The sequence below is a fragment of the Streptomyces boetiae genome (assembly GCF_031845405.1).
Classification (GTDB): domain Bacteria; phylum Actinomycetota; class Actinomycetes; order Streptomycetales; family Streptomycetaceae; genus Streptomyces; species Streptomyces boetiae.
The window spans coordinates 1-48,115 of record NZ_JAVREN010000039.1 but is presented as its reverse complement, the minus strand read 5'-3'; the positions used below and the strand labels follow the sequence as shown (position 1 = coordinate 48,115).

Genomic DNA, 48,115 nt, shown 5'->3' with positions numbered 1-48,115 from the left:
ATCCTGGAGGCAGCAAGGCCGGGCCGGGGCACCCGCCCCGGCCCGGCTCCGCCCCTGTCCCGGAAGGCCGCGCATGCCCCCACCGCCGCCCCCACCGCCGCCCGCACCGCCCTCCCCCGGCGCCCCCGCGCTCCCCTCCCCCGCCCCGTCCACGCTGATCACGGGCCTCGGCTCGCTGGTCACCAACGACCCCGGGCTGGGCGAGGGCCCGCTGGGGCCGATCCGCGGCGCGGCCGTGGTCTTCGAGGCGGGCCGGGTGGCCTGGGCGGGGCCCGCGCGCCGGGCCCCCGCGGCGGACGTCGCCGTGAACGCCGGGGGCAGGGCGGCCGTTCCCGGGTTCGTGGACTCCCACGCCCATCTGGTGTTCGCCGGGGACCGGGCCGGGGAGTTCGCCGCCCGGATGGCCGGGCGCCCCTACGAGGCCGGCGGCATCCGCACCACCGTGGCCGCCACCCGGGCGGCCACGGACGAGGAGCTGCGGGAGGCCGTGCGGCGCCGGGCCGCCGAGGCGCTGGCCCAGGGCACCACCACGCTGGAGATCAAGTCCGGCTACGGCCTGACCGTGCACGACGAGGCCCGCTCGCTGGCCGCCGCCGCGGCGCACTCCGAGGAGACGACCTTCCTCGGGGCGCACGTGGTGCCGCCGGAGTACGCGGACGACCCGGCCGGGTACGTCGGCCTGGTCACCGGGCCGATGCTGGAGGCCTGCGCCCCTTACGCCCGCTGGATCGACGTCTTCGTGGAACGCGGGGCGTTCGGCGAGGAGGAGGCCCGCGCCGTGCTGCGGGCCGGGGCCGAGCGCGGCCTGGTGCCGCGGGTCCACGCGGGGCAGCTTGGCCCGGGCCCGGGGGTGCGGCTCGCGGTGGAGCTGGGCGCCGCCTCGGCCGACCACTGCACCCACCTGACGGACGAGGACGTGGAGGCACTGGCCGGGAGCGAGACCGTGGCCACGCTGCTGCCCGGGGCCGACTTCTCCACCAGGTCGCCCTACCCGGACGCGCGGCGGCTGCTCGGCGCCGGGGTGCGGGTGGCGCTGGCCACCGACTGCAACCCCGGGACGAGCTACACGAGTTCGATGGCGTTCTGCGTGGCGCTCGCGGTCCGCGAGATGGGACTGACCCCGGACGAGGCGCTGTTCGCCGCCACGGCCGGGGGCGCGCGGGCGCTGCGTCGCGCCGACGTGGGCCACCTGGCGCCGGGCGCCCGCGCCGACCTGCTGCTGCTGGAGGCGCCCGGGCACGTCCACCTCGCCTACCGGCCGGGCGTGCCGCTGACCGCCGCGGTCTGGCGTGCGGGCGAACGCGTCGCCGGTCCGTGGCACCATGGACAACCCAGCTGATGTTTCCGGAAGTTGGCCGCGGGCGCCCGGCTCGTCGTGCGGGCGGCCCGCGCCCGGCTGCCCGGCCGATCGGGAGGACGGTCCGTGACGGGTCCCAGCAGCGCGCTCAACAAGGGCGTGGACAAGGTCCAGGTGATGGTGAAGTGGGACCCGAGCCCCCTGGGCGCCCCGGCCCACGACCTGGACCTGATCGCCGCCACCTACCGGGCCGAGGCCCCGCACGGGGAGCCGGCCTACCTGGTGCACTTCGACTCCCGCTCCCCCGACGGGACGATCACGCTCAACCGCGACAGCTCCACCGGCCAGGGCCTGGGCTTCGACGAGGTGCTGACGCTGGAGCTGGAGCGCCTGGCCCCCGCCTACGGCCGCGTCGTGGTCGGCGTGGCCATCCAGCAGGGCGGCGGGCGCAAGACCTTCGGGGACGTGTCGCGCACCCAGGTGCGGATCGTGGAGGGCTACGACGAGCTGGCCACCGACGACTTCGGGGCGGTGGCCGGGGCCACGGCGGCGACGGTGGCCGAGTTCGCGCGCCGCGAGGACGGATCCTGGTCCTTCCGCCCCTTCGTCCGCGGCTTCGACGCCGACCCGGCGGGCTTCGCCGCGACGATGGGTTCCGAGCACAGCGTCTGACCGGCGGCCCGGCCGCGCAACGACTCGCCCGAGCACGCCATGCCCGCCCGGGGCGTTGCTCCGCCGCCGCCCCGCCCCGGGCGTTCCCCCCTTCCGGGCAACGCCGAGGGCGGGCGCCCTCACGCCGAGCGCCCGGCCCGTCACCCGCCGTCCCGCCAGTGATTGGCCCGGCCGATGCGGGATACCCGGGACATCCCGCCGCGGGGGCGGACCGCCCTGAGGGGGCGCATGGGAGGTGAGGGATGGGCGCGGACATCGAGGACTACGCCATGCTCGGCGACCTTCAGACCGCGGCCCTCGTGGGCCTGGACGGGTCCATCGACTGGCTGTGCCTGCCGCGGTTCGACTCCCCCGCCTGCTTCGCCGCCCTGCTGGACGACGAGTCCGCCGGCCGGTGGCAGATCGCCCCGGCGCGCGGCGGCCCGGCCACCGCGCGCCGATACCGCGACGACTCGCTGGTGCTGGAGACCGAGTGGCACACGCCCGAGGGCACGGTGCGGGTCACCGACTGCATGCCCCCGCGCGGCGAGGCCGCGGACGTGGTGCGGCTGGTGGAGGGCGTCTCCGGCCGGGTGCCGATGCGGATGGACCTGCGGCTGCGCTTCGACTACGGCAGCGTCATCCCCTGGGTGACGCGCCCCGAGGAGTACACCTGCGCGGTGGCCGGGCCCGACTCCGTGTGGCTGAGCACCCCGGTGCCCACGGAGGGCAGGAACCTCACCACCCAGTCCGAGTTCACGGTCTCGGCGGGCGAGCGCGTGCCGTTCGTCCTCGTGTACCAGCCCTCGCACCGGCCGCCGCCCAAGGCCGTGGACGCGGCCTGGGCCATCGGGGACACCGAGCGCTTCTGGAAGGCGTGGATGTCGGTGTGCCGCTACGACGGGGACTGGCCGGAGGCGGTGCGCCGTTCCCTGGTGATCCTCAAAGCCCTCACCTACGCGCCGACCGGCGGCATCCTGGCCGCCGCGACGACCTCGCTGCCGGAGCAGCTGGGCGGGCCGCGGAACTGGGACTACCGCTACTGCTGGCTGCGGGACGCGACCTTCACGCTCCAGGCGCTGCTGGGCACCGGCTTCATCGAGGAGGCGTACGCCTGGCGTGAGTGGCTGCTGCGCGCGGCGGCGGGAAGCCCCGGGGACCTCCAGATCATGTACGGCCTCGACGGCACGCGCCGCATTCCGGAGTGGACCGCGGACTGGCTGGGCGGGTACCAGGGCGCCTCCCCGGTGCGGATCGGGAACGCGGCGGTCGGCCAGTTCCAGCTCGACGTCTGGGGACAGGTGCTGGACTGCCTTCACCTGGCGCGCGAGAGCGGCCTGGCGATGAACGAGACGGCCTGGAACCTCCAGCGCGCCCTCATGGACTACCTGGAGGGCCACTGGAACGACCCGGACAACAGCCTGTGGGAAGTCCGGGGCGAGCGGCGGCACTTCGTGCACTCCAAGGTGATGGCCTGGGCGGGCCTGGACCGGGCGGTGCACGCGGTGCGGCACCAGGGCATGCCGGGGCCGGCCGACCGCTGGGCCGCGCTGAGGGACCACATCCACGACGAGGTGTGCGCCCAGGGCTACGACCCGGAGCGGAACACCTTCACGCAGTTCTACGGCTCGCGCGGCCTGGACGCGGCGCTGCTTCTGCTTCCCCGCGTGGGTTTCCTGCCCTGGGAGGACCTGCGGATGCGGGGCACGGTGGAGGCCGTGCGGCGCGAACTGGCGGTGGACGGGCTGCTGGTGCGCTACCGCCCCGACGCGGACGGCGGCGTGGACGGGCTGCCGGGGGACGAGGGGGCGTTCCTGGCCTGCACGTTCTGGCTTGCGGACGCGCTGCACGGGACGGGCCGCACGGCGGAGGCGCGGGCCCTGTTCGAGCGGCTGCTGGGGCTGCGCAACGACGTGGGCCTGCTGAGCGAGGAGTACGACACCGCGCTGGGGCGGCAGATCGGGAACACGCCGCAGGCGTTCAGCATGGTGGGCCTGGTCAACACGGCCCGGAACCTCTCCGGCGCCCCGATCGGCACCGCGGGAAGGCGGGCGGACGTGCCCGAGGCGTGGTCCCTGGAGGACCTGGCGCCCTGAGCCGCGGGGGCCTCGCGGCGGCCCGTCAGAGCCCCGGGCCGCGGGAATCGCCGTGGGGCGTGAGGTGTTGCCGTGGCATGGCCGTCATTCACAGGACCACCCTGACCCCGACCAAGCTGGAACTCCTCGCCCCGTGGCTGCCGGAGCGCCCGTGGTACCGCGGCGCCGGGCGTTCCCCCGAGCCGTCCGAGCTGGCCAGGGGCGGCGGGTTCCGGCTCGACGACCCGGAGGGCGAGGTGGGCATCGAGTTCCTGGTGGTCACGGACGCCTCGGGCGGGCGGACCGCGTCCTATCACGTGCCGCTGACCTACCGGGGGGCGCCGCTGGAGGAGGCCGGGGCGGGGCTGATCGGCACGGCGGAGCACGGGGTGCTGGGGCGGCGGTGGGTCTACGACGGGGTGCACGACCCGGTGCTGGCCGATCGGTTGCTCGCGCTGCTCCGGGGCCGGGCGGAGCCGCAGGCGCAGAGCCTCTCGGACACCCCCGACCCCTCCGTCCTGGTCCGGGCCGCCGCCGTGCCAGGGGGGGCGGCCGGGCCCGCGACGGTGACGGACGGGCCGGAGAGCACGGCCCTCGTTCTGCCGACGGCGGCGGAGGCCGGGCCCGGCCCGCGCGTGGCGGTGGAGGTGGCCCGCGTTCTCGATCCGGGGCCCGACCCGGCCGGGACCCTGGGCCACGTCACCGGCAACTGGCGCCTGCCGGACGGCGGGGAGCGCTCCGGCGTCCTCGCCCTCCTGCGCGACGCGCCCCGCTGACCGCGCCGCCCGCCTCAACCGGGCGGCGCAGCGCCGCAGCCGGGGGCCTCGGCGCGGGTGGCCAGGCGTTCGCGCTGGGGCCGCAGGGTGTACTTCGGGTCGCGGGCCGAGGCCAGGCCCGCGTGAAAGACGCCGAGCCGGGTGCAGGCCGAGCCGGCCAGCAGCGCCAGGCCGCCCAGGGTGGCGGCGGGCCTCGCCAGCCGCCCGGCGGCGCGCGTCCCGGAGAGCGCGGCGCAGGCCGCCCCGGCCACGGACAGCCGCCGCGCGGCGCGCAGCAGACGCCCTGCCGTTCCCTCGCGGTAGGTCTCGGCGACACCCCCGGCCTCGCGGTGGAGGCCGGAGAGCACGGCGAGTTCGGCCGCGGTGCCCAGGACGGCGGCGCGGCGGGCGGGCGCGTGCTCGGCGCGCGGCCCGGCCACCAGCGCCAGGCCGGAGGCGGCGGAGGCGGCCGAGGCGGCGAACAGCCGCGGCAGGTGCCGGTGCGCGGCGTGCCAGGCCGGCAGGGCGGTGTCGGCGAGCAGGACGCCGGTGTAGGCGGCCACGGCCGGGCCCAGGACCGCGGCACCGCAGGTGGCGGCGCGCCCGGCGCGAGGCGCGCGGCCGGTGAGGTCGGAGAGGGCGGCGGCGCCGGAGAGCGGGCCGTAGACGGCCAGCAGCCAGGACCCGACGCTCATCGGGGAGGTGGGCTTGGCGACGCGCAGCATGTGGTGGAAGCGCTCGGGCCGGCCCAGGTCGTGGATGAGGGCGGCGGCGGAGAGCGAGATGGCGCCCACCGAGCCGAGCTTCATGGCGCGGGCCGTGTGGGGGCGGCCGGTGAGGCCGGCGCCCGCGGCCAGCACGGAGCCTGCGCCGGCCAGGCCGCCGAGGAAGAGGTAGCCGGCGATGTCGGCCGGCGACCAGGCGGGGGCCTTGACCACGGGGCGGCCGTAGTAGGAGGTGAAGCCGGGGCTCTCCTCGCGGGCGCGGTGGCGGCGCGCGGCGCGGCCCTCGGACCGCCCGCCGTCGGGCCCCCCGTCCGGAGCGCCGGAGCCGTCGCCCTGGCCGTTGCCGAACAGCGCGTCGCGCCCCGGGCGTCCGCCGGTGAGCCCGGCCCGGGTGACCTCGGACTCGCTCATCGCCGCCGCCCCTTTCCGGCCGAACGCCCGCCTGAACGCCCGCCCGCGCGCCCCGCCCCCGCAAAGACCGCCGCCAGCCCGCCGAGCAGGGCCAGCGCCGCGGCCCCGGCGCCCCGCCACATCGCGGGCAGGTCGCGGGTGGTGACGACCGGGTCGGGCGGCAGCCCGTACACCTCGGGCCGGTCCAGCAGCAGGAAGAACGCGCCTGCGCCGCCGACCCCGTCCTCCGGGTCCGCGCCGTAGAGGCGGGCGTCGGGGACGCCGGTCTCGTGCAGCCGCTCGACGCGGGCGGCGGCCCGCTCGCGCAGCTCCTCCAGCGGCCCGAACTGGATGGAGTCGGTGGGGCACGCCTTGGCGCAGGCGGGCTCCTTCCCGGCGCCGAGCCGGTCGTAGCACAGGGTGCACTTCCAGGCGCGGCCGTCGCCCTCGCGCTGCTCGATGACGCCGAAGGGACAGGCCGGGACGCAGTAGCCGCAGCCGTTGCAGATGTCCTGCTGGACCACCACGCTGCCGAACTCGGTGCGGAAGAGCGCGCCGGTGGGGCAGACGTCGAGGCAGGCGGCGTGCGTGCAGTGCTTGCACACGTCCGAGGCCATCAGCCAGCGGAAGCCCTCCCCGCCGCCGTCCTCGCCGGCGCCCGCGCCGGCCCGCTGGCCGCCCAGCGGCTCGCTCTGCTCGATGAACGCCACGTGCCGCCAGGTGGAGGCGCCCAGGGCCCCGGTGTTGTCGTAGCTCATCCCGGTCAGCGCCAGGCCGTCCTCGGGCAGGGCGTTCCACTCCTTGCAGGCCACCTCGCACGCCTTGCAGCCGATGCACACGGAGGTGTCGGTGAAGAAGCCGACGCGCCCGTCCCCGGGGGCGGCGCCGTCCGGCGCCACGGCGCTCACACCTCCATCCCGGTGCGCTCGGTGGCGCCGGCGCGGCGCCGGTAGCTCTCGACGAGGGCGCGCAGGGCCGGTCCGCGGGGGCGGCGGCCGGGGCGGATGTCGGCGGACATCGCCTTCACCTCCTGGATGTGGACGTTGGGGTCGAGGACGATCGCGGACAGCTCGTTGGCGGCGTCCCCGCGGGTGAGGCCGTTGGGTCCCCAGTGGTAGGGCAGGCCGATCTGGTGGACGGTGCGCTCCCCGGCGCGCAGCGGCGTCATCCTGCGGGTGACCAGCACCCGGGCCTCGATGGCGCCGCGGGCGGTGACCACGGTGGCCCAGCCGGCGTGCTCCAGGCCGCGCTCGGCGGCCAGCTCCGGGGAGACCTCGCAGAACATCTCGGGCTGGAGCTCGGCCAGGTAGGGCGACCAGCGGGTCATGCCGCCGGCGGTGAAGTGCTCGGTGAGGCGGTAGGTGGTCACCAGGTAGGGGAAGACGCCGGCGCCGGGCTCGCCCCCGGAGGGGTGGTAGAGGTTGTCGGGGCCGGGGCAGGCCCGGCGGACGGGCGAACGCGGGTGGCCGGGGTAGAGGTCGTTGCCGAACGGCGAGTCCTGCGGCTCGTAGTGGGCGGGCAGCGGGCCGTCCACCAGGCCGGCGGGCGCGTACAGCCAGCCCTTTCCGTCGCCCTGCATGATGAACGGGTCGTCCCCGCGCAGGGCCTCCACGCCCTTGGCGCCGGCGGGCGGGACGTACCCGGGGGCCAGGCCGGGCGGGAAGTCCGGCACGTCGTGGCCCGTCCAGCGCCCGGCGCCCCCGCCGGCCGCGGAATCCCACCACAGGTAGCTCTTGCGTTCGCTCCACGGGGTGCCGTCCGGGGCGGCGGAGGCGCGGTTGTACAGGATGCGGCGGTTGGCTGGCCAGGCCCAGCCCCAGCGGGCGGCGACCCAGTCCTGCTCGGTGTGCGGGGTGCGGCGCGCGGCCTGGTTGACGCCGTCCGCGAAGACGCCGCAGTAGATCCAGCAGCCGCAGGAGGTGGAGCCGTCGTCCTTGAGCTCGGTGTACGCGCTCAGCGGCGCGCCGTCGGGGCCGCGGCCGTTGATCTCGGCCAGGACCGCGGCGGCGATCGGCTCGCAGTGCGGGCCCTCCACGGGGTAGTCCCAGGCGAGGTCGAGGAAGAGGCGGTCGGCTGGGTCGGCGGAGCCGGCCAGCTTCTCGCGGATGCGGCGGCCGAGGTGGTAGGCGAACCACAGCTCGCTGCGGGCGTCCCCTTCGGGGAGGACGGCGGCGTGGTGCCACTGGAGGAGGCGGTTGGTGTTGGTGAAGGACCCGGACTTCTCGGTGTGGGCGGCGGCGGGGAAGAAGAAGACCTCGGTGGCGATGTCCTCGGTGCGCAGCTCGCCGGACTCGGTCTCGGGGCCGTCGCGCCACCAGGTGGCGGACTCGATCAGGGAGAAGTCGCGCACGACCAGCCAGTCGAGGCGGGACATGCCCAGGCGCTGGAGGCGGGCGTTGGCCGAGCCGACGGCCGGGTTCTCGCCGAGCAGGAAGTAGCCCTTGCAGGTGCCGTCGAGCTGGGCGAGCACGGTGTCGTAGGTGCTGTGTGAGCCGGTGATGCGCGGCAGGTGACCGAAGCAGAAGTCGTTCTCGGGGGTGGCGGCCTCGCCGTAGTACGCCTTGAGGAGGCTGACCGTGTAGGCGCCCATCCCGGCCCAGAAGCCCTTGCGGGCGCGGACGTCGCGCACGAAGGAGTCGAGGTCCTGGTGGGCCTGGGCGTGCGGCATCGGCAGGTAGCCGGGCAGCAGGTTGAACAGGGTGGGGATGTCGCTGGAGCCCTGGATGCTGGCATGGCCGCGCAGGGCCTGGATGCCGCCGCCGGGGCGGCCGATGTTGCCCAGGAGGAGCTGGAGGATGCCGGCGGCGCGGATGTACTGGGAGCCGACCGAGTGCTGGGTCCAGCCGACGGCGTAGCAGAAGGCGCTGGTGCGCTCGGGCCCGGAGTTGCGGGTGAGGGCCTCGCAGACGCGGGCGAACAGCTCGCGCGGGACGCCGCAGACGCGCTCGACCATCTCGGGGGTGTAGCGGGCGTAGTGCCGCTTGAGGATCTGGAAGACGCAGCGGGGGTGGGTGAGGGTGGGGTCGCGCTCCGCCTGCGGAGGAACGTCCTGCCCGCCCGAGCCGTGGGCCTCGGACCCCGCGGCCCCGTGCTCGACCGCGAGGTGGTCGAAGCGGACGTTGGCGGCCGGGTCGGGCGGCCCGGCCAGGGAACGTACGGCCGCGCCCTCGTACTGCCAGGTGGCGGGGTCGTAGTGGCGGGCCTCGGGGTCCAGCCCGGAGAAGATCCCGGCCAAATCCTCGGTGTCCTCGAAGTCCTCGCCGACGAGGGTGGCCGCGTTGGTGTACGCCTCGACGTAGGGGCGGAACTCCTTGCCCTCGCTGAGCACGTGGTGGATCAGCCCGCCGAGGAAGGCGATGTCGCTGCCGGCGCGGAGGGGGACGTGCAGGTCGGCCAGGGCGCTGGTGCGGGTGAAGCGGGGGTCGACGTGGATGACGGTCGCGCCGCGGGCCTTGGCCTCCATGACCCACTGGAAGCCGACGGGGTGGGCCTCGGCGTAGTTGGAGCCCTGGATGACGATGCAGTCGGCGTTCTGGAGATCCTGCATGAAGGTGGTGGCGCCGCCGCGGCCGAAGGTGGTGCCCAGGCCCGCGACGGTGGAGCTGTGGCAGACGCGGGCCTGGTTCTCGATCTGGACGACGCCCAGGCCGGTGAGGAGCTTCTTGAGGAGGTAGTTCTCCTCGTTGTCCAGGACGGCGCCGCCGAGGGCGGCGATGCCGAGGGTGCGGGCGACGCGGGCGCCCCGGTGCTCCCACTCCCAGGTGGCGCGGCGGGTGGCGATGACCCGGTCGGCGACCATGTCCATGGCGGTGTCCAGGTCCAGCGTCTCCCAGTCGGCGGCGTGCGGGCGGCGGTACAGGACGCGGTGCTCGCGGGCGTCACCGGTGACGAGCTGAAGGGTGGCCGAGCCCTTGGGGCACAGGCGACCGCGGCTGATGGGCGAGCCCGGGTCGCCCTCGATCTGGACGACCTTCTCGTCCTTGACGTAGACCTGCTGGCCGCAGCCCACGGCGCAGTAGGGACAGATCGAGCCGACGACGCGGTCGGCGGTCTCGGTGCGGGCGCGCAGGGCGGCGGTGCGGGGGGACCGGGCGGCGGCGCCGCGCGGGTCCTGGCCGGCGAGCTGCCGGTAGACGGGCCAGTCCTGGATCCAGGTGCGCACGCTCATGGCCGGTCCTTCCGCTCGGGCATCTCGGGGCAGAGTTCCCCTTTTGCCCGGGAAATCGAGCCGATCGCCGGTCAATCACCTGATCGGCCCGGCACCTGACCGGCACGGCGCCGACCGGCACGCAGGCCGGTCCGGCGCGCGACCGGCACGGCGACGGGGGCGCGGGCGGGCCGGCGCGGGGCGCCGGCCCGGACCCGCGCGAGCCGAGCCCCGGTCAGCGGCGGTCGTCCCTGCCGCCCATCGACTGGCGCACCGCGTCCCGCGTGCGGTCCACGACGGCGGCGATGGGGCCGAAGGCCATGTTCTTGGCACGGCTCTCCACCCCGGGGTGCGGGTGGGTCGGCGCGGTGGCCTCGGCGGCCTTGACCGCCCGCGCCATCCGGGCCAGCTTCTCGGGGTCGGTGCGGGTGCGCAGCGCCTCGAACTCGAACTGCTCCTCCGCCTCGGCGTGCGCCACCACGGCGTCCCGCAGCGAGATCAGCTGCGGCAGGAACTGCGGGTCGTCCGGGTTCATGCCGTCGAGCCGGCTCAGGACCTCCTTGGCCTCCCGCTCCTCCTCGAGCCGCTCGGCGACGACCTGGTCGCCGTTGGGCACGGTCTTCTTCGCGGCCGGGTGAACGACCTCCTCCTCGGCGGTCTCGTGGACGGCCAGGAGCCGCACCAGGCCGTCGAACGCGGCGCGGCGCTCGTCGCCGGAGGCGGCCTCGACCTGCGCGAACAGGTGCTTGATCTCCTCGTGCTGCCGCTTCAGCAGCGCCACCACGTCCTCTTCGGCGCGGTCGGCGTCGTTGTGGGTCGGGGTCATCGTGACTCCTTCGCTCGGGACGTCCGGTAGGAACGTGCGGGCCACACCCAGTACCCGCTTCCGTCCGGACCAGTGCCGCACATTCCGGTGCGGGGGCGTCGGCGCGGCGGCGCGGGGCGCGCCGCTGGCACTCCTTCGGCTTCGCCCGGTTGCTCCGGACGCGCCGCGCGGGGCGGCGTACCGGGGGGCCGGGCGGGCGAGGGGGTCAGGCGCGGGCGGCGGGCCGGGAGTTGTCGGCGGCCAGGGTGAGGGCGAGGGCGCCCAGCACCGTGCCCATGGCGTACCGCTGGACGCGCAGCCAGGCGGGGCGCCGGGCGAGGAAGACGGCGACGGACCCGGCGGCCAGCACGAGGGCCAGGTTGACGGCCACGCTGACGGCGATCTGCACGCCGCCCAGGACCAGGCCCTGGAGCAGCACGGGCCCGGCGGAGGGGTCGGTGAACTGCGGGATGAGCGAGAGGTACATGACGGCGATCTTGGGGTTGAGGAGATTCGTCATCAGCCCCATCGCGAAGAGGCGGCGGGGCGTGTCCTGCCGCGGGTCGCCGGGGGCGAACAGCGCGGCGCCGCCGGGCCGCAGGGCCTGCCACGCGAGCCAGGCCAGGTAGGCGGCGCCGGCGAGCTTGACGGCCGTGTACAGCCGCGGGACGGCGAGGAAGACGGCGGACAGGCCGAGGGTGGCCGCCACCAGGTAGACCAGGAAGCCGAGAACGACCCCGGACAGGGAGATCAGCCCGGCGCGACGGCCCTGGGTGACGCTCCGGGAGACCAGGTACATCATGTTCGGCCCCGGCGTGAGCACCATGCCCAGGGCCACCGCGGCGACGCCCAGCACGGCGCCGGTCTGGATGGTCAACGCCCCACACCCTCTCCGTCTGGCCACGGCGGGCCGCCGCGGCCGTTCCCCCGGCCCAGCCCCGGACGTTCCGGGCCAGGGCTCCGCCTCACCCTAGGAAGGCCCTTCAGCTCGGTGCAATACTTCTCTTTGCTCTCGGTGCAATGTTCTGCTTGACTCGGCGCATGCCAGGCCCTGGGGACTACCGCGCCGTCGCCGACGGCATCGCCGCCGCCATCGCCGACGGGCGGCTGCGGCCGGGTGACCGGCTGCCGACCCAGCGGGAGCTGGCCAGGCGGCGGGGCATCGCCCCCTCCACCGCCGCCCGCGTCTACCGGGAGCTGGCCCGCCGCGGCCTGACCACGGGCGAGGTCGGGCGCGGCACCTTCGTGCGGGCCGCCTCTCCGGCCGCCGGGCCCGCGCTGGCCGAGCCCTCGGGGCAGCGGGTGGACCTGGAGCTGAACTACCCGGTCGTTCCCGAGCAGTCCGCGCTGCTGGCCGGCGGCCTCGCCCCACTGCTGCGGCCCGGCGTGCTCACCTCCGCGACCGGACCGGTCGGCGTCGCGGGAACGGCCGGGGCGCGACTGGCCGCCGCCGCGCTGCTGGCGCGGGCCGGGTGGCGGCCGGAGCCCGGGCAGGTGCTGTTCGCCGGGAGCGGGCGGCAGGCCGTGGCCGCGGCGGTCGCCGCCCTCGTCCCGCCGGGCGGGCGGCTGGGCGCCGAGGAGCTGACCTACCCCGTGCTGAAGGCCATCGCGGCCCGCCTGCACGTCACCCTGGTCCCGCTGCCCGTGGACGAACAGGGCCTGGTCCCCGGCGCGGTGGCCGCCGCCCACCGCGCCGCCCCGCTGCACGCCCTCTACGCCCAGCCCGTGCTGCACAACCCGCTGGGCGTCACCATGCCGGGCCCCCGCCGCGCCGAGCTGGCCGGGGTGCTGCGGGCGCTGGGCGTTCCCGTCGTGGAGGACACCATCTGGGCCTTCCTGTGCGGGGAGGAGGACCCGCCGCCGCTCGCAGCGCTCCTGCCGGAGCTGACCGTGCTGGTGGACAGCCTCTCCAAGCGCCTCGCGCCGGGCCTGACCACCGGCTTCGCCGTGGCGCCGCCCGCGCTGCTGCCGACGGTGGCCGCCGCGCTGCGCTCCGGCGGCTGGGGGCCCGGCCGGTTCGCGCTGGAGGCCGCGACCCGCTGGCTGGCGGAGGGCGCGGTGGAGGCGGTGGTCCGCGCCAAGCGGGCGGACGCCGCCGCGCGGCAGGAGATCGCCGCGCGCGAGCTCGCCGGGTTCGCCGTCCGGGGCGACGCCCGCTCCTACTCCTGCTGGTGGGAGCTTCCGCGCGCCTGGCGGGCGGAGACCTTCGTGGCTGCGGCTGCCCGCCACGGCATCGCGGTGACCCCGGCCGCCGCATTCGCCGTGGGCGCCGCGCGGGCACCCGGCGCGGTGCGCCTGGGCCTGGCCTCCCCGCCGCCCGGGACGCTCGCTGCGGCCCTCTCCCGGCTGGCGGACCTCGCCCGCTCCGGCCCCGAGGACGTGGCCCCCGAATGACGGGCACCCGGTCCGCCCGTCGCGTACCGTGGGCCGGGCCACTGACGTTCCGTCACCGAGAGGTGCGGAGAGAGGGAGCAACGCCATGCCGAGCGCCGCCGCGAACCTGCTGATCGACGGCTTCGGCCGCGTCGAGGAGCACGTCCGGAGCGTGGTCTCCGGCCTTGAGGAGGCCGACCTCACCGCCCGCCTCGACCCCGACGCCAACTCGATCGCCTGGCTGGTGTGGCACCTGACGCGGGTGCAGGACGACCACGTCGCCGAGGTCGCCGGGACCGAGCAGGTGTGGACCGGACAGGGCTGGTTCGACCGCTTCGGCCTGCCCTTCGACCCCGCCTCCACGGGCTACGCCCACTCCAGCGCGGACGTCGGCGCCCTGCGCGGCCTGGGCACCGACCTGCTGACGGGCTACCACGAGGCGGTCCACGAGCGGACCGTGGCCTACCTCGCGGACCTGGAGGACGCCGACCTGGACCGGGTGGTGGACACCTCCTGGACCCCGCACGTCACCCTCGGCGTCCGCCTGGTCAGCGTCCTGGACGACGCCACCCAGCACGCCGGCCAGGCCGCCTTCGTCCGCGGCGTCCTGCGCCGCCGCTAGGACCCGGTGCCGCGCGCCTGTCCCGCGGGCCCCGGAGCCGCGGCGACCGGGCTGCCCTGGTGGGTGAACGCGGCCCACAGGTGGACCTGGCCGAGGTCGGGGCGGGAGGCCTCCCGGGCCAGGGACGGGGGGAGGCCGGGCGGGGGCTCGCGGTCCGGGTCGAGCATCCACAGCTGGGCGGCGCGCAGGGCGTCCGGCGGCGCGTGGCCGCGCGCGGTGAGGAAGTGGTGGAAGACGACCATCATGAGGGCCGTCGCGGCGTCGCGCACGGCCCAGCGGGAGCCGACGACGTCGGCCGCGCCGCGGACGACCAGGGCGGTGGCCAGGGTCAGGGCCTCCTCGTGGTCGCGGGTACTGAGGTCGGTCTCGCACGCGCTGAGCACGACCAGCGGGCCCGCGGCCTCCGGCGGGCGGGTGGCGGCGCCGTCCAGGATGCGCGCCACGGTCAGGCGCCCGGCCTCCGCGCGGCCCCCCACGGGGCGGGCGAGCCGCAGCGCCGAGCGCGTCGGACTCGGGCCGGCGAGGGCGTGGCAGGAGATGTGCAGGACGGCGGTCGGCGTGTCCCCGCCCGGCAGGACGGCGAGAAGCTCGGCGGGGGTTCCGTACGCGTCGGGAGCCGCTTTGGAGTCGGGGAACTCGCCGTAGCGCAGGGCGTCGGGATAACAGCCGGAGCGCAGGGCCTCCGTCTCGATCCCCGGCCAGAGCAGGTCGAGTTCGGGGTCGGCGACCAGCACGCGGCGCCCGGAGTTCCGCATCCGCTCCCGGGCCGCGGCGCGCAGGAACTGGGTGCCCGAGGCGGCGTAGCTGATCAGCGCCTCCTGGCAGGCGTAGCGGTGGCCGTACGCGCCGTCCGGGCCCGGGTCGAAGCGGATCCGTGCCGCGTGCCAGGGAACGGCTCCGAGCCGGTCGCAGGGCACCAGCACCATCCTCGGCCGCCGGGTGAGGGGGCTCACGGCCGCCAGGACGGGCCCCATGGCGGCCGTCCAGGCCCAGTCGCACAGGTCGTTCAGCGCCGCCCGCCAGCGCTCCTCGCGGAGCCGGCGCTCGGAGGGGTCCCCGGCGGGGCCGGTGATCGCCCGGGACCGCTCGGCGGCGGCGGCGAGGTAACGCTCCAGCGGCCCGTCGCCCGGGGCCAGCAGCGGCAGCTTCAGGACGGCGGGCTCCGCCGCCCCGCCGGCGCCCGGACGGATGACCAGCGCGAACCCGGGCATGGCGGTGGCCCCGTCCCGCACGCCGGGGACGAGGTAGACCAGCGCGTCGGCGCCCGCCTCGGCGAGCCCGGCGGCCAGGCGCGGGGAGTCCGGTACGCCGAGCGGTTCCGCGCTCCCCGCCTCCGCGCCCAGCACGTCGAGCACCGTGCGCCGCAGGCTGCTGAGGAGCTGCGGGCCGGCGGACGGCGCGAGCAGCGCGGAGGCGGCCCCGGGCCGGAGCAGGTCGTCGGGAACCTCGGCGCGCCACCGCGCGGCGAGGTCGGGCCGGTCGCGGGCCACGAGCAGTTCGGGGACGGTGCGCGAGGCGGCGGCGGCCCGCAGCACCAGGGCGCGGCCCAGTTCGAGCGCCTCCACCGCACGGGCCGGGCGGCCGGTCACGGCGTTCCGGTGGGCCAGCCACTGCGCCCGGGCCGCGCCGGCACGCGCCACCGACAGGCCGTGGTCGGCCCCGAGCTGGAGGAGCACGTCGGCGGACAGCCGCAGCAGCGCCTCCCGGCCGGCGTCCAGGCCGGCCAGCCGGTCGCGGTCGGCGCAGGCACAGCGCCGGAACCGGGAACGCAGCCAGTAGGCCTCGGACAGCTCCGCCAGGGCGTCCGCCTGTCGCGGGCCGCCCGGGCCCTGGGCCGCCGCCTCCCGGACCCGGTCCAGTTCGGCGATGCTCAGGTTGAGGAGGTCCGCGTCGCGGAGGTGACGGGAGGCGTGAAGCAGGGCGCTGCCCAGGGCGTGGCGCAGGCCCGACTCGGCGTCCCCGCCCGCGTGTGCCTCCTCGATGACGCGGTGGACCTCCGCGACGGCGCGCTGGGCGGCCTCCCGGCCGGGTTCGATGCGGACCAGCCTCACCAGCGCGTGGGCCCGCGCGCGCCGGAAGTCCGGCTCGGCGAGCGGGGAGAGCGGCGGCGGATCGGACTCGGTCACCGCCCGCAGATACCCGGCGGCGACGCGCAGTCCCTCCGGGTCGTTGCCGCGGGCGGCCAGCTCGTGGTGGGCCTCGGCCAGGTGCTCGGCCAGGCGGAAGCGGAAGCTGTCGTCGGGCCGCAGCGAGGCGTAACGCCCGCTCAGCTCCTCGATCAATCGGCGCAGCCGGTCCGGGTCCCCGCCGCGGCGGACCCGGGAGAGCTCGGCGAAGGACGCCAGCAGCGTCGCGTGCACCGGGGGCCGGGAGCCGTCGCGGTGGTGTTCGGCGAGCAGGTCCCGGGTGATCGCGAGCAGGGCGTCGGTGTCCTGGAGGTTGCCGCCCAGCGTCCTCGCCCGGCTGAGGTGGTCGCCGAGCACGCCGATGAGGCGCCGCCGGCCGGCGGCGCCCTGCCCGCCGTCCCGGGGCAGCGCGTCGATGATCCTCCTGAGCCTGGCGACGCTCCGCTCCAGGTCCCGCCGGTCGTGCGTGTGCGACATCCGCGCCACGTCGGCCACCGCGGGCAGGAACTGGTCCAGGGTGAGGCCGATCTCGCGGCACCACGTGGTACGGCCCGCCGGGTGCCTGTCCGGCTCCGCCATGCCCTCGTCGTCGACCTCCGCGAAGTCCATCGTGCCGGGTGCCAGGTAGTGCGCGTGCAGCAGCAGGGCGGCGTGGATCCGGGCGAGACGGGGTCGTTCGGGCGCGTTCGGCGGCACCGCGCGCAGGGCCAGCCGGGCCGCGTCGGCGCAGCGGCGGGTGTCGCCGGCCAGCGGGGCTCGTTCCCCCCGGCGGGTCCTGAGGCCGAGGAACAACGCGTGAAGCGAGGTGAACTCCGGTGCGTCCAGGCCCAGTCCGGCGAGCTGTTCCGCGGCTTGGGCCGGGGGGAGGGGGGCGTGGTTGAGGGCGGAGCAGAGCCACCGCAGGACGTCCGTGAAGCGCCGGACGTCCTCGTGCGCCCACGCGAGCACGGTCCCCAGGGCGGCGGCCAGCGGGTCGGAGGACGGCTCCGCGCCGGGGCGGGCGCGGGCCGCCCCGGCCTCCGCCGGGCTCTCCCGGAGGGGGACCGAGGCGGAGGACAGCGTCGCCTCGATCTCCTCCCTGAGGTACTTCTGCCACTGGCGCCGCTCCGGGCCCTGCGGGGGGACGGCCAGCCGGTCGAGGACCCCCAGGGCCGCCGTCAGGTCCCGCGGGTCGCAGCGGTGGATCGGCGGCTGCTCGCCCTCCTCCCCGCGGGAGCGGCCGGCGGCACGCCGGCAGTGGGCGGGGACCAGGAGCAGGAGCAGAACGCCCCGGGCCCGCGTGGCGAGCGGATCGGTGGGCGGCAGCCGTTCGTCGCTCCAGCGGAGGTGGCGCAGGGCGGTCTCGCGCGACGCGGGCCCGGGCTTTGCCCGGTCGGCTCCGGGCAGGGCGAGGTGCAGGCCCAGCAGGCAGCCGAGCCGGGGAACGAGGGCGGCGCGCAGCGGCTCGTCCTCGGGCAACCGGGCCTCGACCGAGGCCAGTTGTCCGGTGACCCGCCTGGACCCCTCGCCCGGCCGGAACGGCGTCCGGCCCAGCACCTCGTCGGCCAGGCGCACGGCTGCGGCGGCCGTCTCGCGCAGCGAGTCCGCGCGGGCCACGCCGCTGCCGGCGCCGGTGTCTCGCTCGGCGGCCCGGTCGCCGCGGGATTCCTCGTCCGTCACGCTCGCTGCCCCCCGTCCGGTCCGCCCCTGCGCGGGCGGCGGCTCCGGTGTTCTGTGCGGTCGGTCCGGACCGGAGGTCCGGTGAGGCGTTCAAGGATTTCACCCGCGGCCCGCTTCCGGGGGCAGGGCCCGAGATCTTCGCCGCCCGCTGGCGTCTTCCTTTCATCCGCCTTCGTTTCGCTTCATTTGGCCTTCGTCGCGGCCCCTTCCGGCTTTCGTTGCCGTCCCTTCCGGACCGCCTCCCCGCCGCGGGGCGGGACTCCGCGGCGGGCGCCCGCGCATGGCCGGGAGGCGGGCGGCCCCGCGCTGGCTATGCTGGCCGGATGAGCCCGCCGCCGGAGCCGTCGGCTCCCTCCGAGACGCCGGCGCCGCCCGAGGCGCGCGACGTGCCCGGCAGGCCGCGGCAGACCCGGGAGCTGATCCTGGACGCGGCGGTCGCCTGCCTGATGGAGAACGGCTACGCCGGAGCCTCCACGCTCGCCATCCAGGCCCGCGCCGGGGTCTCCCGAGGCGGCCTGCTGCACCACTTCCGCTCCCGCGAAGAGCTGCTGGTCGCCGCCGCGCTGCACGTGGCCGACACGGAGTCCCCCCGGAACCAGGAGCGCGTGGTGCGGGAGCTGGCCGCGGTGCCGGAGGGCCGGGCGCGCAGCGACCGCTTCGTGGAGCTGCTGTGGGAGAGCCACCACCGCCGTTTCTTCTGGGCCGCGATGGAGCTGTGGAACGCCGCGCGCACCGACCCCTCGCTCCGCGAGGCGCTGCGCCCGGCCGAGCGCGCGGTGACCGCCTCGGTCCTGGCCTGCGTCGAGCGCACCTGGGGCCCGGCCGCCCTGGGCCGCCCCGGCGCCCGCGAGCTGCGCGACGTGCTGATGACGAGCATGCGCGGCGCTGCCCTCACCTACGCCTTCCGCGACCACCCCCCGGCCACGGACCCGCGCCTGCCGGCGTGGAAGGACCTGGCCGACCGGATGCTGCACGGCGACTGACCGGGGCACAGTAGGGGCATGCGGACACGACTGCTGAGAACGGTGGGCGCGGCCACGGCCCTCTACGGCCTGGCGGTGGCGGCCCGGCCGGGGCTGCTGGCGCGGCCCTCGGGCCTGGGCGACGGCGCGGCGGTGCGGGCGGCGGTGCGCCCCCTGGCGTGGCGGGACGCGGCGAGCGGGCTGGCCCTCGCGCTGGCCCCGCAGGGCCCGGCCCTGCGCACGGCCGCGGCCGTGCGCCTCGCGTCGGACCTCGGCGACGCGGCCCTCCTGGGCGGCACGCTCCCGGCGGGCCGGGCCCGCCGCGCGGGCGCGGTCGCCGTCTCCGCGGCCTGGGCCGCGCTGTCCGTGGCCGGCCTCCTGCTGCCGGAGACCGACCGGACGGAGGCGGGCACCCGCGTGCTCCGGCGGGACGGCCGGAGCCCCGGCCACGCCTGACCACGCCGCTCGCGGCGCGGCTCGCCGGGCGCGCCCCGCAGGACCGCGCGACGGACGGCCGCGCCGCCCGTGTTCCCGGATGGCCGTCGGCGGGCTCAGGCGGCGCGCGGGCTCCGGTAGACGACCTCCTGGGCGAGGCTCGCCAGCAGGCGGCCGTTCTCGGCGTACAGAGCGCCCGTGTACCAGCCGCGGCCGTCGGACACCGTGCCCGCGCTCAGGTCGAGGAGCGTCCAGTCGGCGGCGGCGGGCAGGCGGTGGAACCACACGCTGTGGTTCAGCGTGATGCCGGTCCCGGGGCCGCCCGGGCCCATCGCGGCCATGGAGGCGTCCGAGACGTACGCCAGCGCGCAGGCCGTGGCGACCGGGCCCTCGGGCAGCCCGCCGGGCGGACGGGCCCACAGCCGCGGCGGCCACAGGTACTCCTCCTCGGCCTCCTGCTCCGGCTGGCGCCACTCGACGAGGGACAGGCGCGGGAAGTCGCCGCGCTCCGAGGCGCCGGGCGGGGTGACGCGCGGCGGGCGGGCGAACTGCCGGTCCGGGCCCCGGCCCCCGGTGTGGAAGGAGGCGGCGAGCGTGACGACGGGCGCGCCGCCCTGGGTGACCACGACGCGGCGGCTGGAGAACGACCGGCCGTCGCGGTCGCGTTCCACCCGGAAGTCCAGCGGGCGCGCGGTGTCCCCCGGCAGCAGGTAGTGGGCGTGGAACGCGTGGGGCCGGCGGTCCTCGCGGACGGTCAGGGCCGCCGCGTACAGGGCCTGGGCGGCGACCTGCCCGCCGTAGAGCGGGAAGGGCTCGGGCCACAGCGCCTCGGCCCGGAAGCGGTCCTCGCCCGCGGGGGCGAGCACGAACAGGTCGGACAGCGAGTGGCGGGCGGTGCTCGTCACCGAAGGACTCCTTCCCCCGTCGCCCCCGGGCTCTTGGGGGCGTTTCCCCGGCATCGTACAGTGCCGACAGTCAGCGTTGACTGTGACGTTCAGCCCAGCTCCCGGTCGCGCCCGGCCACGGCGCCCGCCGCCGTCTGCGCGCCCATCAGCAGCGCCATCAGGGCCAGCGGCGTGCCCCAGCCGCCGGTTCGCTCGTAGAGGGCGCCGACGAGCAACGGCCCCGGGACGGAGAGCAGATAGCCCGCGCCCTGGGCGAAGGCGGAGAGCCGGACCACGCTCGCTCCGCCGGGGCGCGGTGAGGCCGACGAGCGCGAAGCACACGGCGGGCAGGGCGGTGAGCAGGCCGGCGGCCGTGGCGCTCATGCCGAGCCCGGCCCGCGCCTCCTCCAGCACGGGTCCCAGGCCGGTGACGGCGGGCCGCAGGTTGACGGCGGCCAGCAGCAGGGCCGCGACCGCGAGGGCGCGCGAGGGGCCGGCGGCGCGCCCTTCCGAGCCGGGCCGCGGCGGCGCCCGGCGCGGGGCTGGGGCTTCCTCCTCCGGCACTCCCGCATCGTATAATCATGGGATGAGTCTGCGTCCAGTCCCCCGCCCCGCCGGCCTGTTCGAGCAGGTGGTCGCCGCGCTGCGCGCCCAGATCACCTCCGGCGCCTGGCCCGTGGGCTCCCGCATCCCCACCGAGCCCGAGCTGGTGAGCCTCCTGGGCGTGGCGCGCAACACCGTGCGCGAGGCCGTCCGCGCGCTGGCGCACAACGGCCTGCTGGACATCCGGCACGGCTCTGGCACCTACGTCGCCGCGACGAGCGAGCTTGCCGGGGTGATGTGCCGCCGCTTCGCCGCCACGCCCCGGGAGGACGTGGTCGAGGCGCGCGGCGCGCTGGAGGTCGCGGCGGCCGGCATGGCGGCGCGGCGGCGCACCGAGGAGGACCTGGCGCGGCTGGCCGATCTGCTCCGACGCCGGGAGCTGGCCTGGGAGTCGGGCGAGCGGGACGCGTTCGTGGACGCGGACGCGGCCTTCCACCTGGCGGTGGTCGCGGCCTCGCACAGCGAGGTCCTGGCCGGGCTGTACGCCGACCTCGGGGAGGTGATCCGGCGCTCGCTGCGCGAGCACTTCGAGGCGGGGCTGAGCCAGGCCGCGCACATGGACCACGCCCGCCTCCTGGAGGCGATCCGCGCCGGGGACCCGGACGCGGCATCCGCCGAGGCCGCCTCCCACACGGCGGCGGCCTGCGCCGCGGCGGGCTGAAGCCGCCGCGGCGCGGGACGGCCCGACGCAGGACGGCCCGCGTCGGGCCGTCCCGGGTCAGGCCGGGGGCTGCTCCGTGGCGAGCAGGTCCTGGAGCTCCGCCACGGCCACCCGCAGGCGGTCGGCGAAGACGTGCATCTGCTCGGCCACCGGGCGCGGCGTGCTGAGGTAGAGGTTGAAGCGGTCGGGCAGAAGCACGTAGGCGACGCCGATGCACCGGTCGCTGGTGGAGCCGAAGCCGAAGTACTGGATGTTCTTCGACGGCGCCGAGCTGGTGCTGAGGTAGTCGTCGCGCATCTTCACCCAGCCCGGCGTCCCGTACAGCGTCAGCGGCTCCGTCGCGCCCAGTTCGGCGCCGCGGCGCTTCTGGATGAGCTGGAGCTCCCACAGGTGCTGCTCGGGCGCCTCGCCGGCCTGGCACTCCTTGGCGCGGCGCACGTGCGCGTCGGCGGCGGCGCGGAACGCGGCGAGCCGGGCGGCGGTGTCGGCCCCCGGGTCCTCCATGGCCGCGACGAACGCCAGCACCTCGGGCGTCACCACGCGCATCGCCTCCGTCCTGCCGCGCCGGTACTGCCGGGTGGCGATGGACTCGTAGGTGGCGCCGATGTGCCCCTTGGAACGCTGGTGGGCGAGCTGGTAGGCCATCTGCACGAAGGCGTCGGGCGATATGCGCAGCTGCTTGGCGCGGTTCTGCCCGAAGTCCTCGAAGGAGACGGTGGTGGTGGCGGTGGCCTCGGCGTAGGCGGCGAAGGAGGCGCCGGCCGCCGCGATGTCGGAGCGCAGCGCCTCGTCCAGGGTGAACTCGATGAGCTCCACGGGCGGCAGGCCCTGGGAGCGGGCGCCGGAGGCGGCGGACTGCTCCTCGGCCGGCGTGCCCAGGAGGGCGTCCACGAAGCTGAGGATGGTCGTTCCGTCCAGGCCGCAGTGCTCGACGTTGATCCCGGCCCGGCCGTCCTCGAAGACGATCAGGGAGACGGCCTTGTCGAACCAGCGGTTGCCGCTGTCGCCGTGCAGCAGCAGGTCGCAGGCGTTCAGCGTGTCGCCGGGGGTGACGTCCTCCAGACAGACGCAGAACAGCGCGGTCTCGATCTCCTCCAGGGCGGCGGCGTTGCCGGGCGCGGCGGCCAGCAGGGCCTGACGGCTGGCCGCCCACTCGGCGCGGGCCTTGGTGGTGAGGTGGCCCACCGAGGTGTCGGGGGCGGCGCGCACCGCCCCGGCCTTGAGGACGTCGCGCAGGCCGGCCGTCAGGTCGTCCAGGCTGTGGGGGGCGCCGTCGGGGCCGATGACGTCCATGCGGAAGGCGTTGCCGCGGTGGAAGACGACGATGTGGCGGGCCGCGGAGGGGCCGGGCCACTCGCCGGTGTAGGGCACGCGGACGGTGTCCTGCTCGGCGCCGGGGATGCGGGTGGCGGAGAAGAGGAACTTGTTCTGCTCCATGGACAGCGGGCGACCGCGCTGGGTGACGGGCGGGACGCGCTCCTCGTCCAGCAGCTTCTTGTAGTGCACGGCGGCGGCGATGAGGCCGGCGGCCCGGTCCACCTGGCCCTGGTCGGTGTCCTGGAAGAGGAAGAAGAAGTTGGCGTTCAGCGCGATCCGGTCGCGCCGGCCCAGGTAGCGCGAGGGCCAGAAGGTGTCGAGCCAGCTGTGCACGCCCTCGGTGGCGTCGTACGCCTCCAGGGCCGCGTGCAGCGTGCGCGCGGGGCTGTCCTCGCGCAGGAACTCCTCCACCGCGGCGGCGGTTTCGGCGCGCTCCTCCTCGGTCAGCAGCGGCGCGGACCACTCGGTGAAACGCCGGCAGGTGTCCTCCAGGGCGGGCAGCGGGACGCGCGGGAGCGTGTCCTCGTGCTCGAAGGTGCGGGCGGAGGTGGGCTCTTGACTACTGTTCACGTTCGTCCCTGCGCTGGGTGGTTGGGAATGCGGGAGTCGGGCCTGGCCGGCCGCGAGGGGGATGACGGCGCTGTGCGCGGCGCGGGGGCGGGAGAGGTGAAGCTGGGCGTAGAGCCAGCCGTCGGTCTCCAGACCCTGCGGGTCGACGCCGACGTCCGAGAGCGTGTCCAGGACGAGTGACTGCTCCTCGGGCGAGGCGAACCGCCGCTGCTTGAAGGTGCGGTCCAGTCGAACGGTCTCGTATCCCTCCCCGGCCAGGGTCTCCGTGACGGATTCGAAGGGGAACATCCGCAGCACGAAGTGTGCCATCCACGGCCGCCGGTCGCCATGGGCCTCCACGACGCGGGTGAGGGTGCGTTCGGTGACGTAGCCGAAGCAGCCGGTGGAGATGATCAGGTCGGCCGCGGCCAGGCGTTCGGTCTCCCGGGGGGTGGGCTCGCGGCCCTCCAGGTCGGCGTGGACGGCGGCGTCGAGGAAGCCGGCGGCCAGCGCGTAGGACAGGGCGGGGCGGGAGGTGTCCAGGCCGGTGAAGCGGGCCCGGCCGGGCCGCTGGCGCCCGCGCACCAGCTCGCGGTCGCGGGTCAGCAGCGTCTCGCGGCTGAGGGCGCCCACGGCCTCGGCGCCGTAGCGCCGGTACAGCTCGTCCATGGTCAGGTCGCAGGTCAGCAGCGCGGCGTTGATGCCGTAGGAGCAGCCGATGTCCAGGACGGTGGGCGCGGTGACGCGCCGGGCCTGGCGGTACTCGTCGAGGAGGCGGGCGAAGTAGGGCTTGGCGAGCTGGGGGATCCGGTAGTCCAGGCGGCGCAGGGTGGTGAAGTAGTGGCGCGGGTCGGGCTGGGTGTAGATGTGGTCGAGCGAGATCTTGCCGGTCGTGTCGAAATGCACGAGTCGCGTTCCTTCGGGAGACCTGGGAGCGGGGTGGGGGGTCGGCGGCGAGGCCGCGGAACGCCGGGCTCCGTGTCAGTCGAGCAGCTGGTCCACCCGCACGGCGCGGTCCGCCGCCGCGAGGTGTTCGGGCAGGACCCGGCCGAAGAGCTGCCGGGTGCGGGCCACGCTGCCGATGACGCCCGGCCGCTCGCTGTAGGCGAAGATCGCCGTGTGCCGCTCCGTCGCGCCGCGCACTTCGCTCACCCGGTGCAGCGAATACCGGCCCTTGAACAACTGCAGGTCCCCCGGCCGCAGTTCGAGGCGGCGGATCAGGTGCCCGCCGCGGCCGGTGATCACGTCACGCACGTCGCCGAAGTTCTCCGCCCGGGCGGACCTGATGCCGGGGCAGTATTCGAAGACGCCGCCGTCCTGGGCCTGTTGCGTGAGCATGCTGACGGTGAACTCGTTGGTGTCGAAGTGCCAGGGGTGCTCCATGCCCGGCCGCACGACGTTCAGCACCAGCCCGGAGAGCGGGTCGGCCAGTTCGTGGAGCCGGGGCAGTTCGAAGCAGTCGGCGACGAAGCGCTGGAACAGCTCGCCGGAGTAGAGGCGGTGGATGACCGCGTCCTGGGGGATGCGGTCCCGGGAGACGAACGCGTTGCCGCGCCGGAAGGGTATGCGCGCCGGGTGGTCGGCCGGGAGGGAGTCGTCCACGGCGATGTTGTAGGCGTTGACCGTCTCGACCTCGTCGTGGGCGAGCGGGGCGACCGAGGCGCCCTCGCGGCGCAGCGTGTCCTGAAGGGCGGGAGGGATGAAGCCGGGCAGCACGCTGCACCCGGCCTCGGCCAGCTCCCTCCGCGTCCGGGCGACGACGGACCGCCACGCCGGGCTGTCGGGCTCCGTGAGGGGATAACGGACGGTGTCGACCACCTGTCCGATCAGCCGGGCTTCCGGAGTGCTCATCAGGTCCTCGCAGACGTCAAAGGGGACTTAGCCCATTCATGTCATGCGACCCCTGGGCGTTAACGTCTTTGTGACTGATGCCACCTACAGCCACACGTGAGGACTCAACCGCCGCAGGGGTATGTGTCATCCCTCTGCGAGACGCCGCAGGGGGCGGCCGAGCAAGCCGCCCCGGTCTCCGGGGCGGCCGACCGCCTCAGCTCAAGTGGACCGGGAGAGCGCGGTAGTCGTTGACGATGAGGGAGGTGTTGCGTTCCAGGGACGCGGGGTCGGCGGCCAGGTGGATGCGGGGGAAGGCGTCGAAGAGGGCGGGGAGGGCGATGGATGCCTCCAGGCGGGCCAGGGGGGCGCCCAGGCAGAAGTGGATGCCGTGGCCGAAGGCGAGGTGCTGCTTGTCCTCGCGGTCGATGGAGAAGGACTCGGGATCGGCGTGGACGGCCGGGTCGCGGCCGTGCGCCCCGAAGGCGATGAGAATGAGGTCCCCGGCGGCGATGGTCACCCCCTCGCCCAGGTCGATGTCGGCCGTCGCGAAGCGCAACGGCACGTGCATCACCGGCGGTTCCGCGCGCAGCGCCTCCTCGATGACGTCCGCCCACCGCGCCTCGTCCCGCCGCGCCTCGGCGAGCTGGCCGGGATGGGTCAGCAGGGCGACCACGGCATGGTCGATCAGCGAGACGGTGGTCTCCGAGCCCGCGCCGATCATCAGCACCAGCGTGGAGAGGAGTTCGCGCCCGGAGAGGCGATCGCCGTCCTCCGCCTGGAGGTTGACGAGCTGGCTGGTCATGTCGTCGCCGGGATGGGCCCGCTTGTACTCCAGCAGCCGTTCCATGATGAGGAATTGGCGCTCGCTGGTGAGCCGGGCGGCCTCCAGCGAGGCGCCGGTGTTCACGATGCTGTCCACCAGGGCGAGCATGTCGGGCCGCTGCTCGCCGGGGACGCCGAAGAGGTCGCAGATCACGCGGGTGGGCACCTGGTAGGAGAACGCCGCCCGCAGGTCGACCGGTTCGCCCCCGGTCCTGCGCGCGAGGCCCTCGATCAGCTCCGCGACCAGGGCCTCGATGGCCGGGCGCAGCGCCTCGACGCGGCGGGCGGAGAACGCCGAGCCCACCAGGCGGCGCAGCCGCGCGTGGTCGGCGCCGTCGGTGGTGAGCATGCTGACCGTGTCCACGAAGCTGCTGATCCAGGCCACGGCCCCGGGCTCGTACCCGGGCCAGGAGTGGCGGGCGTCCCGGGAGACGTCCGGGTGGTTGAGCAGGGTGCGCACGACGTCGCCCCGGGTCACCGACCAGGCGGTGAGGTTCTCGGGGAGCCGGACGCGGACGGCCGGCCCGGCGGCGCGCAGCTCGGCGGCCTCGGCGAACAGGCGCCGCCCCAGGGGGTCGAGGAGGACGGGCGGACGCGCGGCGGCAGAGGGGTGGGTGGACATGCGATGTCTCCTTCGGTGTGCGGCGAGGGAGCGGCGATCGCATGCCGCGTTCGGGTGGGTCGCTTCCGCGGGGGAGGACGGACGCGGCATCGAACGTGCGCGCGGCGGTTCGCGCGCGTGTTCCCACGGCCAGGGTGGCGGCAGGCGGCCCTCCCGCCTACCGCCAAGTCCGGCCATTCCCCGTGGTCGCGGCTGGGGCGACTGATGCTGACGGAACGTCAGACGCTCTCGCCGCGCGCCACCTCGGGCCCCGGAGCGGCGCCCGGCCCCTCCCCCGGCGCGCCGGCGCGGACGGCGGCGCGGGCGGACGTTCCCAACCGGGTGTGGTGGAAGAGCAGGTTGAGGGTGAACGCGGTGCAGGCGGCCAGCGTGATGCCGCTGCCCAGCAGGATCTCCGCCGAGGAGGGGAAGTTCTCGAACATGCCGGGAGCGGACTCCGGCAGCAGGCCGACGCCCACCGACGTGGCGGCGATCGTGGTGTTCACCCGGTCCCCCAGGTCCACCTTGCGCAGGGTGTTGATGCCGATGAGGGCGACGGTGGCGAAGAGTATGAGCCCTACCGCGCCGACGACCACGCCCGGCAGCGCGGCGACGAGCGCGCCCAGCTTGGGGACCAGGCCGAGCGCCACGAGGATCGCGCCGCTGGTGGCGGTGACGTAGCGGCTGACGACGCGGGTGGTGGCGACCGCGCCGACGTTCTGACCGAAGACGGTGTCGATGAAGGAGGTGAGCACCCCGGCGAGCAGGCCGGAGAGGCTGTCGCCGACCAGCCCGCGCGCCAGGTCCGCGCGCGAGACGGGCCTGCCGGTGATCTCGCCGACGGCCAGCATGCTCGCCGTGGACTCGGCGAACACCACGGCCATCACGATGGACATGGCCACCACCGCCGCGATGGGGAACTGCGGCGCGCCGAAGTGGAACGGGTCGGGCAGCCCCAGCCAGTCCGCCTCCCCCACCCCGTCCAGGTGCACCAGGTCCATCGGGATCGCCAGCAGCGTTCCCGCCAGCAGGGCGATGAGGACGCCCAGTTGGGACCACACCCCGCGCCCGGCGAGCAGGAACGCGACGGCGATCAGCACCACCAGGGCCGCCAGCCCGATGTGCAGGGGGCGCGCGAAGTCCGGCGCGGCGGGGTCGTTGCCCACGATCAGCCCGCCCGAGACGCCGATCAGGGACAGGCCGACGACGGTCAGCACGCTGCCGGTGACCAGCGGCGGGAAGAAGCGGATGACGCGGGCGAACGGCACGGCCAGGGCCAGGCCCACCACTCCCCCGGCCAGCATCGAGCCGTACACCGCCTGGAGGCCGTGCTCCTCGGCGATGACGATCATCGGCGTCAGCCCGGCGAAGGTGGCGCCCGTGACGATGGGCAGCCGGACCCCCGCGATCCGGCCCAGGCCCAGGCTCTGCACCAGCGTGATGAGGCCGGCCACCAGCAGGTCGGCGTTGATCAGCAGCGCGACGGTGGAACGGTCCAGACCGGCCGCCGCGCCGAAGACCAGCGGCACGGTGACGCACCCGGTGTACATGATCAGCACGTGCTGGAGGGCGAACGCGCTCTGCCGCACGAAGGGCAGCCGCTGGTCCACGGGGTGCGGCGGGCTCGGCGCTTCGGCCATGGGCTCTGCCTCCTTCCGGAGTCCTTCGGTGATCCTTTCGGGTCCTTCCGGGCAGACATTCACGCAGGCGATCGTTGCCAGGCCCGCCCGATCATGTAGCGCGGGCGTTACCCCGCCCCGAGCGCTCTGAGCCCTCTGCCGGCCCCACCGGCGAGTACAGCGGGAGCCTCTGGGAGGACGCCGCCGAGGAGTTCGCGCGCCAGGGCTTCGCCGTGGACGGGCGGGCCTACGCCCCCAAGCCGCCCGCGTCCCCGACTGGCTGGACTGGTGCCACTTCCACCGGCCCCGCACCGGAATCGGCGGCCAGACACCCGCCGGCCGCGTCACCAACCTGCCCGAACGACACAGCTAGCGCGTGGTCGCGCCGAGGTCCAGCGTCAGCTCCCGGGTGAGGTCGTCGAAGTTCCAGGCGCCCTCGCGGGCGGCGGTGTTGGTGACCCAGAAGACCATGGAGCCGTCGTCGAGGTAGCGGGCGATGACGCTCAACGACCAGTCGTTGCCGCCGCTGTGCAGGGCCACGGGCGTGCCGTCCTCCAGCGTGAACGTCATCCAGCCGTAGCCGTACGCGAAGGGCGGGTCGTCCTCGCTCTCCGGCGGCATCTCGGCCCAGGGCTCGACCAGGCGCTCGCGCGCGCCGGCGTCCAGCACGGCGCCGCCCTGAAGGGCCCGGTGCCAGCGGTGCATGTCGCGGGCGGTGGAGAGCAGGCCGCCGTTGCCCCGGAGGTTCCAGTGGGGGCCGTCCTCGGCCCAGGGGTGGTCGTAGGGCCTGCCCATGGGCTCGCCGCGCGGGTCGTACTCGACGGCGACGTCCGCGGGGTCCCAGTCGGGCAGGACGTAGCCGGTGCTGGTCATCCCGGCCGGGGCGAACAGCTCCTCGGCCAGGTACGCCTCGTAGTCCCGGCCGGAGGCGATCTCGACCACGGCGGCCAGCACGCTGTAGCCGAGGTTGGAGTAGGCGAAGCGCTCGCCGGGCTCGGCGATCGGCTCGGCGGCGAGGGCGCCGTCGAGCATCTCTTCGCGGGTCAGCGGGTCGTAGTCGTCGCCCAGCGAATCGGGCAGCCCGGCGGTGTGGGTCAGCAGGTGGTGCAAGGTGATCTCCCGCTTGTCGGGCGGCAGTTCCCGGCCGTCCAGGTGCTCGGAGAGCCGGTCGGTGACGTTCAGCTCGCCCTGCCGCTCCAGCCGGAGGACGGCCGCTGCGGTGAACTGCTTGGTGTTGGAGCCGATGTCGTAGACCGTGTCGCAGCCGGCCTCGGGGTCCCCGAAGCCGGCGCAGTGCACCAGCTCGCCGCCGCGGTCCACGGCGACCGTGCCGTCGGCGCCCTGGGGCAGGAGTTCCTCCAGCACCGCGGCCACGGCCGGGTCGGTGAGCGGGGCCTGTTCGCGCTCCCGCTCCTCGCCGCCGCAGCCGGCGGCCAGCACCGCGGCCACGGCCAGCGCCACGCCCGCCCTACGGGTCCGCCGCGTCCGGGTCATCCCCCGGCCTCCCTCGCTCGCGCGGCCCGCGCGCTCCTCGCGCGGACCCTTCTGACCAGCGAGGCTAGGAAGCCGCCCCCGCCGGGGTCGTCCCGCGCGGGAGCCAAGTCCGCGGCGGCCGGTCCCCCGCTGGGGGGACGCGGGGAGTCCCCCGGGGCGGCCCGGTCAACGCCCGCCTCACCAGGAGGACTTGGTGACCCCCGGCAGGTACCCGGCGTGGGCCTGCTCGCGGACGGAGACGCGGGAGAGGCCGAATTTCCGCAGATAGCCGCGCGGGCGGCCGTCCCCGCTGTCGCGGTTGCGCACCCGCGTGGCGCTGGCGTCCCGGGGCTGCCGCCTCAACTCCCGCTGCGCGGCCTCGCGTTCCTCCGGGGAGGTGCCGGGCCGACGGATGATCTCCTTCAGCTCGGCGCGGCGGGCGGCGTAGCGCTCGACGGTGGCGCGGCGCTTCTCGTTCTTGGCGATCTTGCTCTTCTTGGCCATCAGATCCGCTCCCCCCGGGCGCGCATGCGGGCGACGGCGGCCTCGATGCCGATGACGTCGATGGTCTTGATGGCGCGGGCGCTGAGGGTGAGCCGGACCCAGCGCCCCTCGCCGGGCAGCCAGTAGCGCCTGCGCTGGATGTTGGGGTCGAACCGGCGCCGGGTGCGGCGGTGGGAGTGCGAGATGCGGTTGCCGAAGCCGGGTTCGGCTCCGGTGAGCTGGCAGCGGGCGGACAAAGCGGCGGCACCTCCGGGAGCACGACTAACGTTAATGAAAATCGTTGCCATATACTAGCAGCATGGCACGCAACGAACTCCGCCCGATCGTCAAGCTCCGCTCCACCGCCGGGACCGGCTACACCTACGTCACCCGCAAGAACCGCAGAAACGACCCCGACCGCCTGGTCCTGCGCAAGTACGACCCGGTCGCCCGCCGCCACGTCCTCTTCCGCGAGGAGCGCTGACTCCGGCCCCGCCGCCCCCGCGACCCCCGCGCCACGGAGGTCCGCGCCGCGCCGAGCGTCCCGGCCCGCGGCGTCATCTCCGCGTGACGGTGCGGGCGTTGGGAAGCGCGGGCGACGGCTTCTGCCGTCGCCCGGCGGTCTGGCAGGGTGGCGGGCATGACGAGCGAAGACGCCACGCCCCAGGACGCCCCGCCCTCCTCACCGAGGGTCGCCGTGCGCGGGGAGGCCCGCCTTGAGGTGGACCCGGAGACGGCGCGGATCACCATCACGGTCACCGCGCGCGGCACCGACCGGCGCTCGGCGCTGGCCGACCTCACCCGGCGGAACGACGCCGTGCTGGAGCTGCTGCGCTCTGCCGGGGAGGCGGTGGAGAAGATCGAGACCGGCTCCTTCAGCCTCAGCCCGGAGCTGCGGCAGGGGCGCGGCGAGCGCGTACGGGCGTACCACGGGCGCGTTCATGTGCAGGCGCTGTTCGTGGACTTCTCGGCCCTGGGCGATCTGGTCACGCGCCTGGCGGACCTGGAGCTGACCCGCGTGGACGGGCCGTGGTGGGGCCTGCGCCCCGACTCACCGGTCCACCGGGAGGCCCGGCGTCAGGCCGTGCGCGAGGCGGTCACCCGCGCCCGCGAGTACGCCCAGGCCGTCGGCGCGGACCTCGCGGGCCTGATCGACATCGCCGACATCGGCGTCGACCCGGTCCCGGCTCCGGCCTACGGCCTCGCGAGCGGCCCGGCCCGCGCGTTCGGCGGTGCGGCGGGAGCGGCCGAGGGCGCGCCCCCGGCCCTCGACCTCGAACCGCGCCGCCAGTCCGTCTTCGCCCGCATCAACGCGCGCTTCACCATCACCCCGCCGGTCCTGTAGCCCGGCGCCGCCGCCCGGCCGCGTCCCGGCCGACCGGGGCGCGGCGGGACCACCCGGCCGCGCACCCCCCTCCGCACCCCGTCCCCGCCGTCGCGCGACGGCGCACACGGTCACCAGTGCTAAATATGGGGCATGACGGTGCAAAACGGCCGAGCCGCCGAGGGTCCCGAGGACAGCGGCCCCGAGCCCCCGCGCCCCGCCGCGCTCCGGCGCCTGCGCTCCGCGCTGGGCGTGCGCACGGTCGCGGGCCAGGTCTTCCTGCTGCAACTGGCCCTCGTCCTGCTGCTCGTCGCGGCGGGCGGGGCCCTGCTGGTGCACCGGGCGCGGGACTGCGTGATGGACGACGCGCGCCACCGTTCGGCCGTGGGCGCCCACACCTTCGCCAACGCCCCGGGAACGGCCGCCGCCATGCGCGCGGAGGGCCCCACCGCCCGGCTCCAGTCGAGCGCCGAGGCCGCGCGAAGGTCCTCGGGCCTGGACTACATCGCCGCCATCAGCCCGGAGGGCATCCGCTGGACCCACCCCGACCCCGACCAGATCGGCCGGCCCGCAGGGGGGTCGTTGCGCGAGGCGCTGGAAGGGCGGGCGTTCACCCGCGTCGTGGACACCCCCCTCGGGCAGACCGTGAACACCACGGCGCCCGTCCGGGACCGCGACGGCACGGTGGTGGGCCTGGTCGGCGTCGGCATCACCGTCAGCCGCACGCAGGAGCAGGTCCGCGCGCAGGTGCCGCTCATCCTCGGCACGGCCGCCGGGGCGACGGCCCTGGTCACCGGCGGCACGGCCCTGGTCAGCCGCCGGCTGCGGCGCCAGACGCACGGCCTGGGCGCGGCCGAGCTGCGGCGGATGTACGAGCACCACGACGCGGTGCTGCACGCCGTGCGCGAGGGCGTGGTCATCGTCGGCGAGGAGGGGCGGCTGCTGCTGGCCAACGACGAGGCCCGGCGCCTGCTCGCCCTGCCGGAGAACGCTGAGGGACGCCCCGTCACCGAGCTGGACCTCGACCCCCACACGGCCGAGCTACTGGTCCGTGATGCAGCCGAACACCGTCCTGTATGCGACCAGGACCGTCAGGCCGCAGCGCCGCCTTCGGTGAGGCGCGCGCGTCGCCGGAACGGCGTACGCCGCCGGGCGGAGGCGCGAGCCGGGCGGCACGCTGGGGGTGGGGGCAGGAGAGGAGGCAGGCGTGGCACGTTCCATCCGCATGCTCTACCGGGGCCGGCAAGGCCGGTCGCGGCACAACGTCAACTGGGATGCCATCGCGCAGGAGTCGGCCGTGGTGCTCACGGCCGCCCAGTGGCGGTTCTCGGGCGGCATCTTCGGGACCGAGGGGCGGCCCGTCCTCGGGGAGCCGGGGCAGGAGCCGAACGTCTACGTGACGAACGTCGGCCCGCACGGGCGGCCGGGCGGCGAGGCCGGGGGCGTGGAGTTCCTGCTGCACGCCGAGTCGAACGCGCCCATCGACGTGGTGGTCACCATCACCGCGCTCGACCCGGTGGAGAGCGTCACGCTGGTGGAGTGAGGCCGGGACCGGCCGAGGTGGCGCGGACGCGCAGTCCCGTGGTCAGGGTGACGGTGGCCGGGGCGCGGCCGGGGTGGGTCAGGCGCTGGGCGAGGAGTTCGGCGGCGGTGCGGCCGAGGTCGTAGGTGGGCTGAACGACGGTGGTGGGGGCGGGCTCGATCAGGGTGGCCCAGGGGATCTCGTCGAAGCCGACCACGCCCATGCGGGCCGGGACGGGGACGTTCCGGTCGGCGAGGCAGGCCAGGGCGCCGACCGTCATGAGGTTGTTGGCCGCGAACACGGCGTCCGGCGCCGGGTCCTCGTCCAGCAGCGCGTCCATGGCGGCGTACCCGCCGCGTTCGCGGAAGTCGGCGCGGCGGACGAGGCGTTCGTCGGCGGGCAGGCCGGCGGCGGCGAGGGCGGCGCGGTAGCCGGCCAGGCGCTGGTCGGCGGTGGGGATGCCCTCGGGGCCGGTGACGCAGGCGACGCGGCGGTACCCCGCCGCGAGCAGGTGGGCCACGGCCGAGGCGGAGGCGCGTTCGTTGTCCACCAGGACGGTGTCCACGGCCGGGGTGTCCGGGCCCGGCAGCGGGCGGTCGATCGCGACCAGGGGGACGCCGCCCTCGGCCAGCCGGGCGGCGTGCGGGGAGCGGGCGCACGGGGAGAGGACGACGCCGGCCATCCGCTCGGCGAGGACGGCGGAGACGTAGCGGCCCTCCTTGGCGGGGTCCTCGTCGCTGTTGCACAGGACGACGGAGAGCCCGGCGGGGCGGGCCACGTCCTCGATGCCCCGGACCAGGGAGGTGAAGAAGGCGTTGTCGATGTCCGAGATGATCACGGCCCACAGGTCGCTGCGGGTGCGGCGCGCCTGCGGGCGGCGGTGTTGGGGCGGTAGTCCAGGCGGCGCATGGCCTCGCGGACGCGGGCGGCCAGGGCGGGGTCGACGGCGGCGTTGCCGTTGGTGACGCGGGAGACGGTGGCGGGCGAGACGCCGGCGGCGCGGGTCACGTCGTGGATGGTCGTCACCGGCCGTTCACCCCCTCGGTCCGGTGCGCCCTCGCTCCGGTGCGGCCCTTCGTCGTGCCAGGGCGCCTCATCGTGCCAGACGGGGCGGGGGACGTGCGAGGGGGGCGTGGAATCGTTTTCGCGGCGGCTGCCCTCGGCCTTCGCGGCCGGCGAGGGCCCGGACATCTTCCTGGTCAGCCCCGGCGACTTCCTGCGCTACTCCAACGGCGGGGTCCTCCAGGACATCACCCCGCACCTGGACCGCGCGGTGATCGAGGACTTCGGCACCGCGCTGGACTCCCGGCGGGTGGACGGGCACGTCTACGCGCTGCCGATGGAGACCGAGCCGCTGGCGATGTTCTACTCCGTGGACGCCTGGGAGCGCGCCGGGCTGTCGGAGGGCGACATCCCGGAGACCTGGGACCGGATGCTCGACGTCGGGGACCGGCTGCGCAGCCGCACCCGCGCCGGGCTGGTCTTCGAGACCCAGCCGGGCTACTTCCAGAACGTCACCTGGTACCCGTGGATGTGGCAGGGCGGCGGCGAGGTGCTGGACCGCCGGGGGAACGTCGCCTTCGACTCGCGCGGCACCCGGCAGGCGCTCCAGCTCTGGCAGGACGCGGTCCGCGAGGGCATCGCCCCCCGGACCTGCCGGCCGCCGGCGACGTGATCAGCGCCTTCCGGGGCGGGAACGTCGCGATCTGGCAGCAGGGCATCTGGCAGGTCTCCAGCTTCGCCGCCTACGCCCCCGACTTCCGCTACGGCCTCTTCCGCCTGCCCACCCCGCCGGGCGGGGAGTACACGACGACGCTGGGCGGCTGGTCGTTCTGCGCCAACGCCCAGGGCCGCAACCCCGAGGCGGCGGCGGAGTTCTGCGCCTGGGCGCTGGGCTCGGCCGAGCAGGACTCGGTCGACCGGATGGTCGCCTGGTGCACCGAGGCCAAGTCCGACATCGCGCCGCGCGCCACCGCGCTGGAGCTGGGCTCCGAGCGGGGCGGCTACGACTTCTGGGCGATGCGGCGGTTCCGTGACGAGATCGCCCCGGCAGGGCGTTCCGAGCCGCGCTATCCGCCGGTCGTCTACAAGGCGATCTCCGACGCCATCCAGGGCGTCATGCTCGCCGGCCATGGCGTGGAGAGCGCGACCGAGCGCGCCGCGCAGTCCATCGACGCCTACATCCGCAGCTACGAGGGGGCGAGTCTTCGCCTGGCCGCTGGTGGCCACCAACGACGAGGACCTGACCGTGGTCCAGCTCGGCATCTCGTCCTTCATGACGCAGTACGGCTCGAACTGGAACTACATCCTGGCCGCGGCCACCGTCGCCGCCATCCCGACGCTGGCCCTCTTCTTCGTCTTCCAGCGGCAGATCGTCGAGTCCGTCAAGACGTCCGGCCTCAAGTAGAGGTCCCGGACCCCCACGCAACGCAAGGAGCGAACCTCCCATGGCACGCATCGGCCTGCTGCCCCTCTCCGACGGCCGCGACTTCGTCCACCGGGACGTGACCGGCCACATCGCCCGCGCCGCCGGCGAGCTGGCCGGGATGCCGCGCGAGGCCGGGCACGAGGTGATCGTCGCCCCCGAGCAGGTCAGCAGCAACGCCCTGGCCACCGGCCAGGCCCGCTGGCTCGCGGACCGGCACGTGGACGTGACGATCCTGCACCACTCGGTGTGGACCTTCCCGCACTTCACCATGCTGGCCGCGGACGCCACCCCGGGGCCGCTGCTCCTGGTGGCCAGCATCGACCCGCAGTTCCCCGGCATGGTCGGCATGCTCGCCGGGCGGCGGCCTGGACCAGATAGGCCGCGTCCACGGCCGGGCCTGGGGCGACCTGGCGGACCCGGCCGTCCGCGCGCGCATCCTCGCCCAGGTCCGGGCCGGGGCCGCCGTCAGCCGCCTGCGCGGCTCCACATTCGGCCGGATCGGCGGCCGGCCCATGGGCATGTACACGGCCGTGGCCAACACCGACCAGTGGATGCGGCAGTTCGGCGTGGACGTCGAGGAGATCGACCAGTGGGAGATCGTCCGGCGCAGCGCGAACGCCGACCCGGCGCGGGTCTCGGCCGCCCGCGCCTGGCTGGAGAAGCACGCCGGGGGCGTGCACTACGACGGCGACCGGCTCACCCCCGAGCTGCTGGAGCGGCAGATCCGCGCCTACTACGCGATGCGCGAGCTGATCGAGGAGTGGAACCTCGACTTCTCCGGGATCAAGGGCCAGCCGGAGCTGACCACCCACTTCTGCACGATGGACGTGGCCGAGGCGTTCCTCAACGACCCCTACGACTGGGAGGGGCCGAAGGAGACGCACGTGACCGCCACGGAGGCGGACATGGACGGCGCGCTGACCATGCAGATCCTCAAGCTGCTCAGCGGCGACCCGGTGCTCTTCGCCGACGTGCGGCACTACCACGCCGACAAGAACGTGTGGGACCTGTGCAACTCGGGCCAGCACGCGACGTGGTACGCGGCCCGCTCGGACGACCCGGCGCACAACCTCTCCCGCGTGCACTTCCACCCGGAGGTGTTCTACTTCCCGGCCGGGGGAGCCTCCGTGCAGCACGTGGCGGCCCCGGGCGGGCACACCTTCGCCCGGCTGACGCGGGAGGACGGGCAGTACCGGATGCACGTGATGCGCGGCGCGTTCGAGAGCTGGGACGAGGAGACCAACGAGCGGATGATGCGCGCCTCCACCTACGAGTGGCCGCACGCGTTCACCCGGCTCGACGCCCCGGCGGACGAGTTCCTGGGCCGCTTCGGCTCCAATCACATCCACGCCGTGCCCGGCGACCGCGTCGAGGAGCTGCGCGCGGTGTGCCGCCTGCTCGGCATCCGCTACGACGGGTTCGGCTCCGCCGCCTGACCCCGGCCGTTCACCCCTCTCCCCTCGGGACCGCGACCATGACCCTGCTCCTCGGCATCGACATCGGCACCTCCTCCTCCAAGGGCGTCCTGGCACGCCCCGACGGAACGCTCGTGGCACGGGCGGCCCGCGAGCACGCCACCGCCACGCCGCGCCCCGGCTGGGTGGAGCACGACGCCGAGGCCGTGTGGTGGGCCGACTTCGCGGCCCTGACCGCCGAGCTGCTGGCCGCGGCCCCGGCCGGGGAGCGGGTGGCGGCCGTGGGGGTCAGCGGCATCGGGCCGTGCCTGCTGCCCGTGGACGCGGACGGCCGCCCGCTGCGCCCGGCCGTCCTCTACGGCGTGGACACCCGCGCCGGGCGGCAGATCGCCGCCCAGCGGCACCGCTTCGGGGAGGAGCGGGTGCTGGCCCGCGCCGGGTCGCCGCTGACCAGCCAGGCCGTGGGGCCGAAGCTGGCGTGGCTGCGGGAGGAGGAGCCGGCGGTGTGGGCGCGCACCCGCCGCTGGATGATGGCCGGCTCCTACCTCGTGCACCGGCTGACCGGGGCCTACGTCCTCGACCACCACTCGGCCAGCCAGTGCGACCCGCTGTACGACCTGCGCGGCGGCGGGTGGATCGAGGAGTGGTGCGAGGAGGTCGCCCCGGGCCTGGAGTGGCCGCGCCTGCTGTGGCCCTCGGAGGTCGCGGGCGAGATCACCCCGGCCGCGGCGGCCGAGACCGGCCTGCCGCCGGGAACGCCCGTGGTCGCGGGCACCATCGACGCCTGGGCGGAGGCCACGGCGGTCGGGGTGACCTCGCCGGGCGACCTGATGCTGATGTACGGCACCACGATGTTCCTGGTCAACGTCGTGGAGGCGCCCGTGCCCAGCCGCGAGCTGTGGTCCACGCGCGGCGCGTTCCCGGGGACGTTCTCGCTGGCCGCCGGGATGGCCACCTCCGGAGCCGTGACGGGCTGGCTGCGGGACGTCACGGGAACGCCCTACGGAACGCTGGTGGAGGAGGCCGCGGCCGTCGCCCCGGGCGCGGAGGGGCTGGTGATGCTCCCCTATTTCGCGGGCGAGCGCACGCCGCTGTTCGACCCCGACGCGCGGGGCCTGATCCACGGCCTCACGCTGCGGCACGGCCGCGGGCACCTCTACCGGGCCGCGCTGGAGGGGACGGCCTTCGGCGTGCGGCACAACCTGGAGGCGATGGCGCGGGCGGGCGGCGAGGCCCGGCGGCTGGTCGCGGTGGGCGGCGGGGCGCGGGAGCTGTGGACGCGGATCGTCTCGGACGTGACCGGCCGCCCGCAGCAGGTGCCGCGGCACACCATCGGCGCGGCCTACGGGGACGCCTTCCTCGCGGCGGTGGGCACGGGCCGGGCGCGGGCCGGGGACATCGCCTCCTGGAACCCGGTCCGGGAGACCGTGGAGCCCGACCCGTCGCTGGGCGGGGTCTACGAGGAGCTGTACGGGCTGTACCGGGAGCTGTACCCGGCCACGCGGGCCGCGGCGAACGTGCTGGCGGCCCGGCAGCGCGCGGACGCGGAGCGCGCCGGATCGACTACGCACGGTGCGGCGGGGGCGGCCGGGCTGTGAGGCGGGGCACGTGAGGGCTCTCACCTACGAACGGGATTAGGAGCGGGGCGCGGTCGGCGGGCCCGCCGGGGCGGCCGGGCCGGGCCCTTCGGCGGGCCTCCCGGCTACGGGGCCCGCTCGTAGGTCCCGCCCTTGGAGCGCCGGGAATCACCCGCTAACAATGGGCGTCGCCGCAGTCGCGGCACTTCTCCCGTTTGCGAGTGATTGAACGAGGTACGTCCCGCATGCCCGTGATCAGCACCCTTGGCCCTCGTCCCACCCGGACCCGCAGGGCCGCTCTCGGCGTCGCCGCCCTCGGAGCCGCGGCGCTGGCCGCCGCACTGGCCCCCGGCAGCGCCCAGGCCGCGACGGCCGGGCCGGCAGCCCCCGCGCGGGTCGCCGAGCCGACCGCCTCGCCGGTGGCGTTCACCCTCGACGCCCAGGGCGGGGTCGCCCACGCCATCCCCGACGGCCTCGGCGGCAAGCCGTTCCTCCTCACCGAGGAGACGGACGAGGAGTCCGATACGGATACCGGCGAGGCCGGGTCCGAGAAGTCCGAGACGGAGGCGGAACCCGCCGAGGACGAGGAGTCCGGGGCGGAGGCCGCCGAGGAGTCCGCGGAGGAGGGCGACGAGGCCCTGGCGCCCGAGAAGCCGGAGGAGGAGGCCGCCGAGGAGGAGCCGGAGTACCCGGACAACCTCGACGGCTGGATCCGCGAGGCCATGGCCGTCATGGACGAGCACGGGATACCCGGCTCCTACGAGGGCATCCACCGCAACATCATCCGCGAGTCCAGCGGCGACCCCCAGGCGATCAACCTGTGGGACATCAACGCCCAGAACGGCATCCCCTCCAAGGGGCTGCTCCAGGTCATCGACCCGACCTTCGCGGCCTACCACGTCGAGGGGACGAAGTACGACCCCTACGACCCGGTGGCGAACATCGTCGCCGCCTGCAACTACGCGGCCGACCGGTACGGCTCGATGGACAACGTGTGGGGTGCCTACTGATCCGGGCCTGACGGCCCGGCCGTGACGGCCCGGTGGTGAACGCCCGCGGCGCGGCTCTCGCGCCGCCCGCGGGCCGCCCCGACCCCCTCATCCGCGCCCGGGCGGCCCCGGAGTTTCGCTCCGCGGCTGCCCGGGCGTTCGGCGTTCCGGCCGGCGTTCCGGCCCGGTCCGGCCCCAGGCCGGTGTTCAGGCCGGCGTTCCCGGTGGCGCTCCGCCGGGCGTTCCCCCGGGCGTGGGGGACAGCGTGGCCGGGACGGCCAGGGTCAGGCGGTATCCGCCGGCCTGGGGGCCGGACTCCAGGGTGCCGCCGAGGAGTTGGGCGCGCTGCCGCAGCCCGACCAGGCCGACGCGGGCGCTGGGCAGCACGAGCGTGGGCCGGGTGGGGGCGGTGTTGGTGACCGTGACGCGGACGGTGCCGTCCGCCGTCCCGACCCGGACGGCGGCGCGGGCGCCCGGCGCGTGCTTGCGGACGTTCGTCAGCGCCTCCTGCACCGTGCGGTACACCGCCCGCTGCACCGGGGCCGGGAGCCCGGCGCCCGGCGGGTCGCCGGGCAGGTCCACCTCAAGGGCGGCGTCGATGCCGCAGTCGGCCACGAGCTGGGGCAGCCCGGCGAGCGTCGGCTGCGGCGTCAGCTCGGGCGGCGGGCCGTGCCCCTCCCCCGCCTCTCCCGAACGCAGCACGCCGACCATGTGCCGCAGCTCCTCCAGGGTCCGCACGCTCAGGCGGCGGATCGTGCGCGCCGCCTCGCGGGTCTCCGCGTCGTCCGTGCTGACCTGGAGCGCGCCGGAGCGCACCGCGATGAGGCTGACCTGGTGCGAGACCACGTCGTGCATCTCCCGCGCCAGGCGGGCGCGTTCCTCCGCCAGCACCCGCTGGGACAGCAGGCGCCGCTCCTGCGCCCGTGCCTCGGTGACCTCCTCCAGCCGCAGCGCGAGGTCGCGTCGTGCCTGCACCATCAGCCCGAGGGAGAGCGGCGCGGCGGCCAGCCCCAGCGAATAGCCCACGTCCGCGGCGGTCGTCCAGTCGCCGGGGTCGGGGGGCAGCGGCCAGGGCAGCGCGTAGCAGGCGGCGTAGGCGGCGGTCGCCAGGGCCAGGACGACGCGGCCCCGGGTGAGGGAGGCGAGGGTGTAAAGCGCGAAGAGCCCCGCCATCACCGCGTAGGACATCAGGGTGGAGGGGAGCGTCAGGGCGAAGACGAGGCGCGGCAGGCGGCGGCGCAGCGGGATGGCCGCGGCGGCGAGCAGGGCCCAGGCCATCGGCCGGGGCTCCTCGGTCCACGCGGTGACCCGCACGTCCGCCAGGACCAGCGCCACGACGATCGCGTCCACCACCGGCTGGGGAACGCGGCGGGTCCAGGGGCGTGCGGTCCCGGCGGCGCCGGCCGCTCGGCCGCCCTCGCCCGCGTCGCCCGTCTCGCCCGGCGGGGCGGCGCTCACGGGGTCCTCCCGGGCGGGCGCAGCAGGCCGCCGCGTTCCGCGAGGAGGGCCGCCTGCACGCGGGTGCCGACCTCCAGCTTGGCCAGGATCGCGCTGACGTGGTCCTTCACCGTGCCGGGGCTCAGGTGCAGGCGGGCGCCGATGTCGGCGTTGGACAGCCCCTCGGCGACGCGCACCAGGACCGCGCGCTCCCGCTCGGTCAGCCGGGCCAGCCGGCGCGCGGCGGGCGCGTCCTCGGCGCCGCCCAGGTAGCCGGCGACGACCGTCCTGGTCACCTGCGGGGAGAGCACCGCGTCGCCCTCCGCCAACGTCCGGAGCAGGTGCGGGAGTTGCTCGGGATCAGTGTCCTTCAGCAGGAAGCCGGAGGCGCCCGAGCGCAGCGCGGCGGCGATGTGGGCGTCGGTGTCGAAGGTGGTCAGCATCGCCACCACCGGCGGGTCGGGCAGCGCTCTGATCCCGGCGAGTACGGTCAGGCCGTCCACGTCGGGCATCCGGATGTCCAGCAGCACCACGTCGGGTCTGGCGTCCCGGACGGTGGCGACCGCCCGGCCGCCGGGCACGGCGGCCACCACCTCGATGCCCTGTGCCGCGTTGAGTATGTGCTGGAAGCCGGTGCGGACCAGTGCCTCGTCGTCCACCACCACTACCCGGATCACCCGTGCCCCACCCGGTCCCCGCTCGCCGTGCCGTCCCCGCGCCGCGGCGTTCCGGCGGCCCTTGCCGCGGGCGTTCCCACGCCCCTGCGGGCGGCCGTTCCGGGGGCCGAATCGCCGACCGGCGGGGGACATCCCCGCCGGTCGGCGGGGTGCAGGTGGAAGTCTGCCGGATGGGCGGCGGCCCGCGCAGCCCGGAATCTGGAGCCATGACCCAGCACGCCGCGGCGGGTGCCGCGCAGCACCGGGGAGAGCCTCTCCGGCAGCCCTCTTCCGGCGGTTCCGTCATGCCGCCGGAGGACGCTCCCGCGCGCGGGGCCGGGCCGGATGCCGCAGGGGCGGGCGTGTCGGGGGGCATGCCCGCCCCCGGGCCCGGAACGGCCCGGCTGGCCGGGCTCGATCTGGCGCGGGGGCTCGCGGTGTTCGGGATGTACGCGGCGCACGTGGGGCCGATGCCGGACGAGACGGGCGGGGTCACGGGCTTCGTGATGGAGCTGGCACACGGGCGTTCCTCGGCGCTGTTCGCGGTGCTGGCGGGCGTCACGCTGGTGCTGCTGGCGGGCGGGGCGCGGGTCCCGGGGCGGCGTCCCGGCCGGGCCGCGCTGATCCGGATCGCCGTCCGCGCGGTCATCCTCCTCGCCCTGGGCACCGCGCTGACCGCCTCCAGCACGCCCGTGGTGGTGATCCTCGCCTACTACGGCCTGTACTTCCTTCTGGCGTTGCCGCTGCTGCGGCTGGGGGCGGGGGCCCTGGCGCTGCTCGCCGCCGCCGGGGCGCTGGCCGGGCCGCCGCTGCTGATGGTGCTCAGCCGGGCGGCGTACGACGCCGACGGGGACTACCGGGGCTGGTGGGGGACGTTCGCCTCGTTCGACCCGCTGTACCGCTGGAGCGGGGACGGGCTGCTGGAGCTGCTGATCACCGGCGACTATCCCGCGCTGACCTGGCTGCCGTTCGTCCTTCTGGGCATGGCCCTGGCGCGGCTCGGCTTCTCCCCCGCGCTGCGCCCGCGGCTGCTGGCCCTGGGCGCGGGGCTGGCGGTGCTGGGCTACGGCGGGTCGTGGCTGGCGTTGCGCCACGCGCCCGGGGTCGCCTCGGCCACCGGCTCGGCGCAGGCGTGGTGGTCGGACTCCGGGGTGAACTGGTCCGGCTACGCCAACGAGCCCGGTTGGCTGCTGGTCGGGGCGCCGCACAGCCAGACGACGTTCTCGGTGGTGGGGAACGCGGGGGTGGCCGTGGCGGTGATCGCCGGGGCGCTGCTGGCGCTGGACCGATGGGCGGCGGCCCGGCGGGTGGCCGCGCCTCTGATCGCCGTGGGGGCGATGTCGCTGACCGCGTACGGGCTGCACGTCCTGCTGATCGCGGTGCTCGGTCTTGAGGAGCTGGACGGCTATCCGCTGCGCGTGCTGCTTGCGTTCGTGGCGGTGGCCTGCGGGTTCGCGCTGCTGTGGCGGCGGCGCTTCCGGCGGGGGCCGCTGGAGTACCTGATGCACCGGGCGACGGCGGCCGTGGGCTCCGGGGCGCGGCGGGGGGCCGCGCTCCCCGCCGGGCCGCCCGGCTGTTGAGCATTGCTCAGCAGCGTGGGTAGGGTGGGGCAGCCGCCTGGGAGGGAAGCCATGCCCGTCATCCACCTCGTCCGCCACGGCCAGGCGTCCTTCGGCGCCGCGGACTACGACGTGCTCTCCGACCCCGGGCGCGAGCAGGCGACGGCCGTGGGCGCCGAGCTGGGGCGGCGCGGCCTCCGCGACCCGCTGCTGGTCTGCGGGACGCTGCGGCGGCAGCGGGACACGGCCGAGCTGCTGGCCAAGGCCGCCGGGTTCGCGGGGCCGGCGCGCACCGATGCCCGCTGGGACGAGTACGACCACCTGCGGCTGCTCACCGCGTACGCCGCCACAGCCCTGGACGCCGAGCCTCCCGAGTCCGGTCCGGGGCTCGCGGCGGCGAACCGGTCGTTGCAGACCGCGCTGGACGCCGCCCTCGGCGCGTGGGTCGCGGAGGCCGCGCCCGGCCCGGAGGGCTGGCCCGCCTTCTCGGGGGCGGCCCTCGCGGCGCTGCGCGAGCTCTCGGAGGGTCTGGGCGCGGGGCGCGACGCGGTGGTGGTCACCTCGGCGGGCGTGGTGGCCGCGCTCTGCTCGGGCCTGCTGGGCGCCGGCCCGTCGGGCGTCGTCGCCCTCAACCGCGTGGCGGCGAACGCCGGGATCACCACGGTCACCTCCGGGCGTTCCGGCCTGTCGCTGCTGGCGTTCAACGACCACGCGCACTTCGCGGGGGAACGGCGGCCCCTTCTCACGTATCGCTGACGGCTTCCCTCTTCTGCCCGCTTTTGCGGTCTTCGCCGGGTGCTGCGACCGTGGATCGGAGCGCTTGTCCCCTGCGGGGCCGTTCCCTGCGGGGCGCCGGCGCCCGAGCCGAGGAGGACCGTCATGCCCGAACGCCAGCAGCAGCGCCCGCCGGGAACGACCGCCGCGATGCGGCCGGTGCCCGACCACGGCGAGGAGAGCTACACCGGCTCCGGCCGCCTGGCCGGCAAGGCCGCGGTCGTCACCGGCGGCGACAGCGGCATCGGCCGTGCGGTGGCCATCGCCTTCGCCCGCGAGGGCGCGGACGTGCTCATCTCCTACCTGGACGAGGAGGAGGACGCCCAGGAGACGGCCCACTGGGTCTCCGAGGCCGGCCGGAAGGCCGTCCCCGTGTCCGGCGACCTCACGGACCCCGCGCACTGCCGCGAGGTGATCGACCGGGCGGTGGGCGAGTTCGGCCACCTCGACGTGCTCGTCAACAACGCGGCCATGCAGCGCACTTACGCGAACCTGGAGGACATCCCCGACGAGGAGTGGGACCGCACGCTGGCCACGAACCTCAGCGCGATGTTCCACCTCTGCAAGGCGGCCCTGCCGCACATGGAGTCCGGCGCCTCCATCATCAACACCACGTCGGTGAACTCCGATACGCCCTCCCCCACGCTCCTGCCCTACGACGTGACCAAGGCAGGCATCGCCAACTTCACCGCCGCACTGGCCCAGTTGATCGGCAGCCGCGGCATCCGCGTCAACAGCGTGGCCCCCGGCCCGGTCTGGACCCCCCTGATCCCCTCCACGATGCCCCCCGAACACATGGAGTCCTTCGGCCGCAACACCCCCCTCGGCCGCCCCGGCCAACCCGCCGAACTGGCCCCGGTCTACGTGATGCTGGCCTCCGACGAATCCAGCTACACCTCCGGCGCGCGCCTGGCGGTGACAGGGGGACGGCCGATTCTCTGAGGTGCCGTTGCGCGGCGCCGCCGCCTAGTCCTCCCTGAGCCGCCACCCTGTCAGCAGTTCCAAGACGGAGGCCGGAACGCCAAGGGCCGTCGCTTCGGCGGCGGCACGCACGAGCAGGTCGGCCGCCCGCAGACCGCGCGGCGCGTTGGCGACCTCCACGCCCGCAGCGCGCAGGACCGCGACGATCCCCGGCCACGAGTAGGTCGCCGCGCCCTCAGTGACCCAGAGCGGTTCGGGAAGACCGCCGCCGCTCTCCGCCAAGTCCGAAAGTTCCTGCGGCGTCCGGTGGGCGCGCTCGGCCGCCTCGGCGAGCGTCACGGCCGCGCCGTTCTCGACCCGGACCGGGTAGAGACCCGGCAGGACCCCCCGCACGGACGCGCTCGCCCGCGCGACGGCCTCCAGCACGGTCGGCGCCTCGACGTTGCAGGCACAGCGACACGGCTCGTCGCCCCCGACGGTGTAGGAGACAGATCCGTCCGCGAACAGCGGATCGTCCGTGACCGCCAGCACCTCGGCGTCGTCGTCTGTGAGCTGCCGGTTGAGGACCAGCGTGAATTCCCAGTCGGTCATGTCGTCCCGTTATCGTCTCAGTGGCCCTTGTGCCGGTTGATGAACTCACGAATCCGCTTGGCCTCAGTCCCCGTGCTCCTAGGCGTCCCCGTGCACCACCTCCTTGGCCTTGCAGCCGCAGCAGATGACCCATCCCCAGCGGTGGCCGTCCTTGCAGTACTCGACGGCCAGGCCGGCGTTGCGCGCTTCGTCCAGGGCCTTCTGGATGTCCTTCTTCGGATGTCTTCCAGGGGAGATCAAGCGGGGAGCCTATCCGTGGGGCCGAGGCGCCGACGCCGGTGGGATCACGGGGCGACGGGCGGCGTCAAACTCTGGCGCTCGATGGCCTCGAAGATGCCCGCGTCGGTGGCGCGTTGCCAGGCGGGGAGGTCGTCCCAGTCGGCGGTGTAGCTGGGCTTGGGGGCCTCGAAGTGCTTGTGGATCTGGGCGATCCAGCACAGGGCGACGAAGCGGCCCCTCTGCTCGCGGCTGAGGCGGGTCGTCGCGCCGTCGGAGGCCGTGACGAACGCGGCGATCTGCTGCTCGACGGCGGCAGCGGCCCGGCGTTCCCAGTCCGGGGTGTCCTCCTACGGCGCGACGTACCCGGGCTTGGGCTCGCCGGGGAAGTGGGTGCGGACTCCGGCGATCCACGCTTCACGGAAGGTACGGCCGGGTTCGATGGGCGGCATGCGGGGCGTCTCCTCAGGCGGCGGCACGGAAGAACAGGAGGTCGTTGACCTGGCCGTTGACTGTACGTCACGAAGCGACCGCTCCGGGAGACGAGCGATCGGTCCTACCGAGCGAGGGCTACGGCAGGTACGTGCGCTGCCAGTCGGTGGAGGACATGGTCTCGGCGGCGTCCGCGAGGGCTCGGGCCGAGGGTGTGCGGAGCTTGGTGCGGGTGGTGTCGACCCACTCGCGGGCGTTGGGGTAGCCCTGTTCGAGGTATTCGAGGGCCTGGATCACGCACTCCAGCTTGTCGGCGTCGTGGGCCACGCGGACCTCCAGGGAGTCGCCGGTCTCGTACTCGGCGACGAGTGCCTGGATGCCGGCGACGACGGCGGGGTGGGCGTCGGCCAGTTGGTCGGCGGTGACGTCCTCGTTGCGGGCCGCCTTCAGGTAGCGGCGGCCGATCCAGGGGATGTCGCCGACGCGCGTCTCCTGCGTGTCGTGGAAGGTGCACAGCAGCGCGACCTTCGCCGGGTCGGCCCCCTCCATCAACGCCAGCACCGCCCCGATCGCGGCGGTCCTGAAGCTGTGCTCGGCGATCGTCTCCGGGTCCTTGACCCCGACGATCCACCAGCCGCTGCGCTTGGCCCGCTTCAGCACGCCCAGCTCCCGCAAATACCCGGCGGTGCCCCGGGCGTGCCCGTCCTCGTCATCCATACGGCACCCCTTCTAAAGGCCGAGCGAGGCACGCCGGGTAGGCGATGCCACGGCGCAACCGGCGGGCTGAGTGACAGGTTCGATGGGCGACATGCGGGGCGGGGCTCCTCAGGCGGCGGCGTGGGTCAGGAGGTCGTTGACCTGGCGGTTGTCGCGGTGGGGCTCGAAGTCGGTGAGCAGGGCGCGCAGGAGGGCGTCGGTGCGGGGCGAGGCGGTGCCGCGGGACAGCTCGAAGGCCCGCAGGGCGGCGGCGGTGGCGCGGTCAAGGTCGCCCGCCGAGAGGTGCGCGCCGGCCAGCCAGCAGGTGTAGAGGGCGAGTTCACGGGCGTGCGTGTCGTCGTAGGGCGCGGTGAGCGCTTCGAGAACAGGCACGGCCCGCTCGGGGCGGCGCAGTTCGGCCCATACCCGGCCGGCCATGATCCGCGACTCGTCGCGGTTGATCCAGTAGACCGAGTCCGGCTCCTCGGCCGCGGCCGGGTCCCGTCGGTCGTGGGCGTCCTCCGAGGTGCCCAACGCCCGCTCTGCCCCCGCCGCGTCGCCCGTGCGCGCGCAGGCCCAGGCCAGGCGGTCCGCGAGGACGACGCGCACGGCCGGGAGCACGTCGGCCGGGGCGTTCGCCAGGGAGGCGCGGGCCATGGCCACCCCCTCGGCCGGGCTGTCGGAGGAAGCGGTCACGTACGAGAGTTCGGAGAGGGCGGTGGCGGCCAGCGGGTGGTTCCCCGCCTGGTTCGCGGCGTTCGCCGCCAGCAGCGACAGACGGCGGGCGTCCTGCGTGCGTTCCGCGTCGAAGGCCGTCCACGCGGCGAACTGGTACAGCTCACCCAGCGTGGAGAGCAGCGCCCGGCCCACCACCTCGGTGTAACTGCCGTTCGTGGCCAGGGCGGAGAGGTGCCCGATCTCGCGGGTCACCATCGGGTACACGCTGGCCCCGCCCGCGTAATCGTCCAGCCGCCTCAGGTCGGCGACGCGTTGGGCGAAACGCGCGACGTCCGCCCGCCCGATCCGCCGCCCTGCCCCGGCGGCCTGCGGCGCGGACACCGCCACTCCGGCCACCGCACCCGCACCGATGAACTGACGTCGATCCACAGGCACCATCCCTTCTTCGGTAGAGGTACCCGCCGGAAGGATGGTGTGACCGCGCCCCTCGTGGAGATCGATGCCGAGCACGCTCTCCAGGTGCCGACGCCACATCCTCGGGCGGCGCTTGCCCTTCTCCCAGCGGTGGACCTGGTTGCGGCCGGGGCCGTCCGCGGGGCGGCAGCCGGCGGATGTGGCCAGCTCGCGGGAGAGCTGGTCCTGGCTGAGCCCCAGCCGCTCGCGCGCTTCCTTGATGCGCTCGCCGTCGTGCATGCGCTTCCACCACCGCTTCCGGCCGACAACGGGACGACACGTGGCCGCCTGGGCGGCCCCTGCCGCCCCTGTGTGCACGATCGTTGACTTTTACGTCACGAGGAAGGCGAGTGCGAGGCGGAACGGAAATGACGGAATCTTCGGTCGAATGGCCGACGTGGCTCGCGTCCATCCAGCGCGGTGTGGAAACGCTGCCCTGTGGGCGGTGGTTCGATGCGGTGCGGGTGCTCGCGGTGGACGGGGAGCGGGCGTTGGCGGAGTTGGGGTTGGTGTCGGCGGGGGTGGTGGAGGACCAGGGGGCGGGGACCTTGTGCTGGCTGGTTCCGGTGGGGGTCGTGGG

The 48,115-nt window shown here is 75.4% G+C and carries 42 protein-coding genes and 5 pseudogenes; 23 read left to right on the top strand and 24 right to left on the bottom strand.

Features of this window, described 5'->3' with window-relative positions; translation table 11 throughout:
• Positions 1 to 73 precede the first annotated feature (73 nt).
• The 4 genes from hutI (at position 74) to RM780_RS21590 (ending at position 4,799) form a co-directional block, all read left to right on the top strand.
• Positions 74 to 1,339, top strand: a complete 1,266-nt coding sequence (hutI, locus tag RM780_RS21605; RefSeq protein ID WP_311632493.1) for an imidazolonepropionase — start codon at positions 74 to 76, stop codon at positions 1,337 to 1,339.
• A gap of 84 nt (positions 1,340 to 1,423) precedes the next feature.
• Positions 1,424 to 1,969: a TerD family protein gene (locus RM780_RS21600; protein ID WP_311632492.1), complete on the top strand. Its 546-nt coding sequence runs from the start codon at positions 1,424 to 1,426 to the stop codon at positions 1,967 to 1,969.
• Positions 1,970 to 2,211: 242 nt separating this feature from the next.
• Positions 2,212 to 4,044, top strand: a complete 1,833-nt coding sequence (locus RM780_RS21595) for a glycoside hydrolase family 15 protein (RefSeq protein ID WP_311632491.1) — start codon at positions 2,212 to 2,214, stop codon at positions 4,042 to 4,044.
• Positions 4,045 to 4,121: 77 nt separating this feature from the next.
• Positions 4,122 to 4,799, top strand: coding sequence for a maltokinase N-terminal cap-like domain-containing protein (locus RM780_RS21590; RefSeq protein ID WP_311632490.1), 678 nt, complete (start codon positions 4,122 to 4,124; stop codon positions 4,797 to 4,799).
• A gap of 14 nt (positions 4,800 to 4,813) precedes the next feature.
• Here RM780_RS21590 and nrfD read toward each other — a convergent pair whose 3' ends face one another.
• From nrfD to RM780_RS21565, 5 genes are all read right to left on the bottom strand, one after another.
• Entirely contained in the window at positions 4,814 to 5,914 is a 1,101-nt protein-coding gene (nrfD, locus tag RM780_RS21585; protein WP_311632489.1) for an NrfD/PsrC family molybdoenzyme membrane anchor subunit, read from the bottom strand.
• Positions 5,911 to 6,801 (bottom strand): 4Fe-4S dicluster domain-containing protein, encoded by an 891-nt coding sequence (locus tag RM780_RS21580; RefSeq protein WP_311632488.1) that lies wholly within the window; start codon positions 6,799 to 6,801, stop codon positions 5,911 to 5,913. Before RM780_RS21580 ends, nrfD begins: the two co-directional genes overlap by 4 nt.
• On the bottom strand, positions 6,798 to 10,061 hold the full coding sequence (fdh, locus tag RM780_RS21575; RefSeq protein WP_311632487.1) for a formate dehydrogenase: 3,264 nt from the start codon (positions 10,059 to 10,061) through the stop codon (positions 6,798 to 6,800). The genes RM780_RS21580 and fdh overlap by 4 nt, the downstream gene beginning before the upstream one ends.
• 214 nt (positions 10,062 to 10,275) lie before the next feature.
• Complete coding sequence (locus RM780_RS21570; protein WP_311632485.1) at positions 10,276 to 10,866, bottom strand: hemerythrin domain-containing protein; 591 nt, start codon at positions 10,864 to 10,866, stop codon at positions 10,276 to 10,278.
• Between the two features lie 205 nt (positions 10,867 to 11,071).
• Positions 11,072 to 11,671 carry a LysE family translocator gene (locus RM780_RS21565; RefSeq protein WP_311632496.1) on the bottom strand — a complete coding sequence of 200 codons (600 nt, stop codon included), beginning with the start codon at positions 11,669 to 11,671 and terminating at the stop codon, positions 11,072 to 11,074.
• 215 nt (positions 11,672 to 11,886) lie between these two features.
• Here RM780_RS21565 and RM780_RS21560 point away from each other — a divergent pair, with 215 nt between their 5' ends.
• Both RM780_RS21560 and RM780_RS21555 read left to right on the top strand, forming a co-directional pair.
• On the top strand, positions 11,887 to 13,239 hold the full coding sequence (locus tag RM780_RS21560) for an aminotransferase-like domain-containing protein (protein ID WP_311632484.1): 1,353 nt from the start codon (positions 11,887 to 11,889) through the stop codon (positions 13,237 to 13,239).
• Between the two features lie 85 nt (positions 13,240 to 13,324).
• A complete protein-coding gene (locus RM780_RS21555; RefSeq protein WP_311632483.1) occupies positions 13,325 to 13,840 on the top strand; it encodes a mycothiol transferase in 516 nt (171 codons plus the stop codon).
• Here RM780_RS21555 and RM780_RS21550 read toward each other — a convergent pair.
• Positions 13,837 to 17,625: a CHAT domain-containing protein gene (locus RM780_RS21550; protein WP_311632482.1), complete on the bottom strand. Its 3,789-nt coding sequence runs from the start codon at positions 17,623 to 17,625 to the stop codon at positions 13,837 to 13,839. The two genes, RM780_RS21555 and RM780_RS21550, sit on opposite strands and share 4 nt — an antisense overlap.
• A gap of 323 nt (positions 17,626 to 17,948) precedes the next feature.
• Here RM780_RS21550 and RM780_RS21545 point away from each other — a divergent pair, with 323 nt between their 5' ends.
• Together RM780_RS21545 and RM780_RS21540 are read left to right on the top strand one after the other, a co-directional pair.
• Positions 17,949 to 18,608 carry a TetR/AcrR family transcriptional regulator gene (locus RM780_RS21545; RefSeq protein ID WP_311632481.1) on the top strand — a complete coding sequence of 220 codons (660 nt, stop codon included), beginning with the start codon at positions 17,949 to 17,951 and terminating at the stop codon, positions 18,606 to 18,608.
• 18 nt (positions 18,609 to 18,626) lie between these two features.
• Positions 18,627 to 19,043 (top strand): hypothetical protein, encoded by a 417-nt coding sequence (locus RM780_RS21540; protein WP_311632480.1) that lies wholly within the window; start codon positions 18,627 to 18,629, stop codon positions 19,041 to 19,043.
• A gap of 95 nt (positions 19,044 to 19,138) precedes the next feature.
• Here RM780_RS21540 and RM780_RS21535 read toward each other — a convergent pair whose 3' ends face one another.
• Both RM780_RS21535 and RM780_RS21530 read right to left on the bottom strand, forming a co-directional pair.
• Positions 19,139 to 19,927, bottom strand: coding sequence for an acyl-CoA thioesterase (locus tag RM780_RS21535; RefSeq protein ID WP_311632479.1), 789 nt, complete (start codon positions 19,925 to 19,927; stop codon positions 19,139 to 19,141).
• 89 nt (positions 19,928 to 20,016) lie between these two features.
• Positions 20,017 to 20,211 (bottom strand): annotated as a pseudogene (locus RM780_RS21530) (MFS transporter); the annotation flags it as partial.
• A 281-nt stretch (positions 20,212 to 20,492) separates the two neighbouring features.
• Between RM780_RS21530 and RM780_RS21525 the strand changes: the two are divergent.
• Complete coding sequence (locus RM780_RS21525; RefSeq protein WP_311632477.1) at positions 20,493 to 21,170, top strand: FadR/GntR family transcriptional regulator; 678 nt, start codon at positions 20,493 to 20,495, stop codon at positions 21,168 to 21,170.
• Positions 21,171 to 21,227: 57 nt separating this feature from the next.
• Here RM780_RS21525 and RM780_RS21520 read toward each other — a convergent pair whose 3' ends face one another.
• The 7 genes from RM780_RS21520 to rpmB form a co-directional block, all read right to left on the bottom strand.
• Positions 21,228 to 23,942, bottom strand: a complete 2,715-nt coding sequence (locus RM780_RS21520) for a choline/carnitine O-acyltransferase (protein ID WP_311632476.1) — start codon at positions 23,940 to 23,942, stop codon at positions 21,228 to 21,230.
• A gap of 75 nt (positions 23,943 to 24,017) precedes the next feature.
• Positions 24,018 to 24,887: a HalD/BesD family halogenase gene (locus tag RM780_RS21515; protein WP_311632475.1), complete on the bottom strand. Its 870-nt coding sequence runs from the start codon at positions 24,885 to 24,887 to the stop codon at positions 24,018 to 24,020.
• Positions 24,888 to 25,083: 196 nt separating this feature from the next.
• Positions 25,084 to 26,313, bottom strand: a complete 1,230-nt coding sequence (locus tag RM780_RS21510; protein WP_311632474.1) for a cytochrome P450 family protein — start codon at positions 26,311 to 26,313, stop codon at positions 25,084 to 25,086.
• Between the two features lie 218 nt (positions 26,314 to 26,531).
• Positions 26,532 to 27,932 carry a uracil-xanthine permease family protein gene (locus tag RM780_RS21505; protein WP_311632473.1) on the bottom strand — a complete coding sequence of 467 codons (1,401 nt, stop codon included), beginning with the start codon at positions 27,930 to 27,932 and terminating at the stop codon, positions 26,532 to 26,534.
• Between the two features lie 348 nt (positions 27,933 to 28,280).
• Positions 28,281 to 29,405 (bottom strand): serine hydrolase domain-containing protein, encoded by a 1,125-nt coding sequence (locus RM780_RS21495; protein WP_311632472.1) that lies wholly within the window; start codon positions 29,403 to 29,405, stop codon positions 28,281 to 28,283.
• Between the two features lie 177 nt (positions 29,406 to 29,582).
• Positions 29,583 to 29,888 (bottom strand): 30S ribosomal protein S14, encoded by a 306-nt coding sequence (gene rpsN, locus RM780_RS21490; protein WP_311632471.1) that lies wholly within the window; start codon positions 29,886 to 29,888, stop codon positions 29,583 to 29,585.
• Positions 29,888 to 30,124, bottom strand: a complete 237-nt coding sequence (gene rpmB, locus RM780_RS21485; protein WP_311632470.1) for a 50S ribosomal protein L28 — start codon at positions 30,122 to 30,124, stop codon at positions 29,888 to 29,890. The genes rpsN and rpmB overlap by 1 nt, the downstream gene beginning before the upstream one ends.
• Before the next feature lie 62 nt (positions 30,125 to 30,186).
• Between rpmB and rpmG the strand changes: the two genes are divergently transcribed.
• From rpmG to RM780_RS21465, 4 genes and pseudogenes are all read left to right on the top strand, one after another.
• Positions 30,187 to 30,351, top strand: a complete 165-nt coding sequence (gene rpmG, locus RM780_RS21480; protein ID WP_311632469.1) for a 50S ribosomal protein L33 — start codon at positions 30,187 to 30,189, stop codon at positions 30,349 to 30,351.
• 156 nt (positions 30,352 to 30,507) lie between these two features.
• Positions 30,508 to 31,212: an SIMPL domain-containing protein gene (locus RM780_RS21475; protein WP_311632468.1), complete on the top strand. Its 705-nt coding sequence runs from the start codon at positions 30,508 to 30,510 to the stop codon at positions 31,210 to 31,212.
• Positions 31,213 to 31,344: 132 nt separating this feature from the next.
• Positions 31,345 to 31,926 (top strand): annotated as a pseudogene (locus RM780_RS21470) (histidine kinase); the annotation flags it as partial.
• A 472-nt stretch (positions 31,927 to 32,398) separates the two neighbouring features.
• On the top strand, positions 32,399 to 32,734 hold the full coding sequence (locus tag RM780_RS21465) for a hypothetical protein (protein WP_311632497.1): 336 nt from the start codon (positions 32,399 to 32,401) through the stop codon (positions 32,732 to 32,734).
• Here the strand turns inward: RM780_RS21465 and RM780_RS21460 are convergent.
• Positions 32,718 to 33,551, bottom strand: coding sequence for a substrate-binding domain-containing protein (locus RM780_RS21460; RefSeq protein WP_311632467.1), 834 nt, complete (start codon positions 33,549 to 33,551; stop codon positions 32,718 to 32,720). The genes RM780_RS21465 and RM780_RS21460 overlap by 17 nt on opposite strands.
• Complete coding sequence (locus RM780_RS21455; protein WP_311632465.1) at positions 33,548 to 33,739, bottom strand: LacI family DNA-binding transcriptional regulator; 192 nt, start codon at positions 33,737 to 33,739, stop codon at positions 33,548 to 33,550. Before RM780_RS21455 ends, RM780_RS21460 begins: the two co-directional genes overlap by 4 nt.
• Positions 33,740 to 33,845: 106 nt before the next feature.
• Here RM780_RS21455 and RM780_RS21450 point away from each other — a divergent pair, with 106 nt between their 5' ends.
• The 6 genes and pseudogenes from RM780_RS21450 (at position 33,846) to RM780_RS21425 (ending at position 39,143) form a co-directional block, all read left to right on the top strand.
• A complete protein-coding gene (locus tag RM780_RS21450) occupies positions 33,846 to 34,388 on the top strand; it encodes an ABC transporter substrate-binding protein (RefSeq protein ID WP_311632463.1) in 543 nt (180 codons plus the stop codon).
• Complete coding sequence (locus RM780_RS21445) at positions 34,385 to 35,221, top strand: type 2 periplasmic-binding domain-containing protein (protein WP_311632462.1); 837 nt, start codon at positions 34,385 to 34,387, stop codon at positions 35,219 to 35,221. The genes RM780_RS21450 and RM780_RS21445 overlap by 4 nt, the downstream gene beginning before the upstream one ends.
• Positions 35,161 to 35,436: pseudogene (locus RM780_RS21440) on the top strand (fucose isomerase); the annotation flags it as partial. The gene RM780_RS21445 and the pseudogene RM780_RS21440, both read left to right, overlap by 61 nt.
• 217 nt (positions 35,437 to 35,653) lie before the next feature.
• Positions 35,654 to 36,577 (top strand): L-fucose/L-arabinose isomerase family protein, encoded by a 924-nt coding sequence (locus RM780_RS21435; RefSeq protein ID WP_311632461.1) that lies wholly within the window; start codon positions 35,654 to 35,656, stop codon positions 36,575 to 36,577.
• A 38-nt stretch (positions 36,578 to 36,615) separates the two neighbouring features.
• Positions 36,616 to 38,154: an FGGY-family carbohydrate kinase gene (locus RM780_RS21430; RefSeq protein WP_311632495.1), complete on the top strand. Its 1,539-nt coding sequence runs from the start codon at positions 36,616 to 36,618 to the stop codon at positions 38,152 to 38,154.
• A 224-nt stretch (positions 38,155 to 38,378) separates the two neighbouring features.
• A complete protein-coding gene (locus tag RM780_RS21425) occupies positions 38,379 to 39,143 on the top strand; it encodes a transglycosylase SLT domain-containing protein (RefSeq protein ID WP_311632460.1) in 765 nt (254 codons plus the stop codon).
• A gap of 186 nt (positions 39,144 to 39,329) precedes the next feature.
• Here the strand turns inward: RM780_RS21425 and RM780_RS21420 are convergent, their stop codons facing one another.
• Together RM780_RS21420 and RM780_RS21415 are read right to left on the bottom strand one after the other, a co-directional pair.
• On the bottom strand, positions 39,330 to 40,475 hold the full coding sequence (locus RM780_RS21420; protein WP_311632494.1) for a sensor histidine kinase: 1,146 nt from the start codon (positions 40,473 to 40,475) through the stop codon (positions 39,330 to 39,332).
• Positions 40,476 to 40,576: 101 nt separating this feature from the next.
• Positions 40,577 to 41,236: a response regulator transcription factor gene (locus tag RM780_RS21415; RefSeq protein ID WP_311632459.1), complete on the bottom strand. Its 660-nt coding sequence runs from the start codon at positions 41,234 to 41,236 to the stop codon at positions 40,577 to 40,579.
• Between the two features lie 341 nt (positions 41,237 to 41,577).
• Between RM780_RS21415 and RM780_RS21410 the strand changes: the two genes are divergently transcribed.
• From RM780_RS21410 to RM780_RS21400, 3 genes are all read left to right on the top strand, one after another.
• Positions 41,578 to 42,795, top strand: coding sequence for a DUF418 domain-containing protein (locus tag RM780_RS21410; RefSeq protein ID WP_311632458.1), 1,218 nt, complete (start codon positions 41,578 to 41,580; stop codon positions 42,793 to 42,795).
• A 51-nt stretch (positions 42,796 to 42,846) separates the two neighbouring features.
• Positions 42,847 to 43,530, top strand: coding sequence for a histidine phosphatase family protein (locus RM780_RS21405; protein ID WP_311632457.1), 684 nt, complete (start codon positions 42,847 to 42,849; stop codon positions 43,528 to 43,530).
• A gap of 123 nt (positions 43,531 to 43,653) precedes the next feature.
• Positions 43,654 to 44,490 (top strand): SDR family oxidoreductase, encoded by an 837-nt coding sequence (locus RM780_RS21400; protein ID WP_311632456.1) that lies wholly within the window; start codon positions 43,654 to 43,656, stop codon positions 44,488 to 44,490.
• A gap of 24 nt (positions 44,491 to 44,514) precedes the next feature.
• On the opposite strand, the gene RM780_RS21395 is transcribed toward RM780_RS21400, so the two are convergent.
• The 5 genes and pseudogenes from RM780_RS21395 to RM780_RS21375 all read right to left on the bottom strand — a co-directional run bounded on the left by RM780_RS21395 (position 44,515) and on the right by RM780_RS21375 (position 47,775).
• Positions 44,515 to 45,060: a hypothetical protein gene (locus RM780_RS21395; RefSeq protein WP_311632455.1), complete on the bottom strand. Its 546-nt coding sequence runs from the start codon at positions 45,058 to 45,060 to the stop codon at positions 44,515 to 44,517.
• Positions 45,061 to 45,138: 78 nt separating this feature from the next.
• The gene (locus RM780_RS21390) at positions 45,139 to 45,300 is read right to left on the bottom strand and encodes a hypothetical protein (protein WP_311632454.1); all 162 of its coding nucleotides are present in this window, start codon (positions 45,298 to 45,300) and stop codon (positions 45,139 to 45,141) included.
• A 44-nt stretch (positions 45,301 to 45,344) separates the two neighbouring features.
• A pseudogene (locus RM780_RS21385) lies at positions 45,345 to 45,728 on the bottom strand (hypothetical protein).
• A 118-nt stretch (positions 45,729 to 45,846) separates the two neighbouring features.
• Positions 45,847 to 46,425 carry an HD domain-containing protein gene (locus tag RM780_RS21380; protein WP_311632453.1) on the bottom strand — a complete coding sequence of 193 codons (579 nt, stop codon included), beginning with the start codon at positions 46,423 to 46,425 and terminating at the stop codon, positions 45,847 to 45,849.
• A gap of 108 nt (positions 46,426 to 46,533) precedes the next feature.
• The gene (locus RM780_RS21375) at positions 46,534 to 47,775 is read right to left on the bottom strand and encodes a helix-turn-helix domain-containing protein (RefSeq protein WP_311632452.1); all 1,242 of its coding nucleotides are present in this window, start codon (positions 47,773 to 47,775) and stop codon (positions 46,534 to 46,536) included.
• Between the two features lie 128 nt (positions 47,776 to 47,903).
• On the opposite strand from RM780_RS21375, the pseudogene RM780_RS21370 reads away from it, so the two are divergent.
• Positions 47,904 to 48,115 (top strand): annotated as a pseudogene (locus tag RM780_RS21370) (hypothetical protein); the annotation flags it as partial.

Excerpts from the sequence above, each read along its gene's own strand:
- RM780_RS21565 (WP_311632496.1), bottom strand. The coding sequence starts at position 11,671 with ATGGTGCTCACGCCGGGGCCGAACATGATGTACCTGGTCTCCCGGAGC.
- RM780_RS21435 (WP_311632461.1), top strand. The coding sequence starts at position 35,654 with ATGGGCATGTACACGGCCGTGGCCAACACCGACCAGTGGATGCGGCAG.
- RM780_RS21395 (WP_311632455.1), bottom strand. The coding sequence starts at position 45,060 with ATGACCGACTGGGAATTCACGCTGGTCCTCAACCGGCAGCTCACAGAC.
- RM780_RS21570 (WP_311632485.1), bottom strand. The coding sequence starts at position 10,866 with ATGACCCCGACCCACAACGACGCCGACCGCGCCGAAGAGGACGTGGTG.
- RM780_RS21430 (WP_311632495.1), top strand. The coding sequence starts at position 36,616 with ATGACCCTGCTCCTCGGCATCGACATCGGCACCTCCTCCTCCAAGGGC.
- RM780_RS21555 (WP_311632483.1), top strand. The coding sequence starts at position 13,325 with ATGCCGAGCGCCGCCGCGAACCTGCTGATCGACGGCTTCGGCCGCGTC.
- RM780_RS21590 (WP_311632490.1), top strand. The coding sequence starts at position 4,122 with ATGGCCGTCATTCACAGGACCACCCTGACCCCGACCAAGCTGGAACTC.
- RM780_RS21545 (WP_311632481.1), top strand. The coding sequence starts at position 17,949 with ATGAGCCCGCCGCCGGAGCCGTCGGCTCCCTCCGAGACGCCGGCGCCG.
- rpmG (WP_311632469.1), top strand. The coding sequence starts at position 30,187 with ATGGCACGCAACGAACTCCGCCCGATCGTCAAGCTCCGCTCCACCGCC.
- RM780_RS21540 (WP_311632480.1), top strand. The coding sequence starts at position 18,627 with ATGCGGACACGACTGCTGAGAACGGTGGGCGCGGCCACGGCCCTCTAC.
- hutI (WP_311632493.1), top strand. The coding sequence starts at position 74 with ATGCCCCCACCGCCGCCCCCACCGCCGCCCGCACCGCCCTCCCCCGGC.
- RM780_RS21525 (WP_311632477.1), top strand. The coding sequence starts at position 20,493 with ATGAGTCTGCGTCCAGTCCCCCGCCCCGCCGGCCTGTTCGAGCAGGTG.
- nrfD (WP_311632489.1), bottom strand. The coding sequence starts at position 5,914 with ATGAGCGAGTCCGAGGTCACCCGGGCCGGGCTCACCGGCGGACGCCCG.
- fdh (WP_311632487.1), bottom strand. The coding sequence starts at position 10,061 with ATGAGCGTGCGCACCTGGATCCAGGACTGGCCCGTCTACCGGCAGCTC.
- RM780_RS21400 (WP_311632456.1), top strand. The coding sequence starts at position 43,654 with ATGCCCGAACGCCAGCAGCAGCGCCCGCCGGGAACGACCGCCGCGATG.
- RM780_RS21405 (WP_311632457.1), top strand. The coding sequence starts at position 42,847 with ATGCCCGTCATCCACCTCGTCCGCCACGGCCAGGCGTCCTTCGGCGCC.
- RM780_RS21560 (WP_311632484.1), top strand. The coding sequence starts at position 11,887 with ATGCCAGGCCCTGGGGACTACCGCGCCGTCGCCGACGGCATCGCCGCC.
- RM780_RS21380 (WP_311632453.1), bottom strand. The coding sequence starts at position 46,425 with ATGGATGACGAGGACGGGCACGCCCGGGGCACCGCCGGGTATTTGCGG.
- RM780_RS21505 (WP_311632473.1), bottom strand. The coding sequence starts at position 27,932 with ATGGCCGAAGCGCCGAGCCCGCCGCACCCCGTGGACCAGCGGCTGCCC.
- RM780_RS21475 (WP_311632468.1), top strand. The coding sequence starts at position 30,508 with ATGACGAGCGAAGACGCCACGCCCCAGGACGCCCCGCCCTCCTCACCG.
- RM780_RS21515 (WP_311632475.1), bottom strand. The coding sequence starts at position 24,887 with ATGAGCACTCCGGAAGCCCGGCTGATCGGACAGGTGGTCGACACCGTC.
- RM780_RS21495 (WP_311632472.1), bottom strand. The coding sequence starts at position 29,405 with ATGACCCGGACGCGGCGGACCCGTAGGGCGGGCGTGGCGCTGGCCGTG.
- RM780_RS21595 (WP_311632491.1), top strand. The coding sequence starts at position 2,212 with ATGGGCGCGGACATCGAGGACTACGCCATGCTCGGCGACCTTCAGACC.
- RM780_RS21510 (WP_311632474.1), bottom strand. The coding sequence starts at position 26,313 with ATGTCCACCCACCCCTCTGCCGCCGCGCGTCCGCCCGTCCTCCTCGAC.
- RM780_RS21375 (WP_311632452.1), bottom strand. The coding sequence starts at position 47,775 with ATGCACGACGGCGAGCGCATCAAGGAAGCGCGCGAGCGGCTGGGGCTC.
- RM780_RS21425 (WP_311632460.1), top strand. The coding sequence starts at position 38,379 with ATGCCCGTGATCAGCACCCTTGGCCCTCGTCCCACCCGGACCCGCAGG.
- rpsN (WP_311632471.1), bottom strand. The coding sequence starts at position 29,888 with ATGGCCAAGAAGAGCAAGATCGCCAAGAACGAGAAGCGCCGCGCCACC.